At 72.2% G+C, this 55,500-nt stretch carries 56 protein-coding genes, 1 other RNA gene and 1 pseudogene (1 of these 58 cut by a window edge); 38 read left to right on the forward strand and 20 right to left on the reverse strand.

Features of this window, described 5'->3' with window-relative positions; genetic code table 11:
- From EEW87_RS00805 to EEW87_RS00825, 5 genes are all read right to left on the reverse strand, one after another.
- Positions 1-617, reverse strand: the 5' portion of a protein-coding gene (locus tag EEW87_RS00805; protein ID WP_123091048.1) for a bifunctional DNA primase/polymerase. 217 nt of this gene lie to the left of the window's left edge; the window shows 617 of its 834 coding nt (coding positions 1-617); it begins with the start codon at positions 615-617; its stop codon lies off the left edge, out of view.
- On the reverse strand, positions 614-1,054 hold the full coding sequence (locus EEW87_RS00810) for a hypothetical protein (RefSeq protein WP_123091047.1): 441 nt from the start codon (positions 1,052-1,054) through the stop codon (positions 614-616). Before EEW87_RS00810 ends, EEW87_RS00805 begins: the two co-directional genes overlap by 4 nt.
- Positions 1,051-1,680 (reverse strand): helix-turn-helix domain-containing protein, encoded by a 630-nt coding sequence (locus EEW87_RS00815; protein WP_205473758.1) that lies wholly within the window; start codon positions 1,678-1,680, stop codon positions 1,051-1,053. The genes EEW87_RS00810 and EEW87_RS00815 overlap by 4 nt, the downstream gene beginning before the upstream one ends.
- Positions 1,681-2,011: 331 nt before the next feature.
- On the reverse strand, positions 2,012-2,197 hold the full coding sequence (locus tag EEW87_RS00820) for a hypothetical protein (protein WP_123091045.1): 186 nt from the start codon (positions 2,195-2,197) through the stop codon (positions 2,012-2,014).
- A gap of 94 nt (positions 2,198-2,291) precedes the next feature.
- Entirely contained in the window at positions 2,292-2,606 is a 315-nt protein-coding gene (locus EEW87_RS00825; protein ID WP_123091044.1) for a hypothetical protein, read from the reverse strand.
- Positions 2,607-3,000: 394 nt separating this feature from the next.
- Here EEW87_RS00825 and EEW87_RS00830 point away from each other — a divergent pair, with 394 nt between their 5' ends.
- The gene (locus EEW87_RS00830; protein ID WP_123091043.1) at positions 3,001-3,984 is read left to right on the forward strand and encodes a eukaryotic translation initiation factor 3 subunit J; all 984 of its coding nucleotides are present in this window, start codon (positions 3,001-3,003) and stop codon (positions 3,982-3,984) included.
- Positions 3,985-5,171: 1,187 nt separating this feature from the next.
- Here EEW87_RS00830 and EEW87_RS00835 read toward each other — a convergent pair.
- Positions 5,172-6,620, reverse strand: coding sequence for a recombinase family protein (locus EEW87_RS00835; protein ID WP_123091042.1), 1,449 nt, complete (start codon positions 6,618-6,620; stop codon positions 5,172-5,174).
- A gap of 32 nt (positions 6,621-6,652) precedes the next feature.
- Here EEW87_RS00835 and EEW87_RS00840 point away from each other — a divergent pair.
- The 15 genes and pseudogenes from EEW87_RS00840 to smpB form a co-directional block, all read left to right on the forward strand.
- Positions 6,653-7,276 (forward strand): annotated as a pseudogene (locus tag EEW87_RS00840) (CpaF family protein); the annotation flags it as partial.
- Positions 7,273-8,133 carry a type II secretion system F family protein gene (locus EEW87_RS00845; protein WP_123091041.1) on the forward strand — a complete coding sequence of 287 codons (861 nt, stop codon included), beginning with the start codon at positions 7,273-7,275 and terminating at the stop codon, positions 8,131-8,133. The pseudogene EEW87_RS00840 and the gene EEW87_RS00845, both read left to right, overlap by 4 nt.
- On the forward strand, positions 8,130-9,083 hold the full coding sequence (locus tag EEW87_RS00850) for a type II secretion system F family protein (protein WP_123091040.1): 954 nt from the start codon (positions 8,130-8,132) through the stop codon (positions 9,081-9,083). Before EEW87_RS00845 ends, EEW87_RS00850 begins: the two co-directional genes overlap by 4 nt.
- Before the next feature lie 58 nt (positions 9,084-9,141).
- Complete coding sequence (locus EEW87_RS00855; RefSeq protein ID WP_068274296.1) at positions 9,142-9,363, forward strand: hypothetical protein; 222 nt, start codon at positions 9,142-9,144, stop codon at positions 9,361-9,363.
- Positions 9,360-9,746 (forward strand): TadE family protein, encoded by a 387-nt coding sequence (locus EEW87_RS00860; RefSeq protein ID WP_123091038.1) that lies wholly within the window; start codon positions 9,360-9,362, stop codon positions 9,744-9,746. The genes EEW87_RS00855 and EEW87_RS00860 overlap by 4 nt, the downstream gene beginning before the upstream one ends.
- A complete protein-coding gene (locus EEW87_RS00865; protein ID WP_240341624.1) occupies positions 9,743-10,222 on the forward strand; it encodes a TadE/TadG family type IV pilus assembly protein in 480 nt (159 codons plus the stop codon). The genes EEW87_RS00860 and EEW87_RS00865 overlap by 4 nt, the downstream gene beginning before the upstream one ends.
- Positions 10,219-10,701 carry a pilus assembly protein TadG-related protein gene (locus tag EEW87_RS00870; protein ID WP_123091037.1) on the forward strand — a complete coding sequence of 161 codons (483 nt, stop codon included), beginning with the start codon at positions 10,219-10,221 and terminating at the stop codon, positions 10,699-10,701. The genes EEW87_RS00865 and EEW87_RS00870 overlap by 4 nt, the downstream gene beginning before the upstream one ends.
- Entirely contained in the window at positions 10,698-11,603 is a 906-nt protein-coding gene (locus EEW87_RS00875) for a GIY-YIG nuclease family protein (protein WP_123091036.1), read from the forward strand. The genes EEW87_RS00870 and EEW87_RS00875 overlap by 4 nt, the downstream gene beginning before the upstream one ends.
- Before the next feature lie 7 nt (positions 11,604-11,610).
- Positions 11,611-11,913 (forward strand): hypothetical protein, encoded by a 303-nt coding sequence (locus EEW87_RS00880; protein ID WP_123091035.1) that lies wholly within the window; start codon positions 11,611-11,613, stop codon positions 11,911-11,913.
- A 144-nt stretch (positions 11,914-12,057) separates the two neighbouring features.
- Positions 12,058-13,281: an AI-2E family transporter gene (locus tag EEW87_RS00885; protein ID WP_123091034.1), complete on the forward strand. Its 1,224-nt coding sequence runs from the start codon at positions 12,058-12,060 to the stop codon at positions 13,279-13,281.
- Between the two features lie 40 nt (positions 13,282-13,321).
- Complete coding sequence (gene prfB / locus EEW87_RS00890) at positions 13,322-14,434, forward strand: peptide chain release factor 2 (RefSeq protein WP_163562356.1); 1,113 nt, start codon at positions 13,322-13,324, stop codon at positions 14,432-14,434.
- 122 nt (positions 14,435-14,556) lie between these two features.
- Positions 14,557-15,423, forward strand: a complete 867-nt coding sequence (gene ftsE / locus EEW87_RS00895; protein ID WP_123091033.1) for a cell division ATP-binding protein FtsE — start codon at positions 14,557-14,559, stop codon at positions 15,421-15,423.
- Positions 15,420-16,328, forward strand: a complete 909-nt coding sequence (gene ftsX / locus EEW87_RS00900; protein ID WP_123091032.1) for a permease-like cell division protein FtsX — start codon at positions 15,420-15,422, stop codon at positions 16,326-16,328. The genes ftsE and ftsX overlap by 4 nt, the downstream gene beginning before the upstream one ends.
- An 89-nt stretch (positions 16,329-16,417) precedes the next feature.
- Positions 16,418-17,779 (forward strand): M23 family metallopeptidase, encoded by a 1,362-nt coding sequence (locus EEW87_RS00905; RefSeq protein WP_123091031.1) that lies wholly within the window; start codon positions 16,418-16,420, stop codon positions 17,777-17,779.
- A gap of 97 nt (positions 17,780-17,876) precedes the next feature.
- Complete coding sequence (smpB, locus tag EEW87_RS00910; RefSeq protein ID WP_236571966.1) at positions 17,877-18,356, forward strand: SsrA-binding protein SmpB; 480 nt, start codon at positions 17,877-17,879, stop codon at positions 18,354-18,356.
- A 90-nt stretch (positions 18,357-18,446) separates the two neighbouring features.
- On the opposite strand, the gene EEW87_RS00915 is transcribed toward smpB, so the two are convergent.
- Positions 18,447-18,617, reverse strand: coding sequence for a CsbD family protein (locus EEW87_RS00915; RefSeq protein ID WP_068273614.1), 171 nt, complete (start codon positions 18,615-18,617; stop codon positions 18,447-18,449).
- Between the two features lie 157 nt (positions 18,618-18,774).
- Here EEW87_RS00915 and ssrA point away from each other — a divergent pair.
- From ssrA to EEW87_RS00955, 8 genes are all read left to right on the forward strand, one after another.
- Positions 18,775-19,140, forward strand: a transfer-messenger RNA (tmRNA) gene (ssrA, locus tag EEW87_RS00920).
- Between the two features lie 116 nt (positions 19,141-19,256).
- A complete protein-coding gene (locus EEW87_RS00925; protein ID WP_240341625.1) occupies positions 19,257-19,649 on the forward strand; it encodes a VanZ family protein in 393 nt (130 codons plus the stop codon).
- Positions 19,650-19,856: 207 nt separating this feature from the next.
- A complete protein-coding gene (locus tag EEW87_RS00930) occupies positions 19,857-22,079 on the forward strand; it encodes a DEAD/DEAH box helicase (RefSeq protein ID WP_123091029.1) in 2,223 nt (740 codons plus the stop codon).
- A gap of 10 nt (positions 22,080-22,089) precedes the next feature.
- Entirely contained in the window at positions 22,090-22,644 is a 555-nt protein-coding gene (locus EEW87_RS00935) for a YqgE/AlgH family protein (protein WP_123091028.1), read from the forward strand.
- A gap of 53 nt (positions 22,645-22,697) precedes the next feature.
- On the forward strand, positions 22,698-22,997 hold the full coding sequence (locus EEW87_RS00940) for a DUF3039 domain-containing protein (RefSeq protein WP_068273618.1): 300 nt from the start codon (positions 22,698-22,700) through the stop codon (positions 22,995-22,997).
- A gap of 140 nt (positions 22,998-23,137) precedes the next feature.
- Complete coding sequence (locus EEW87_RS00945; RefSeq protein WP_240341626.1) at positions 23,138-24,127, forward strand: zinc metalloprotease; 990 nt, start codon at positions 23,138-23,140, stop codon at positions 24,125-24,127.
- Between the two features lie 135 nt (positions 24,128-24,262).
- Complete coding sequence (locus EEW87_RS00950; RefSeq protein WP_068273622.1) at positions 24,263-26,023, forward strand: DEAD/DEAH box helicase; 1,761 nt, start codon at positions 24,263-24,265, stop codon at positions 26,021-26,023.
- Positions 26,020-26,304: a hypothetical protein gene (locus EEW87_RS00955; RefSeq protein WP_123091027.1), complete on the forward strand. Its 285-nt coding sequence runs from the start codon at positions 26,020-26,022 to the stop codon at positions 26,302-26,304. Before EEW87_RS00950 ends, EEW87_RS00955 begins: the two co-directional genes overlap by 4 nt.
- A gap of 19 nt (positions 26,305-26,323) precedes the next feature.
- Here EEW87_RS00955 and EEW87_RS00960 read toward each other — a convergent pair whose 3' ends face one another.
- Positions 26,324-26,809 (reverse strand): Lrp/AsnC family transcriptional regulator, encoded by a 486-nt coding sequence (locus EEW87_RS00960; RefSeq protein ID WP_123091026.1) that lies wholly within the window; start codon positions 26,807-26,809, stop codon positions 26,324-26,326.
- 107 nt (positions 26,810-26,916) lie between these two features.
- On the opposite strand from EEW87_RS00960, the gene hppD reads away from it, so the two are divergent.
- From hppD to mnhG, 7 genes are all read left to right on the forward strand, one after another.
- The gene (gene hppD / locus EEW87_RS00965) at positions 26,917-28,155 is read left to right on the forward strand and encodes a 4-hydroxyphenylpyruvate dioxygenase (protein WP_123091025.1); all 1,239 of its coding nucleotides are present in this window, start codon (positions 26,917-26,919) and stop codon (positions 28,153-28,155) included.
- Positions 28,156-28,265: 110 nt separating this feature from the next.
- Entirely contained in the window at positions 28,266-31,178 is a 2,913-nt protein-coding gene (locus EEW87_RS00970) for a Na+/H+ antiporter subunit A (protein ID WP_225985062.1), read from the forward strand.
- Positions 31,175-31,678 (forward strand): Na(+)/H(+) antiporter subunit C, encoded by a 504-nt coding sequence (locus tag EEW87_RS00975; RefSeq protein ID WP_123091024.1) that lies wholly within the window; start codon positions 31,175-31,177, stop codon positions 31,676-31,678. The genes EEW87_RS00970 and EEW87_RS00975 overlap by 4 nt, the downstream gene beginning before the upstream one ends.
- On the forward strand, positions 31,675-33,417 hold the full coding sequence (locus tag EEW87_RS00980; protein WP_123091023.1) for a Na+/H+ antiporter subunit D: 1,743 nt from the start codon (positions 31,675-31,677) through the stop codon (positions 33,415-33,417). The genes EEW87_RS00975 and EEW87_RS00980 overlap by 4 nt, the downstream gene beginning before the upstream one ends.
- Positions 33,414-33,980, forward strand: a complete 567-nt coding sequence (locus EEW87_RS00985; RefSeq protein WP_123091022.1) for a Na+/H+ antiporter subunit E — start codon at positions 33,414-33,416, stop codon at positions 33,978-33,980. The genes EEW87_RS00980 and EEW87_RS00985 overlap by 4 nt, the downstream gene beginning before the upstream one ends.
- Positions 33,977-34,342: an MrpF/PhaF family protein gene (locus EEW87_RS00990; protein WP_191563043.1), complete on the forward strand. Its 366-nt coding sequence runs from the start codon at positions 33,977-33,979 to the stop codon at positions 34,340-34,342. Before EEW87_RS00985 ends, EEW87_RS00990 begins: the two co-directional genes overlap by 4 nt.
- The gene (gene mnhG, locus EEW87_RS00995; protein ID WP_068273640.1) at positions 34,339-34,698 is read left to right on the forward strand and encodes a monovalent cation/H(+) antiporter subunit G; all 360 of its coding nucleotides are present in this window, start codon (positions 34,339-34,341) and stop codon (positions 34,696-34,698) included. Before EEW87_RS00990 ends, mnhG begins: the two co-directional genes overlap by 4 nt.
- Positions 34,699-34,704: 6 nt before the next feature.
- On the opposite strand, the gene EEW87_RS01000 is transcribed toward mnhG, so the two are convergent.
- Positions 34,705-35,748 (reverse strand): saccharopine dehydrogenase, encoded by a 1,044-nt coding sequence (locus tag EEW87_RS01000; protein ID WP_123091021.1) that lies wholly within the window; start codon positions 35,746-35,748, stop codon positions 34,705-34,707.
- 70 nt (positions 35,749-35,818) lie between these two features.
- Here EEW87_RS01000 and EEW87_RS01005 point away from each other — a divergent pair, with 70 nt between their 5' ends.
- Complete coding sequence (locus tag EEW87_RS01005; protein ID WP_123091020.1) at positions 35,819-36,607, forward strand: RDD family protein; 789 nt, start codon at positions 35,819-35,821, stop codon at positions 36,605-36,607.
- 52 nt (positions 36,608-36,659) lie between these two features.
- Here the strand turns inward: EEW87_RS01005 and fahA are convergent, their stop codons facing one another.
- Together fahA and EEW87_RS01015 are read right to left on the reverse strand one after the other, a co-directional pair.
- Positions 36,660-37,859: a fumarylacetoacetase gene (gene fahA, locus EEW87_RS01010; protein WP_123091019.1), complete on the reverse strand. Its 1,200-nt coding sequence runs from the start codon at positions 37,857-37,859 to the stop codon at positions 36,660-36,662.
- The gene (locus tag EEW87_RS01015) at positions 37,856-38,695 is read right to left on the reverse strand and encodes a hypothetical protein (RefSeq protein WP_123091018.1); all 840 of its coding nucleotides are present in this window, start codon (positions 38,693-38,695) and stop codon (positions 37,856-37,858) included. The genes fahA and EEW87_RS01015 overlap by 4 nt, the downstream gene beginning before the upstream one ends.
- A 117-nt stretch (positions 38,696-38,812) precedes the next feature.
- Here EEW87_RS01015 and EEW87_RS01020 point away from each other — a divergent pair, with 117 nt between their 5' ends.
- Together EEW87_RS01020 and EEW87_RS01025 are read left to right on the forward strand one after the other, a co-directional pair.
- Complete coding sequence (locus EEW87_RS01020; protein ID WP_123091017.1) at positions 38,813-39,484, forward strand: IclR family transcriptional regulator; 672 nt, start codon at positions 38,813-38,815, stop codon at positions 39,482-39,484.
- A 106-nt stretch (positions 39,485-39,590) separates the two neighbouring features.
- Positions 39,591-40,829 (forward strand): homogentisate 1,2-dioxygenase, encoded by a 1,239-nt coding sequence (locus EEW87_RS01025; RefSeq protein WP_123091016.1) that lies wholly within the window; start codon positions 39,591-39,593, stop codon positions 40,827-40,829.
- Between the two features lie 24 nt (positions 40,830-40,853).
- Here EEW87_RS01025 and EEW87_RS01030 read toward each other — a convergent pair whose 3' ends face one another.
- The 9 genes from EEW87_RS01030 to EEW87_RS01070 form a co-directional block, all read right to left on the reverse strand.
- The gene (locus EEW87_RS01030) at positions 40,854-41,972 is read right to left on the reverse strand and encodes a uroporphyrinogen-III synthase (RefSeq protein WP_123091015.1); all 1,119 of its coding nucleotides are present in this window, start codon (positions 41,970-41,972) and stop codon (positions 40,854-40,856) included.
- A complete protein-coding gene (gene cobA, locus EEW87_RS01035; RefSeq protein WP_123091014.1) occupies positions 41,969-42,730 on the reverse strand; it encodes a uroporphyrinogen-III C-methyltransferase in 762 nt (253 codons plus the stop codon). Before cobA ends, EEW87_RS01030 begins: the two co-directional genes overlap by 4 nt.
- A 4-nt stretch (positions 42,731-42,734) precedes the next feature.
- A complete protein-coding gene (gene nirD, locus EEW87_RS01040) occupies positions 42,735-43,121 on the reverse strand; it encodes a nitrite reductase small subunit NirD (protein WP_123091013.1) in 387 nt (128 codons plus the stop codon).
- Positions 43,118-45,688 (reverse strand): nitrite reductase large subunit NirB, encoded by a 2,571-nt coding sequence (nirB, locus tag EEW87_RS01045; protein ID WP_123091012.1) that lies wholly within the window; start codon positions 45,686-45,688, stop codon positions 43,118-43,120. Before nirB ends, nirD begins: the two co-directional genes overlap by 4 nt.
- Before the next feature lie 67 nt (positions 45,689-45,755).
- Positions 45,756-47,216: an FAD-dependent oxidoreductase gene (locus EEW87_RS01050; protein WP_123091527.1), complete on the reverse strand. Its 1,461-nt coding sequence runs from the start codon at positions 47,214-47,216 to the stop codon at positions 45,756-45,758.
- The gene (locus EEW87_RS01055; protein ID WP_123091011.1) at positions 47,213-49,399 is read right to left on the reverse strand and encodes a molybdopterin oxidoreductase family protein; all 2,187 of its coding nucleotides are present in this window, start codon (positions 49,397-49,399) and stop codon (positions 47,213-47,215) included. The genes EEW87_RS01050 and EEW87_RS01055 overlap by 4 nt, the downstream gene beginning before the upstream one ends.
- A 1-nt stretch (position 49,400) precedes the next feature.
- Positions 49,401-50,780 carry an MFS transporter gene (locus EEW87_RS01060; protein WP_123091010.1) on the reverse strand — a complete coding sequence of 460 codons (1,380 nt, stop codon included), beginning with the start codon at positions 50,778-50,780 and terminating at the stop codon, positions 49,401-49,403.
- A gap of 189 nt (positions 50,781-50,969) precedes the next feature.
- The gene (locus EEW87_RS01065) at positions 50,970-51,542 is read right to left on the reverse strand and encodes a nicotinamidase (protein WP_123091009.1); all 573 of its coding nucleotides are present in this window, start codon (positions 51,540-51,542) and stop codon (positions 50,970-50,972) included.
- A 22-nt stretch (positions 51,543-51,564) separates the two neighbouring features.
- Positions 51,565-52,890, reverse strand: a complete 1,326-nt coding sequence (locus EEW87_RS01070) for a nicotinate phosphoribosyltransferase (protein WP_123091008.1) — start codon at positions 52,888-52,890, stop codon at positions 51,565-51,567.
- Between the two features lie 23 nt (positions 52,891-52,913).
- On the opposite strand from EEW87_RS01070, the gene clpS reads away from it, so the two are divergent.
- From clpS to EEW87_RS01090, 4 genes are read left to right on the forward strand one after another with little or no spacing between them, the layout of a single operon-like run.
- Positions 52,914-53,204 (forward strand): ATP-dependent Clp protease adapter ClpS, encoded by a 291-nt coding sequence (clpS, locus tag EEW87_RS01075; RefSeq protein WP_224767016.1) that lies wholly within the window; start codon positions 52,914-52,916, stop codon positions 53,202-53,204.
- Positions 53,204-53,884, forward strand: coding sequence for a DUF2017 domain-containing protein (locus EEW87_RS01080; RefSeq protein WP_123091006.1), 681 nt, complete (start codon positions 53,204-53,206; stop codon positions 53,882-53,884). The genes clpS and EEW87_RS01080 overlap by 1 nt, the downstream gene beginning before the upstream one ends.
- A 10-nt stretch (positions 53,885-53,894) precedes the next feature.
- Positions 53,895-54,698: a glutamate racemase gene (gene murI, locus EEW87_RS01085; RefSeq protein ID WP_068273673.1), complete on the forward strand. Its 804-nt coding sequence runs from the start codon at positions 53,895-53,897 to the stop codon at positions 54,696-54,698.
- Positions 54,695-55,471 carry an MBL fold metallo-hydrolase gene (locus tag EEW87_RS01090; RefSeq protein WP_123091005.1) on the forward strand — a complete coding sequence of 259 codons (777 nt, stop codon included), beginning with the start codon at positions 54,695-54,697 and terminating at the stop codon, positions 55,469-55,471. The genes murI and EEW87_RS01090 overlap by 4 nt, the downstream gene beginning before the upstream one ends.
- The last annotated feature ends 29 nt before the right edge of the window (positions 55,472-55,500 follow it).

A 55,500-nucleotide genomic window follows, 5' to 3' on the forward strand; every position in this document is an offset into this window, starting at 1 on the left:
ACCGGCAGGCCTGACGGCGCGGCGCGGTAGGTGCGATCCGACGTCGGCGCGCCGAGGGTCTGCCGGCAGGCGTCCCAGTCGATCGGGTGTCCTTCGCCGAGCCCCCGAGCCCACGTCCACCGGTATCGGGAGACGTCGAGGGCGCCGGAGTCGGTGATGTCGAGGACGTCGCTCGGCGCGGCGACGACGTAGCCGCCGAGCGCCTTGAAGTCGAGGCCGGCAGACGGGATCGAGCCGCCCCGGGCACCTGACGCCGGGAAGAACAGGTGCAACCCTCCCGACGGCGTCTCGGCATGGGCGACGGCCCCGTTGAGCAGCCCCTCCTTCTCGAGCTTGCGAAGGGAGAAGCGACCCGGCTTGCCGTCCTTGACGTCGACGTCGAGCACGTCGAAGACCGAGCCGGTGGGCAGGCCGATGTTCCACGACGCCCGGTCCCACAGCAGCGCGACGCCCGGGAGCTTCTGCTCGGGCGCGACGATCGCGTCCTTGAATCCGTGTGGGGTGTCCGGTTGCTTGCCGCCCGGCTTGACCGCGAAGACCGGGAACCCGAGCCGCATGTACTGCGCCGCCGCCTCGCCGACGGTCATGTCGTTGGTCGCGAGCAGGTCCGGGGTCATGACGAGCTCCCGTGGATGAGCATGCCGGTCCTGAACTCGGTGCCGTGCTGCACGACGTGCAGGTCGTCCCCGACGCGGCGGAGGGACGCCCCCTCGCCCTCGCCGTGGAACAGGCCCTGGCACACGCACTCGCACAGCGCGGAGTAGTCAGGGTTGGCCCGCAGGCACGGCCCCGTGCAGAGCTTGGCCGGCCCGTTCGAGATCGTCACGAGCCACGTGCTGCCGTAGTGGTCGGCGAGCGTGCGGGCGAGCTTCTTCGCTGCCCGGGTCCGGTCGAGCCGCCATACGCCCTCGGCAGCCACCCAGCTCGGCTCGGTGCCAAGCTTGGTGAGCGCGTACTCGACCTTCCAGCGCGGGTGCTCCGTCGGGATCACCGCGCGGCCGAGGACGGCGCGGCCTCCCCGACGGACGAGGTAGACCACCGGGACGGCGCTCATCGGTCAGCCCTCGTGGCACGTCCGAGGCGCGGCACGTCGATGACTTGGTGGATGTCGCCCATGTGGAACATGAGACGGTCGCCGTTCCGCTGAGCAGGGATGACCTTCTTGGCAATCAGCGCGAGGATCGTGTTCGCCGAGATGCCGTAGTCGTCGAGCGCCCGGTCAAGGTCGTTCAGCTCCAGGCAGTCGGCCCCGGCCCAATGGCTGCAGATGGAGCACATCGGCTCGTCCGTGCCCGCGAAATCAAGACAGGTCCGCGAGCCGTAGTTCATGCAGTCCACGTCGAAGAGGAACATGTGGGACCAATCTTTGGCCATCTCATAGGTGCCCTCTTCATGTGACGGGTCGAACCAGAGGTGCACCATCGAAGGATCGGCGTCGCGCTTCCGCTCCTCACGGGTATCCGGGAGCGTCGGGTCGTCGGCGAGGTCTACGGCCTGGTCGCGAAGGCCGTTGACGCTGGCGGCGCACTCCTTCGCGGCTTCGCCGTAGACAAAGGTGCCCAGGTCTTCTCGGTCGATCCGCCACTGCCCGCCGACCTTGAACGCCCGCAGTCGGCCATCGGCGATGAGCCGGAAGATTGTCTTGGGCGTGAGCGAGAGCCGTTCGGCGACGTCCCTCACCGTGAGGAGGTCTCCGGGTTCCACAGTTCGATAACTCATGTTTCTCCGATCAAGAGCAAGGTGGGTCGAGCGTGTTGCCCAACCGTGATTCCCAGTTGCCCCGGGTCGAAGCCGCGAGCACGATAAACCCTGATATTCGTCCCCGTTAGGGTGCGGTTCCCAGGTCGTGCTCGGTGTAAAGAGAATACGTCGACAGCGGGGATATCGGGTGTAGATGTCCGAGGTTTTCTTACGTCGTTGCGCAGTCGATGCCGAGCGGCGGAGAATCTTCGCCGAAGGCGCCGTCACTACGGTTCGCGGAGATGACTTTCGGCGAAGATTTCGCTCCGAGTCAGCGCGAGCTCGGGTGCCTGAGCCGCGCGAGCTCGCGCTCGCGGACGATGCGCTCGACGTCGGAGTCGAGCACGAGCCCGTCCTCCGTGACGTGGAGCAGGCCGAGCTCGGCCCATTGGTGCAGGACCTCGGCGGTCACCGAGAGCCGGCGGGCGGCCTCGTGGAAGGCGAAGAGGTGGGTCATGGCGGATCCTTTCGAAGGCGACCGGCTGGTCCGGTCGTCGCCATGACGATGTCGCCGCCGGTCGTGCCCGCACCCCGATGTTTCGGCGCGGACTTCACGACGTGACCGCGCGCCGGCAGCCGGCGCAGAGCCGCATGTCGACGACGAACCCGCCGTCGCCGTACTCGACGCTGACGGCGCACACCTCGGTACGGCCGAGGAGAGAGTCACCGCATCCGTCGCACTCGACCGGCGCCGCCTTCTCGGCGCACGCGGGGCAGCGCATGTGGCCCTGTGAGAGGACCGTCGGGCCGTCGTAGTCGTCGTCGAGGTGCGGGCACAGCAGGTCCCGCGGGTCGCGCCTCCAGCGGTCGAACGCCGCGTCGGCAATGCGGTCGAGGACGGCGCTATGGAGGGGTTGCTCGGACATGACGGGTCTCCTGAGGAACGGCCGAAGCCGGGACAAGGGGCGCTGACAGGGCGAGCTGCATGTGCTCGCTGGCCGAAACTGCGTGAGAACGCGGTCGCGGCGAAGGGTTGCGCTGGGTATGTCTCTCAAGGAGATCCGTCAATCCCCGGCTCAAGGCCCGGGAGAGCGGCGGAGGGAAGAGTAGCACACGCGTGCTGATGTCAAATCGCGTGCGTCGAGCGGTCGTCGAGCGGGCCTACGTACGGGTCAGCCGTTGCTGCGCCACCATCGCAGCACCCGTGCCCTGGCCGCCAGCTCGTCGCGCGGCACGCCGTGCAGGCTTCCTCCGACGCGCTGCCGTGGGGTGCGAGACTTGAGGCGGCTTCGTAAACGGACGGGTGGGGCAGCGGATCTTATGAGCAAGGCGAGCGGGCAGTCACGGTCGGTCGTGCTTGGGGCGGCGATCGCCGTGCTGGGTGCCGCGGTGTTCTTGCTCGGCCTTGTAGCCAACCTCCTGTCTGTCCGGGATTGGTACTTCGAGATGGCTGACGGCCAGGCCCGGACCGGTTGGGTGCTGCTGGCGGTCGTCGTGTTGATCGCCGGGTTCCTGGTGCTTTGGCAGTCAAGAAGCGATGCCCATCTGCGGGGGCAGGAAGAGACTCGGCACGCAACGAACCTTCAAACGGTGAGGGATGAGGCCGAGGCCGAGCGCGAGAGCGAGACGGCCAAGGCCGAGCGCCAGGCCGCTGCCTTGAAGAAGGAGCACGCGGACGAGATCGCAGGGTTGAAGGAGAAGCACCGGCTCAAGCTCGAGGAGCTAGAAAAGGCTCGGATTGGCTGGGAGGTCGACGAGACAGAGCTGACCGTCCGGGCGCAGGCGGCCGAGGGCGAGGTCGAAACACTCCAGCGCCAGGTCGCAGAGCTCGTCGAGCCGAAGCGCATGAGGGCCGATGTCGAACTGGTCAACAAGACGCTTGGCGACCTGGCGGTGGGCGGGCGAGTTCGCGACACCATCATCAACGGCCAGCACGAGTGCAAGTACTTCGACCGCGACTTTTTGCGCCCGCTGGACGAGTTTCGGCACGAGGCGTCGGAAGCGCTTGTGCGCCTGAAGGATCGGGAGCTCCGAGACCGGCTCGCCGCCCTTCTCGACGCCCTCGCGAAGTTCCACGACGGGACGTCTGGTCTGATCTTCGTTCGTCGACCCCATGACCCAGGCACGGGCGATCTCATGTTGGTACAACCGCCCGAGGGGCCCTGGGCTGCCCGGGATCCGGAAGACCCGTGGAGGGCGTATTACGACGTGGTCCGCGCGCAGCAGAGGTCGCTGGGCGAAGTGTGTGAGGCACTGGTAGGGGTGGAGCGCAGGCTGCACGACCTTCGAGTCGACTACCTGTAGGCAGGGGCGAGTCATGCGAGCGGAACAACATACACTCCCGCCCGCAATCAGACGTCGTGTTGCGAGATCAGTTGCGTACTCGATATCGAAAGTGCGCTCCGACAAGATCACGTCTATGGTCGCCCTGTTCTCCGCCGGAGAATCCATTACAAGGCTGAAGGGGTCTCAGTGAATATCGTTCTATCTGTTGCTACTGCAGGTGCAGTGGCTCTTGGTCTTCTCCCTAGTGGAAGTGCCGCCGTGGGCGGGCCTGGGAACGGGAGTGACGCCACCACCGCGAGCGACCAGTTCGAGGTGAAGGTCTCGTCGGACGACTTTGTGGTCGAAGTGCCTTCGAAGAAGGCCAAGGCCGGGAATCGGAGCTCCGCAGTCGAGGCCGCCCCGAAAGACATTACTTGCAACGGTACGCCGGAGAGCCCTCACTACAGCAAGGGATCCGCGCAAGGTCGGGGGAGTGTAATCGCAAAGGTGCGAGTCCACTGCGTGGGTACGCCCGGGAAGGTCACTGTCTACTTCTCCGGCCGACTGGGGCACATCATTGGAGGGAAGTGCAGCCCGAACACGTACGTAGCCGGTCCGCCGCAGAACTCCTGGTCGGACAATACCCCGAGTCAGACCTTGTGGGTCAACGCTACGAAGGCCTCGACCTTCTACCTTCCCCCGACTAAGGACACCACCCGCCGCACGGCGACCCGGACGTGGGTTGCCGACAGCAAGATGGTCGTGAATGGCTTGGACGACGGGTGGCGCCAGAAGCGTCGCTTCACCGGGATTAACTGCTACTGATCTCCGGGTCTGATCCGTGGACGGGTAGGCTCGGGTCAAGTTTGCCTGCCTCCTCCGCGAGTGAGATGAGAGGGAGAAGCACCGATTCTGCGGCTATTCCGCCCAGAGCGGGCGCACCCGGCCCTCGTCCCACGTTGGCGTAGAAGGAGTCGATGCTCTCACCGACCTCGTCCTCGTCGACCACCGCCAGTGCCCATTGCAGGGTTCGGACATCGGGACGCCACTGGCGAGGTGAAGGGCTGCCTTGAAGGTCTGAGTCCGGGGCCGTCATTAGGAGATTGTATGAGGGTTCGCGGTAGGCCCGGCTTCCACCGGAGGCCGGGCCTACCCCTTTCAGCGCGGCAGCGCGTGGTTTGAGCGCGCGCGCGGTGCACGAGCCTGACCGGAGTCTCGTGTCGCACTCAAGCCATAGCCGGAAACCCTTCGTTCCAGGCGATGACGACTCGCGACGTGTCAAGGTAGCGGCCGACCTTGCCGCGCCGAATGCGGAACCGGTCGCCGTCGAGCTGACCGACGAGCACCTGTCGGCGGGCAAGATGGTTGTCCCCGGCGGCCGCCCAGGCCTCCTTCACGGTCTGTCCCGAGAACGTCCAGGGGAAGTCATCTGGGGAGTTCGAGGGCATGCTCTTGATCTTCGTGCGGGCCTTCTTGAGCGCGACGAGCCGCTCGGCAAGGGCGGCGACGTCGGCGTCATCCTCTCGCATCGCGTCGGTCGCCCCCTGGATCTCGGCCTCCACGTCCGCCAGCGCCGCCTCGTCGATCGACGGTGCCTCGCGGGTGACCTCGATGACCGGCTCGTCCCCTCGTTCGTCGAGGAGGCGCGCGACGAGGTGCTCCTCGAGCTGCACGCGACTGATGGTCATGTGGCACGCCGTGCAGATGAGTGCCGGTCGCTTGGAGGTCGTGCCGCGGGTCATCGTCTTCTCGCAGTCGTCGCACACGGCCACGCCCGCGAGGAACGGCGTTGTCACCGAGGACGACCTGGGCTGACGTCGCGGGTCGGTCTTGTCGTCGAGCAGCGCGAGCAGCAACCTGCGCTCGCCCTCCGTCAGAACAGCCAGCGACTCGTCGACCCGTGGTCGGCCGTCCGCTCCCCGGACGACGTCGTCGCCCTTCCGCGTCATCCCGGCGAGAAGCGGCGACCTGAGGACTCGCTCGACGGTCCGGTACGACCAACCGGTCCGGACGCGGGTGCCCTGCGACGCCTCGGGCAGAGGGGCGCCCTGCGCCTCGAGCCACTGCTTGGCCGAGTAGACGGAGGCCCCTGACAAGACGAGCCGGGCCGCGCCCTCGACGTACTCGGTCGTCCGGGGGTCCTTCTCCAGGTACCAGCCCGGCAGGCCTTCGCGCTGGACGGCGTGCCAGCCGTACGGAGCGGTCCCGCCGGGCCAGCGACCCACCTCCGCCAAGTACGACTTCGCCGCCGAGACGCGCGCCGAGATCGAGGACGCCTCGAGCTCGGCGAAGGCAGCGAGGATTGTCGCCACGACCCGGCCGATCGGGGTCGTCATGTCGATCGACTCCTCGACCGAGACGACCGCAGCGGGCCGCCGGCGCGCCTGCAGGGCTCCGTCGGCATGAAGGAAGTCGATCGTCCGTCGGGCGAGCCGGTCCAACTTCCATATGACCACGGCGTCGTAGGGCTCGTCGGAGTGGAGGATTCGGCCCCATCCATCGCGATCCTCGGGCCTACTCTTCGACGCCGAGACCCCGTCGTCCTTCTCGACGAGCACGACCTCCCAGCCGCGCGCCTCCGCGAGCTTGCGGCCGGCGTCCAGCTGACGCGCGACGGAGACCGACTCCTCCTTGGAGACGCTGATCCGGGCATAGAGGGCGACGCGCTTGGTCATCCATTCATCATGCCGTGTGATGCTCTGCCTGCACCCAGGCGGGCAAGACGACCCTGCTCAACTGCCTCGCCGCGGCGATCCCCGCCCGCGAGCGGGTCGTGACCTGCGAGGAGGTCTTCGAGCTCAAGCTTCCGCTGCGCGACGTCGCCGCGATGCAGTGCCGCCAGCCCAGCCTCGAGGGCACCGGCGAGGTGCCCCTGCGCCGCCTCGTCAAGGAGGCCCTGCGGATGCGGCCCAGCCGGATCATCGTCGGCGAGGTCCGCCAGTCCGAGAGCCTCGACCTGCTCATCGCCCTCAACTCCGGGCTGCCCGGGATGTGCACGATCCACGCGAACAGCGCGCGCGAGGCGGTGACGAAGATGTGCACCCTGCCGCTCCTCGCCGGGGAGAACGTCGGTGCGAAGTTCGTCGTGCCGACCGTGGCCTCCTCGATCGACGTCGTCGTCCACGCCGCGCTGGAGGGCGACGGGGTCCGGCGCGTCCGCGAGATCGTCGCCCTGCCCGGCCGGGTCGAGGCCGACGTCGTCGAGACCGCCGACATCTTCACCCAGCGTGACGGGCGGCTCGTGCGCGCCGACGGCTTCCCGCCGCACCGCGACCGCTTCGAGCGTGCCGGGTACGACATCGCCGGCATCCTCGCCAGGAGCGAGACATGACCGGGGTCCTCGTCGGCCTGCTCCTCGGGTGCGGGCTCTTCTGCATCTGGTGGTCGACCTGGCCGCGCACGCCGCGGCGACGTCGTGAGTCGGTCGTCATGGACCGGCTGCGCGACGAGCTCGCCCAGGCGGGGTACCACACGGTGTCCCCGCAGGTGCTCGTCGCGTCCTGCCTCCTCCTCGGCGGCGCCGCCCTGCTGCTCGTCCTCGTGCTCACCACCGTGCTCACGGTCTCGCTGTGCTTCGCCGCGATGGCCGCGTGGGTCCCCTTCGCCACGGTGCGGATGCGGGCCCGGGCACGACGCGCCCAGCTGCGCGACCTGTGGCCCGACGTCGTCGACAACATCACGTCAGCCGTGCGCGCGGGGATGGCGCTGCCGGAGGCCCTCGCTCAGCTCGCTCACCGCGGTCCCGAGGAGCTGCGTCCCGCCTTCGCCGACTTCGCGAACGACTACCGCACGAGCGGGCGCTTCGCCGAGGCCCTCGACCGTCTCAAGGACCGTCTCGCCGACCCCGTCGGCGACCGGATCGTCGAGTCGCTGCGCATCGCGCGCGAGGTCGGCGGCACCGATCTCGGGTCGCTGCTGCGGACCCTGAGCACCTTCCTGCGCGAGGACGCGCGCACCCGTGCCGAGCTCGAGGCACGGCAGTCGTGGACGGTCAACGCGGCCCGCCTCGCGGTGGCCGCCCCGTGGGTCGTCCTCGCGCTGCTGTGCACGAGGCCCGAGTCGGTCGCCGCGTACGACAGCCGTGCCGGTGCCGTCGTGCTCGCCTTCGGCGCGATCTCGTCGGTGCTCGCGTACCGGCTGATGATGCGGCTCGGACGGCTGCCCGAGGAAGCCCGGGTGCTGCGATGAGCGAGCTGCTCCACGACGTCGGGCTGGGGCGCAGCGGCGCCCTGCTCGGCCTGGTCTTCGCCCTCGGGGTGCTCCTCGTGCACCAGGGGCTGCCGCGTCACCGGCGCGCGACCCTCGACGACCGGATCGCGCCCTACCTGAGGGACACGCCGCGCCCGTCGCGCCTGCTCATGCCGAAGGGGGTGGGCGTCACCGGGGCCGTCCCGGCGCTGCTGCGTCCTCTCGTGATCTCCGCGGCAGGGCGGGTCGAGCGGGTCGTCGGGGGCAACGCGTCGGTGCGCCGGCGGCTGCTGCGGGCCGGGCGAGAGCCCGACACCGACCAGTTCCGGGCCGAGCAGGTGCTCACCGGTGTCGTCTTCGCCGTCGGCGGGGGAGCCCTCGGCGTCCTGTCGGTGGCGGCTCGCGGCTCGTCGTGGGTCGTGCTCGTCGCCCTCGTCGGTCTCGGCTTCTGCATCGGTGTCCTCGCCCGGGACACGATGCTCACCCGCGCCGCCACCCGTCGGGAGCAGCGCATGCTCACCGAGTTCCCCACCGTGGCCGAGCTCCTGGCGCTCGCGGTCGGTGCCGGGGAGGGCGCGGTCGGGGCGCTCGAGCGCGTCGGCCGGATGTCGCACGGCGAGCTGGCCGACGAGCTGCGGACCTGCCTCGCCGACGCACGCGCGGGGGCCAACCTGCCGCAGGCGCTGCAGGGGCTGGCCGACCGCACCGGCCTGACGAGCCTGGCCCGCTTCGTCGACGGGATCGTCATCGCCGTCGAGCGGGGCACACCGCTGGCCGACGTGCTGCGGGCCCAGGCGCAGGACGTCCGCGAGGAGGGGCGGCGCCAGCTCATGGAGGAGGGCGGCAAGAAGGAGATCGCGATGATGGTGCCGGTCGTCTTCCTCGTCCTGCCCATCACCATCCTCTTCGCGATCTTCCCCGGCATCGAGTTCTTCCGCTTCGAGATGTGACCCAGGCATGCACGACAGCACCACCGCCCGACCGGGCACCGACAGGGAGGCACAGATCATGACCGCACACCTCATCCGCGGGCACCAGGCCCTGCGCGCTTCGGCGGCCCGCGCTGCCGCCGCGACCCGCAGCGAGCGCGGCGACGTGCCCGGCTGGGTCCTCATCACGCTCATGACAGCGGCGCTCGTCGTCGGGCTGTGGGCCATCGCGGGTGACCAGCTGCAGACGATCTTCGAGGACGCGCTCAGCGGCGTCACGGGTCCCGACGACCCCCGATGAGACGGCTGCGCGACGAGACCGGTGCGGCCGTCGTCGACTTCGCGCTGACGTCGGGCCTGCTCGCGCTCGTCTTCGTCGCGGTCCTCCAGCTGGGTGCAGCGCTGCACATCCGCAACACCCTCATCTCGTGCGCGTCCGAGGGCGCACGTCATGGGGCCAAGATCGGCTCCAGCCCTGACGCAGGCGCCGACCGGACCCGGGACCTCATCCGGCGCTCGATCTCCGACGGCTACGCCGACGACGTCAGCGTGACGACCGAGCAGACCGCCGCCGGGGTGCAGGTGGTCGTCGTGCGGGTGAGTGCCCCCCTGCCCGTCATCGGACCGCTCGGACCCGACGGCGCCCTCGACGTCACCGGTCGTGCGTTCGTGGAGGACCAGTGAGACCGGGATGCCGGCTCCGCGCGGTCGGACGTGTCCTGCGCGACCGGGCCACGGACGACAGGGGGTCGGCCGTCGTCGAGTTCGTCACCCTCGCCGTCGTGCTGCTCGTCCCGCTCATCTACCTCGTCCTCATGCTCGCGCGGCTGCAGGCCGGGACGTACGCCGTGACCCAGGCAGCGCGCGAGTCGGGCCGAGCCTTCGTCACCTCGACGTCAGAGGACGCTGCACCTGCGCGGGCCGCGGCCGCGGCAAACATCGCCTTCGAGGACCAGGGCTTCGCCGGCGAGGGGCAGCTGCAGGTCACGTGCACGCAGACGCCCTGCCTGACCCCCGAGGGCGAGATCCGCTCCACCGCCTCGGTGAGCGTCCCGCTCCCGCTCGTCCCCGCCTTCGCCCGTGACGTCATCCCGCTCGAGGTGCCGGTCAGCGCCACCCAGGTCTCCGTCGTGCCGCGCTACGAGGTGCGGACCGGATGAGCGGGCTGTGGCAGATCTCGGCGCGCCGGGCGAAGGGGGAGGACGGCCAGCTCTCGCTCCTCGTCCTCGGCCTCACCGTCATCGCCCTGACGCTGATCCTCGGCGCCATGGCCGTCACGTCGGTGCAGGTCACCCGCATGCGCCTGCTCGACGCGGCGGACACCGCCGCCCTCGACGCGGCCGACGAGGACGAGGCGAGCATCTACGCCGAGGGCATCGACCAGGTCGTCCCGGTGAGCGACGAGGCGGTGCAGCGCACCGCGGCCGAGACGCTCGCGGGCCGAGAGATGCCGCCTGGGCTGAGGTCGTGGCAGGTCGCGCCGGGCACCGGCGCAGCAGACGGGCAGACTGCCGTCGTGCGACTCACCGGCGAAGCCGACCTCCCGCTCGTCGGCGGGCTCATCCGCGGGCTCGGCGGCTCCGTCACCGTGACCGTCGAGTCCAGGGCGCGGGCGCGCGTCCCGGTGGCTGCGCCGTGACGGCAAGCAGACCTCAGTCAGGAGCTGGGACCAGCACCGGGGCGTCTGTCTCGCCCCACCTCACCCTCGGTCATGTCCTCACGGCTCTTGGATCAGAGCACACCCCGCCGATCCTGCTCGAGGACATCCATGTCATCCGCCACGCCTTCAAGCCGGACGGGCTTCGCGGGCCCGAGGACCTCACCAGCGAGCGCGTTCTCGCATACACGCGGTCGCAGGACCTCCTGACCAGGAGGTTCCCTGCGGAGCCAGGCCGGTGGTGGGTGGTGCTCATCGCCGACGGGAAGCGTCGGTCACGCCTGCTGCGCGTCTACGAGAACAGGGGGGAGGTGCTTGCCGAGCGAACGGACGTCGAGAGGATGTTCGACCTCGTCGAGAGCGACTTCATGGGCTCGCTCGTCGACCGCCTCGTCGTGGACTGGACGAGCCCACGGAACTGGCATCGCACAGCCACACGCGCCCGGGGCCTGCCCGTCCTGGAGATCGCGGATCGAGACAAGATCCCCTTCCCCGGGTTCGACAAGGTCTTCCTCTCGATGCACGAGCTGAAGGAGATGGTCAGCAGCCCCCGATATGCCGACTGGCGGTCCGCCTTGTCACAGGTGCAAGGGATCTACCTCATCACCGACTCCGCAGACGGGCGGCAGTACGTGGGCAAGGCCGACGGGAGCGAACGGATCTTCGGACGGTGGGCGGAGTACTCCCGATCGGGCCACGGAGGCAATGTCGAGCTGCGGGCTCTCGTCGCGGACGACGCTGGGCCCGAGGGGCACGCGCGGCACTTCGCCTTCAGCATCCTGCGTGTCTTTGGCCCTTCGACGTCTCCATCCGAGGTGGATGAAGCCGAGTCCCACTACAAGAGGGCGCTCATGACCCGGACCTTCGGTCTCAACGCGAACTGAGGTCTGGATGAGAAGGGCGACGATCGACCGCCTGCTCGAGGGTCTCGAGGAGGACGGCGAGCGGGAGGCCCGCTACGTCGGGAGACGGGTCGTCTTCGAGCGCGACGGGGTGCCGTACGCGTGGTGGGTGGTGAGCGAGGACGAGCTGCGCGAGGCGGTGCGCCACGCCGGCCCCGGAGCCAGGGGGGCCTTCGGTCACCGCGGTGCTGACGGGATGAGCTTCGTCATGCAGCGGGTGTACTCGGTGCTCGAGCTCGAGCGGGACCTCGGCGACCTGCCGGGGGAGTGGACCTTCGTCCGGGACCACTGACTCGAAGAAGAAGAGTCACGTCGAGGTGACAGATCCTCTTCGAACCAGCGTCCCTCCGGGACCCGGGTGCGCGCGGTCGGGGGTGTCGGTCACAATCGCCGTGGCGGACACCCCTTCGCCCTGACCCGACCTGTGAGGCGCCCCGTGACGACCACGCCCGACCCCGACAAGCCCGCCGAGCCGGCGGACGAGGTCGCCCACCGGACGGACGGGAGCGTCGAGACCGAGCCGGCGAAGGGGGAGGACACGGTCCCCGTCGCAGAGGTCGCCACGGTCGACCGGGAGCACGAGCACCCTGCCCCACCGCGCCGCGAGATCCGCACCGTCCTGCCCCCGACGCTCACCCTGCTCATCGGCATCGCCGGGGCGGTCATCGCCATCGGCGGGCTGAAGTCCGTGGCGTCGATCATCGCGCCGACCTTCCTCGCGATCACCCTCATCATGGCCGTCTACCCGGTCTACCGGGCCATCGCCGCCGTGCTGCCCCGTGCCCTCGGCGCCGTCGTCATGCTCCTGCTCCTCTACGGTCTGCTCTTCCTGCTCGTCGGCTCGATCGGGCTCGCGGCGGGCAAGCTCGCGACCGAGCTGCCGAAGTACGGCGACACCTTCGACGACCTCGTCGAGTCCGGCCGCAGCACGCTCATCGGGTGGGGCGTCGGGCAGGACCAGATCGACAACGCGATGACGAACTTCGACATCCGCGACCTCTCCGGCATCGCCCGCGGCCTGGCCAACGCGCTCACCGGGCTGACCTCCTCGATGCTCTTCCTGCTCACGGTGATGCTCTTCCTCACCATGGACGCCGGCGGCTTCCCCAAGCGGCTCACCCGGGTGCACGTCGTCAAGCCCGATATCGCCGACGCCCTGGCCGACTTCGCCGAGCGGGTGCGCAAGTACTGGGTCGTCTCGACGACCTTCGGCATCGTCGTCGCCGTCATCGACGCGCTCGCGCTCATGGCCCTCGACGTGCCGCTGCCGCTGACCTTCGGGCTGCTCGCCTTCGTGACGAACTACATCCCCAACATCGGCTTCGTCATCGGGCTCGTGCCGCCGGCGCTGCTCGCCCTGCTCGACGGGGGAGTGGAGAAGCTCATCTGGGTGGTCGTCGTCTACAGCGTCGTCAACTTCGTCATCCAGACCGTGCTCCAGCCGAAGTTCACCGGCGACGCCGTGGGCATCAACGCGACGACCGCCTTCCTCTCCCTCATCTTCTGGAGCTACGTCTTCGGCGCGCTCGGGGCCCTGCTCGCCATCCCCTTCACCCTGCTCGTCAAGAGCCTGCTCATCGACCGCGACCCCGACGCGCGCTGGCTCAACCAGTTCATCGCCTCCAACCCCGACCAGTCCTCGTCCGCCCAACCGGTGTAGCGGCGAGCGGCCCGGCGGGGCTGCCGTACTCTTGCTGATCGTGGCTGTCGACTTCACCCAGGAGATCCAAGACCTACGCACGACGATGAGCTCGGTGCGCGAGGTGAGCGACGTCCCCAGGCTCCAGGCGCAGGTCGAGGAGCTGGAGCGGCAGTCCTCGGACCCCTCGATCTGGGACGACCCGGACAACGCGCAGAAGGTCACCTCGGCCATGCAGCGCGCCCGCGCCGAGATCGACCGGATCACCGGCATGGACAGCCGCATCGACGACGTCGAGGCGCTCGTCGAGATGGGTCAGGAGGAGAACGACGCCGAGACCCTCGCCGAGGCCGAGCGCGAGCTCAAGGCCGTGCGCAAGGCCGTCGGCGAGCTCGAGGTCCGCACCCTGCTCTCCGGCGAGTACGACGAGCGCTCCGCGGTCGTGACGATCCGCGCCGGCGCCGGTGGCGTCGACGCCGCCGACTTCGCCGAGATGCTCATGCGGATGTACCTGCGCTGGGCCGAGCGCCACGGCTACCCGACGAAGGTCATGGACACCTCCTACGCGGAGGAGGCCGGCCTGAAGTCGGTGACCTTCGAGGTCAACGTGCCCTACGCCTACGGCAACCTGTCCGTCGAGGGCGGCACCCACCGGCTCGTGCGGATCTCCCCCTTCGACAACCAGGGGCGCCGCCAGACCTCCTTCGCCGCGGTCGAGGTCATCCCGCTCATCGAGGGCACCGACTCCATCGACATCCCGGAGAACGACCTCAAGATCGACGTCTTCCGCTCCTCGGGCCCCGGTGGTCAGTCGGTCAACACGACCGACTCGGCCGTGCGCATGACGCACATCCCCACCGGCACCGTCGTGTCGATGCAGAACGAGAAGAGCCAGATCCAGAACCGCGCCGCCGCGCTGCGCGTCATGCAGTCGCGCCTGCTGCTGCTCAAGAAGGCCGAGGAGGCCGCCGAGCGCAAGGAGCTCGCCGGCGACATCAAGGCCAGCTGGGGCGACCAGATGCGCTCCTACGTCCTCAACCCGTACCAGATGGTAAAGGACCTGCGCACCGAGCACGAGACCGGCAACCCCACCGCCGTCTTCGACGGCGAGATCGACGAGTTCATCGAGGCCGGCGTGCGCTGGCGCATCGAGCAGTCGAAGGCTCAGGACTGAGCGAAGGGGGACCCGGCGCGGGTGAACGCGCCGAGGTCCCCGAGGTGCGGCGGGGTCCCCAGGACCCCCACCTATCCTCGATGACGGCCTGCCCGCTCGACCCCTGAGGCTCGTACCACGCGATGATCCGCTTCGAAGACGTCACCAAGCTCTACCCCCGCCAGCAGCACCCCGCGCTGGACGGGGTGAGCCTCGACATCGCCCGGGGGGAGTTCGTCTTCCTCGTCGGCGCGTCCGGCTCGGGCAAGTCGACGATGCTGCGGCTGGCCATCCGCGAGGAGCAGGTCACCAAGGGCCGCCTCCTCGTCGGCGGCCACGACCTCAGCCGGCTGCCGGGCCGCAAGGTGCCCCAGCTGCGCCGTCAGATCGGCTCGGTCTTCCAGGACTTCCGCCTGCTGCCCAACAAGACGGTGGAGCAGAACATCGCCTTCGCGCTGCAGGTCATCGGCCGCCCGCGCCGCGCGATCCGCTCGCTCGTGCCCGAGACCCTCGACCTCGTCGGGCTCAACGGCATGGCCAAGAGATTCCCCCACGAGCTCTCCGGCGGTGAGCAGCAGCGCGTTGCCATCGCCCGGGCCGTCGTCAACCGCCCGCCGGTGCTGCTCGCCGACGAGCCGACCGGCAACCTCGACCCGGCGACCTCGCTCGACATCGTCCACCTGCTCAAGCGCATCCACGACTCGGGCACGACGATCCTCATGGCCACCCACGACAACACGATCGTCGACAGCATGCAGCAGCGCGTCGTCGAGATCGAGGACGGCGTCATCATCCGCGACGAGGCCACCGGCGGCTACGTGCCCAAGGTCGTCGACTCGGTCGACCGCGAGGAGCGGGTGGCCGAGCGTGACGACGACGACCCGCTCGAGGAGCGCCGCGACCCCGACGAGGAGCAGGCCGAGGCCGAGCGCCGGGCCGAGCAGGACGCCGAGCCCGTGGCGGTGCAGAGCACCGAGTGGGACGACTGGGACGAGGAGGAGGCGCGATGAGGCCGACCAACGTCCTCGTCGACGCATGGCAGGGCCTGCGTCGCAACAAGTCGATCGCCATCTCCGTCGTCCTCGTGACGATGATCTCGATGTACCTCCTCGGCGTCGGGGTCCTCGCCCAGCGCCAGGTCACGACGATGAAGGGCTACTGGTACGACCGGGTCCAGGTCTCGATCTACCTGTGCACCGACAGCTCGAGCCAGCCCAACTGCGCCGAGGGCGCGGTGACCGACGAGCAGCGCGAGACGATCGAGGCCCAGCTCGAGGAGTCCCGCCCGCTCGTCAAGGAGGTCTACTTCGAGAGCGAGCAGGAGGCCTACGACCGCTTCCGCGAGGACTACAAGAACTCGCCGCTCAGCAAGAACATCCGCGTGGGCGACATCCCGCCGAGCTATCGCGTGCAGCTGAGCGACCCCGAGCAGTACGAGACCGTGGCCTCGGCCTTCGAGAACGCGCCCGGGGTGGCGAGCGTGCCCGACCTGCGGCAGGTCTTCAGCAAGCTCTTCCAGGCGATCAACATCGCCTCGGCCGTCATGGTCGCGCTGTCCTTGCTCACGCTCGTCAGCGCCGTGCTGCTCATGGCGACGACGATCCGCCAGGCCGCCTTCACGAGGCGACGAGAGATCGCGATCATGAAGCTCGTCGGCGCGAGCAACAGCACGATCCGCACGCCCTTCATCATCGAGACCCTCGTCGCCGGGCTCGTCGGCACGGGTCTGGCCGTCGGCATGCTGTGGTTCTCGGCGTGGAGCCTCTTCGACGAGTACCTCATCCAGGAGACGACGGGCACCGCGCTCATCAGCAGCTCCGAGGTCCTCGTCATCGCGCCCGCCCTCTTCGGGCTCGTCGGCGTGCTCGCCATCGGCACCTCGACGATCACGCTGTGGAGATATCTGCGCGTCTAGGTCGGCGTGGGACCTCTGGGACCCGTGTGACACGCGGGGTTCGGTGACCTCCCTTCGCCTCCCAGGCGGCGCCGCTATCGTTCGACGCGATGAAGCGCTTCGCACCCCGGGCCGGCCGTACGAGCCGGGCCGCGACCAGCTCGGCCCTGGCAGTCTGCCTCGCCGCGGGTCTCGCGACGGCCTCGTGGGCCGCCGGTGACCCCGACCCCGCCGATAAGAAGCGCAAGGTCGACGACAGCATCAGTGCGACGAAGGCCGACCTCAGCGACACCTCCGCCGAGCTCGTCGAGGCCTACGACTCGCTCAAGAGCACCCGGGCCAAGCTGCCCGCCGCGCGCTCGAAGGCGAAGCAGGCCGAAGAGGTCGAGACCGCCGCGCAGACGAAGTACGACGACGCAGCCGCCGACCTGCGCGTGGCCAAGGCCGACGAGGCCAAGGCGCGCAAGGACATCCGCACGACGAGCACGAAGATCACCCGCGCCCGCTCCGACGTCGCGGGCTTCGCCGGCGAGGTCTACCAGCAGCAGGGTCTGGGCGACCTCTCCGTCGCGCTCGGGGCCGAGTCGCCCGGCGAGGTCATCGACCGCATGGTCATCGCCGACTCCGCCGGCGGCGCCCAGTCCGACTCGCTGGACTCGCTGACCACCTCGCGCGCCGACCTCGTCACCCAGCAGGACCGGCTCGAGGCGCTCAAGGACAAGACCCAGCAGGCCCGCGACGACGCGAGCACCGCGCTGTCGGACGCCAAGGTCGCCAAGACCGAGGCCGACGAGGCCGAGGCCGACCTCGAGTCGCTCGAGGCCGACCAGACGAGCCAGGCCAAGACGCTGCGCACCGAGCGGGCCAAGGAGCAGGGCCGGCTCACCGGTCTGCGCGCCGAGTCCGACCGCCTCGGCAAGATCCTCGAGGAGCGCGCCCGCAAGGCCCGGGTCAAGGCCGCGAAGATCAAGGCCGCCCGCGAGGCCGAGCAGGCCCGGCAGGCCGAGGCCCGTCGTCGGGCCGCCGCAGCCCCCGAGCCCGAGGCCGCCGACCCCAACCCGACGCCTCCCGCGACGAGCTCGGGGGTCCTCGCGGCCCCGGTCAACGCGCCGATCACCTCGGAGTTCGGGCTGCGCTTCCACCCGATCCTCAACTACTGGCGCCTGCACGCCGGTCGCGACTACGGCGGCGCGTGCGGCGCCCCGGTGCGCGCGGCGGCCGACGGCACGATCGTCTCGGCGGGCGTCGCCGGCGGGTACGGCAACCAGATCGCCGTCGACCACGGGGTCAAGCGCGGCGTGCTGCTCTCGACGACGTACAACCACCTGCAGGCCTTCGCCCGCACCTCCGGCACGGTCAAGCGCGGCGAGCTCATCGGCTACGTCGGCACGACCGGGACCTCGACCGGCTGCCACCTGCACTTCGAGACCTACGAGAACGGCACCCCGGTCGACCCGCGCCGCTGGCTCTGAGCCCCGGACAACCGAGTAGGTCCCGCCCGCGCCGCCAGGTAGCGTGATGCTCCCCGGCAGGGGCACGACGTACAGCGAGCGAGGACGGGTGAGATCGGTGGCCGACAAGGGCCAGGCGGGCCGCAAGGTCATCGCCAGCAACCGCAAGGCGCGGCACGACTACCTCATCGAGGACACCTACGAGGCCGGGCTGGCGCTCATGGGCACCGAGGTCAAGGCGCTGCGCATGGGCCGGGCCAACCTGGTGGACGGCTACGCGACCTTCTACCGCGACGAGCTCTACCTCGAGGGCGTGCACATCCCCGAGTACCTCAACGGCTCGTGGACCAACCACACCCCGCGGCGCCGTCGCAAGCTCCTCCTGCACCGCCGCGAGCTCGACAAGCTGCACGCCGCCGTCCACGCGAGCGGGCGGACCATCGTGCCGCTCTCGCTCTACTTCTCCGGCAGCGTCGTCAAGGTCGAGATCGCCGTCGCGACCGGCAAGAAGCACTACGACAAGCGCCACGCCCTGCGCGAGCGCCAGGACCGCCGTGAGACCGAGCGCGCGGTCTTCGGGCGGCACCGCGGGGAGTGACCCGCGCCCGGTCGCACCGGGTCGAGCACGACGAAGGGGTGGCCCGCCGAGTCGGCGGGCCACCCCTTCGCGCTGATCAGGGTCAGAGGGTCACTTGAAGGTGTCCTTGACGTTCTCGCCAGCGGCCTTGAGGTTGCCCTTGCTCTCCTGAGCCTGGCCCTCGGCCTGCATCTCCGGGTCGTCCTTGGCGTCGCCCGCAGCCTGCTTGGCCTTGCCGGCCAGCTGGTCCTTCGCGTTCTCGATCTTGTCGCCGATACCCATATGTGCCTCCTGGGGTGTGGTGGTCCGTGCTCCTCGACACTAGGCGGCCTGCCTGGGCATTTGGTGGCAGCGGGGGAGGGGAATGCGGTTGGCGGCCCCGCGGTTGAGGACGGTAGTCTCACCCCACAACTCAACAGCGTGACGTGGACACCCTCACGGGGGTGATCGGTTTCGACATTGGTCGGTCCTGCAGGAGAAGCGGGTCGAGGATGCACGGTCATCTCGTCAACGCCCCGTGCACATCAATAGGTGCCGATTCCAAGCGCACCGACTTCGCCCTCGCCGCCTGAGCGAGCCCGAAGTCCGTTGGTCTGAGCTCGATCTCGGCTCAGTAACCAGCGTCAGCTAGAGATCTTGCTGCGCAGCGGTGTCGGGACGCTGCGCGGGACTCCTTCTCGACTGGGCCTGTCAGGGGACGTGTGCGTGCGAGCCCTGAGGCCGAGAAAATCCATAGCGCACTGCACCCGGAGAAGTCCTGCTCGTCTACCAGTGGACGCGGGTTCGATTCCCGCCACCTCCACCACCGTGACCCACGTCAGCAGCCGATGGCCGCCCGCACGAGATCTATCGAGCGGGCGGCCGTCGGCATGCCCGGGGGAGGGCGAAGGGGGCGTGGCCCGGTGTGCTGGGATGAGGCCCGTGAGCACCTCGACGACGGGACGCCCCGTCCAGACCGGTCGGCGGCGTCTGGCCGTCGTCCTCACCGTGGTCGCCGTCCTCGTCCAGCTGGTCGTGCTCTACGACCCGAGCCCCGCCGGGGGAGGGGACATCCCCTTCGCCGACAAGGTGGTCCACGCCCTCGTCTTCGGCGTGCCCGTCGCCCTCGCCGGCTGGGCCCGGCTGCGGTGGGTGTGGGTGGCCGCGCTGATGGCCGTGCACGCCCCGGTGAGCGAGATCGTCCAGGGCCTGGCGCTGCCCGCCCGCAGCGGCGATCCCTTCGACGTCGTCGCCGACCTCGTCGGCGTGGTGCTCGGTGCGCTCGTCGCCCGCCGGCTGAGCGGTGTGTCAGGAGCACCGTCCGCGCGCTGGTAGACTCGGACCTTCGTCGTCACGGACTGCGCACTGCTGCGCCCCGCGATCGCTCCCGGTCGCTGATGATCCCTCACCCGTGACGACCGCCGGGCCGCACGGATGCCGCCCGGTCCATGGGCGCCGCAGAGCGCCTGAGACTCGTCTGGTGCGGTCACCCCTTCGCGGTGGCTCGAGACGTGTCTGCTCGAGCCAGAAGGTGATGTTGACATGCCCGCGAAGAACCCGAACAAGAAGGCCCGCTGGAGCGCTGCCGAGAAGGCTGCTGCCAGCACGAAGGGGCCGAAGAAGCCCTACCACCGCGGCCAGAAGCCGGCGGATGACGCCCCCCGCGGCGCCAAGCGTCCCGTGCGCGCCGCCGAGGACCGCCCGCGTCGCGTCCGCAAGGACGGCGCCGAGGACCAGGGCCAGCGTCGTTGGGAGCGCCGCGAGGACACCCGCCCCGGTGGCTTCCGCTCCGACGACCGTCGCGGTGGCGGCTTCCGCTCCGACGACCGTCGTAGCGACGACCGTCGTGGTGGCTTCCGCTCCGATGACCGTCGTGACGGCGGCTTCCGCAGCGACGACCGCCGCGGTGGTGGTTTCCGCAGCGATGACCGTCGTGACGGCGGCTTCCGCAGCGACGACCGCCGCGGTGGCGGCTTCCGCTCGGACGACCGTCGCAGCGATGACCGCCGTGGCGGCTTCCGCAGCGACGACCGTCGTACCGACGACCGCCGTGGTGGCTTCCGCAGCGACGACCGTCGTACAGATGACCGTCGCGGTGGCTTCCGCAGCGACGACCGTCGTAGTGACGACCGTCGTGGTGGCGGTTTCCGCTCGGACGACCGTCGTACTGATGACCGTCGTGGTGGCTTCCGCTCCGACGACCGTCGCACCGACGACCGCCGTGGCGGCTACCGCGGCGACGACCGCCGTGACGGTGGCTTCCGCTCCGACGACCGCCGGGGCGGGTCCCGCGAGGGCTTCCGTCGCGGTCCCCGCGACGAGCGCCAGGGCTACCGTCCCCGCTTCGACCGCGAGCAGACCTCGCAGGACCACCACCAGGACGCCGAGGCGGAGCGGATGGAGGCCGACAGCTGGGTCTCCGCGGCTCGCACGACGACCACCGAGCCCGTGACGGTCGCCGAGGACAACGGCTTCGCCGCGCTCGGCCTGCCCGAGCGCCTCGTCGAGCGGCTCGCCCGCGAGGGCATCTCGAGCCCCTTCCCGATCCAGGAGGCGACGATCCCCGACGCCCTGGCCGGCAAGGACGTCCTCGGCCGTGGCCAGACCGGGTCGGGCAAGACGCTCGCCTTCGGCCTGCCGACGATCGCCCGCCTCTCCGGCGAGCGCTCGAAGCCCCGCCGCCCCCGTGCCCTCGTCCTCGTGCCGACGCGTGAGCTCGCGATGCAGGTGAGCGACTCGCTCGAGCCGCTCGTGCACGTCGCCGGGCTGCGTCACAAGCTCGTCGCCGGTGGCCTGTCCTACACGGGTCAGATCGCCGCGCTCGACAAGGGCGTCGACCTGCTCATCGCGACCCCGGGCCGTCTCGTCGACCTGCTCGACCGCGAGGCCGTCATCCTCGACTCCATCGAGGTGACGATCCTCGACGAGGCCGACCACATGGCCGACATGGGCTTCGTCCCGGCCGTGACCCGCGTCCTCGACGAGGTCCCCGAGGGCGGGCAGCGCCTGCTCTTCTCGGCGACGCTCGACAAGGGTGTCGACACCCTGGTCCAGCGCTACCTCGTCGACCCGGTGACCCACTCGACGAACGACGCCACCGCGTCGGTCGACACGATGGAGCACCACATCCTCGTCATCGACCCGCAGCACAAGAAGGTCATCACCGCGGAGGTGGCCAACCGCGAGGGCCGCACCGTCGTCTTCTGCCGCACCAAGCTCGGTGCCGACCGCGTCGCCCTCCAGCTGCGCGAGTCCGGTGTCCGCGCCGCGGCCCTCCACGGCGGTCTGACCCAGGGCGCCCGCAACAAGGTGCTCGGGGCCTTCCGCACCGGTCGGATCCCCGTGCTCGTCGCCACCGACGTCGCTGCCCGCGGCATCCACGTCGACGACGTCTCGGTCGTCCTGCAGGCGGACCCGCCCGCGGACCACAAGGACTACCTCCACCGCGCGGGCCGCACCGCCCGCGCCGGTGAGCGCGGCACCGTCGTCACCCTCGCCCTGCCGCACCAGCGCAAGATGATGGAGCGCATGGCGACCGACGCCGGTCTCGAGGCCCGTCCGGTCAAGGCGGCCCCCGGTGACGAGGTCCTCGAGGCCGCCGGTGCGGCGCCCGTGAGCGGCGTGCCGATCGACGAGGCCGACTTCCGCAAGCTGCTCGACCCCCGGCCTGCACGGCGCCACGGTGGCACCGGCGGCCCGCGCGGTGCGCGCACCGGTGGGCAGTACCGGGGCGGCGGCCAGCGCCGCGGGCCGCGTCACGGGTGATGATGTAGGCATGGACAGCCTGGCCGGACGTCTGCTCGTGAGCACCCCTGAGATCACCGACGGGGTCTTCGACCGCAGCATCGTGCTCGTGCTGGCCCATGACGAGCAGTCCGCCGAGGGCGTCGTCATCAACAAGCCCGTCCAGGCGCCGATCGACGCCGTCCTGCCAGGGTGGCAGGACGGCGCGAGCGAGCCGCAGAAGGTCTTCCAGGGCGGGCCCGTCCAGACCGACTCGGCGGTCGGGCTCGTCGGGGTCCCCGGCGACGGGGAGCCCCCCGTGGGGGTCAAGCGCCTCTTCGGCGGGATCGGCCTGGTCGACCTCGACGCCCCGCAGGAGAGCGTGTGGCCCGCGATCAGCGCGCTGCGCATCTTCGCCGGGTACTCGGGGTGGACCGCCCCGCAGCTCGCCGGCGAGATCGAGCGGGGCGGCTGGTTCGTCTGCGACGCCGAGATCGGCGACGTCTTCGACGCGGACCCGGCGACGCTGTGGCGTCGGGTCCTGCGTCGTCAGCGCGGCGTCATGGCCTGGGTCTCGACCTACCCCGAGGACCCGACCCAGAACTGACGCGGCGCCGACGCGGGGCTGACCCCCTTCGCGCCTCGTCCTAGACTCGCCCCATGAGCGAGCCACTGCCCCCGAGCGGGCCCGACGCCGACCCCACCTCTCCGGGGACCTCCACCGGGTTGCTCGAGCGCACTGAGGTCACCCCGCAGCTGCAGGAGCCGGGCGACCACGAGCGCTTCTCGCACTACGTGCGCAAGGAGAAGATCCTCGAGTCGGCGCTGTCCGGCGAGCCCGTGACGGCCCTGTGCGGCAAGAAGTGGATCCCCGGTCGCAACCCCGACAAGTTCCCGGTGTGCCCGATCTGCAAGGAGATCTACCAGGGCCTGCGCGACCCCCAGGACGGCGAGGACTGACCCCTCTCGCACCCGGGAGCGCTTGGCCGAACCTTTGCCAACTCCTGGGTGCAGACGGGGTGCCGCCCTGACCATCGGGCTCCTAGCGTCCGAGGTAACGGCCGGGACACACCCGGCCCGTCACCCCTGATGGAGAGCCTGTGAAGTCCACGCGCGCCCTTGTCGCCCCCGCCCTGCTCGCCCTGGCCCTGACCGGGTCCGCCCCCGCTCTGCCCGCCCTCGCCGGCGCGGACGCCGCCGACGCCGGCACCTCCCGCGTCTCGGCCTCGCACGCCGACGAGCACTGCGACGAGGAGGTCTCCGCGACCGCCCGCAGCACCGGCAAGGGCGGCAAGGTCAAGGACCCGCACACCCTGAGCCAGGCCCAGGTCGACATCCGCGAGGACGCCTTCCAGGACGCGCTCGTCGACAAGGGCCTGCGGCTCAGCCCGACCGGCAAGGTCGCCGCGAAGGGCAAGCCCGGCACCGCGCAGTTCGCCTCGACGAACGTCCCCGTGTACTTCCACGTCATCACCGACGGGACGAACGGCAAGCTCACCTCGACCCAGATCAGCTCGCAGGTCAAGGTCCTCAACGACGCCTACGCGGGCTCGGGCTTCTCCTTCACCCTCGCCGGCACCGACACCACGGTGAACTCCGCCTGGTACAACGGCCTCGACCACGGCTCGACCGCCGAGTCGCAGATGAAGAGCGCCCTGCGCAAGGGCGGCAAGAACGCCCTCAACGTCTACAGCGCCGACCTCGCCGGCGGTCTGCTCGGCTGGGCGACCTTCCCCACCCGCAACATCGGCAGCAACGACGGCGTCGTCATCCTCGACGGCTCGGTGCCCGGCGGCAACGCCGCGCCGTACAACCTCGGCGACACCGGCACCCACGAGGTCGGCCACTGGCTCGGGCTGTACCACACCTTCCAGGGCGGCTGCCAGGACGGCGACTACGTCGCCGACACCCCCGCCGAGGCCCAGCCCGCCTCCGGCTGCCCGACCGGCGCCGACACCTGCCCGGCCAAGCCCGGTCTCGACCCGATCCGCAACTTCATGGACTACTCCGACGACGCGTGCATGGACCACTTCACCGCCAACCAGGTGACCCGCATGCAGAACCAGTGGGTGACCTACCGGGCGAGCTGACCCGACCCCGACGAAGGGGGCGTCGCACGAGGTCGTGCGGCGCCCCCTTCGTCATGCCGTCCCGCCGTGCCGTCGGCAGTCTCGCCGGGCACGCTTTCGTCGCAGTCGGTGCGGCGGCTTACCCTGGTCGGCGTCATGAGCCAGCACGCCGCGTCGAACCTGCCCCCCGCCTTCCCGGAGCGGGCAGCCTGGGGGACCGCCGGGGCGCTGCGGGCCTGGCAGGCCGAGGCGCTGGAGAAGTACCTCGGCAGCGGCGCGCGCGACTTCCTCGCCGTCGCGACCCCGGGAGCGGGCAAGACGACCTTCGCCCTGCGGGTCGCCGCCGAGCTGCTGACCCGCGGCGAGATCGAGGCGGTGACGGTCGTCGCGCCCACCGAGCACCTCAAGACGCAGTGGGCCGACGCCGCGGCCCGCGTGGGCATCCACCTCGACCCGAAGTTCTCGAACTCCGTCGGCTCGACGAGCAGCGACTACGACGGCGTCGCCGTCACCTACGCCCAGGTCGCCTCGCGCGCCTCGGTCCACGAGGCCCGCACGAGGTCGCGGCGCACCTTCGTCATCCTCGACGAGATCCACCACGGCGGCGACAACAAGTCGTGGGGCAGCGCGATCCGCGAGGCCTTCGAGCCGGCCACCCGCCGTCTCGCGCTCACCGGCACGCCCTTCCGCTCCGACACCAACCCCATCCCCTTCGTCACCTACGAGTACGGCGACGACGGGATCCTGCGCTCCTCGGCCGACTACACCTACGGCTACGCCCAGGCGCTCGCCGACCACGTCGTGCGCCCCGTGCTCTTCATGGCCTACGGCGGCGGCATGCGCTGGCGCACCCGCGCGGGCGACGAGGTCGCGGCCCGTCTCGGCGAGCCGATGACCAAGGACCTCGCGGCGCAGGCCTGGCGCACCGCGCTCGACCCGAAGGGGGAGTGGGTCCCCTCGGTCCTCTCGGCCGCCGACAAGCGGCTGACCGAGGTGCGTCGGCACGTCGAGGACGCCGGGGGGCTCGTCATCGCGAGCAACCAGACCCAGGCCCGCGCCTACGCGCGCATCCTCGAGTCGATCACCGGCGAGAAGCCCACCGTCGTGCTCTCCGACGACCCGGGCAGCTCGGCGCGCATCGAGACCTTCGCCGCGAGCAGCTCGCGGTGGATGGTCGCCGTGCGCATGGTGTCCGAAGGGGTGGACGTCCCGCGCCTGTGCGTCGGGGTCTACGCGACGTCGACCTCGACGCCGCTGTACTTCGCCCAGGCCGTCGGGCGCTTCGTGCGGGCGCGCAAGCGCGGCGAGACCGCCTCGGTCTTCCTGCCGAGCGTGCCGGTGATCCTCGCCCACGCCGGGACGATGGAGGTCGAGCGCGACCACGCCCTCGACCGCCCCGAGCCCGAGGCCGGCGAGGAGCAGATCTGGTCCGAGGAGGAGGGCCTGCTCGAGGAGGCCAACCGCGACGAGGGCGCGAGCGACGACCTGCTCGGCAGCTTCGAGGCGCTCGAGTCCGACGCGCACTTCGACCACGTGCTCTACGACAGCAAGCAGTGGGGCCTGCACGCCGACGTCGGCTCCGACGACGAGCAGGACTACCTCGGCCTGCCCGGTCTGCTCGAGCCCGACCAGGTGCACGCGCTGCTCTCCGAGCGGCAGAGCAAGCAGTCAGCGAAGACCGGTCGGAAGCGCCCGGCCGAGCCGCAGACGGTCTCGGCGCACCGGGCGCTGGCCAGCCAGCGCAAGGAGCTCAACTCGCTCGTCTCGGCCTACGCGACCAAGAAGTCCGTCGCCCACGCGAACGTCCACATGGACCTGCGCCGGGCGTGCGGCGGGCCGGAGCTGGCCACGGCGACGAGCGAGCAGGTCACCGAGCGGATCGAGACCATCCGGCGCTGGTTCGTCGGCCGTCGGTGAGCGTGCTCGAGGCGAAGATCGCCGTCACCCAGGTCGCCCTCGTCGTCATCGCGGTCCTGCTGGCGACGGCCTTCACCGCCGGCGCCGTGGCGACGGGGACCTGGGCGTGGCTCGTCGCCGTGCCGATGGACCTCGTGGGAGCGGCGCTCGTCGTCGTCGGCGGTCAGCGCCGCCGCCGCACCGACGGGGCGCGGGGGATGGCGGTCTCGGTGCTCGGCGGGCTGCTCGTCGTCGGGTCGATCTGGGCCGCCTTCGTGCTGGGCGACCTGCTCGCGTCCTAGCGGCTCGTGCGGGCCCGGCTCACACGAGACCGGCGGCCCGGTGGACGAGAGGGCCGGTGCGCATCGGCAGGTGGGTGACGAGCGCGATCGCGGTGCTCGCCCGGATGACGTGGACGTCGTCGATCATCTCGTCGATGACGCGGCCGAGATCGGCGTTGTCGCGCGCCACGACCCGCACGATGAGGTCGCCGTCACCGGTCGTCGAGTGGATCTCGAGGACCTGCGGCAGCCCGCTGAGGTGCGCGACGACCGGCCCGTGACCCTGGCGCTGGTTGATCTCGAGGGTGCAGAAGGCGGTGACGGGGAAGCCGAGCGCCTCCGGGTCGACCTGGGGTGCGAGCGAGGCGATGACCCCGGTCGTCTGCAACCGGTCCAGACGCGCCTGCACGGTGCCGCGGGCGACCCCGAGCTCGCGCGAGGCGCCGAGCACGCCGATCTGCGGCTGCTGCGTCAGCAGGTCGAGCAGGCGGGCGTCGAGCTCGTCGATGCCGTCGGGTCTGGCCATGGTCACATTGTGCTCGCGTGCCGATGTATGTCGCAAGGTCCTGGACAGCCTGTCCAGTGTCGGATGCTTCCCTTGCGCAGACTGCATGTCGGTTGGACCCTCGGCTCATGACTGACACGACAGCGACGTCGACCCCGCCCCTCGACCTCACCGAGCAGGAGCGTCAGGCCGACCTGGATCTCGACCAGCTCAAGCAGCTCGTCGGTCTCGTCGAGTACGACGAGAGCACCGACCCCTTCCCGGTGACCGGGTGGGACGCCATCGTCTTCGTCGTCGGCAACGCGACCCAGACGGCGCACTACTACCAGTCCGCGTGGGGCATGGAGCTCGTCGCCTACTCCGGCCCGGAGAACGGCAACCGCGACCACAAGGCCTTCGTCCTGAAGTCCGGCTCGATCCGCTTCGTCGTCAAGGGCGCCGTGAGCCCCGACAGCCCGCTCATCGCCCACCACGCGACGCACGGCGACGGCGTCGTCGACATCTCGCTCGAGGTGCCCGACGTCGACCGGTGCATCGCCCAGGCCAAGGCCGCCGGGGCGACCGTGCTCCAGGAGCCGGAGACCGTCACCGACGAGCACGGCGCGATCCGCGTCGCCGCCATCGCCACGTACGGCGAGACCCGCCACACCCTCGTGCAGCGCGTCGTCGACGGCCAGACCTACGCCGGCCCGTACCTGCCCGGGTACGTCGCGAGGACCTCCGGCTTCGTCAAGCGCGACGGCGCCCCGAAGCGCCTCTTCCAGGCCCTCGACCACATCGTCGGCAACGTCGAGCTCGGCCGGATGGACGAGTGGGTCGGCTTCTACAACCGGGTCATGGGCTTCGTGAACATGGCCGAGTTCATCGGCGACGACATCGCCACCGAGTACTCGGCGCTCATGAGCAAGGTCGTCGCCAACGGCAACCACCGCGTGAAGTTCCCCCTCAACGAGCCGGCCATCGCCAAGAAGCGCAGCCAGATCGACGAGTACCTCGACTTCTACGCCGGTCCCGGTGCCCAGCACCTCGCCCTGGCGACGAACGACATCCTGCGCACGGTCGACGAGCTGCGCACCGAAGGCGTGGAGTTCCTCGACACCCCGGACGCGTACTACGACGACCCCGAGATGCGCGCGCGCATCGGCGAGGTCCGTGTCCCCATCGAGGAGCTCAAGGCGCGCGGCATCCTCGTCGACCGCGACGAGGACGGCTACCTGCTGCAGATCTTCACCAAGCCGCTCGGCGACCGCCCGACGGTCTTCTTCGAGATCATCGAGCGTCACGGCTCGCTCGGCTTCGGCAAGGGCAACTTCAAGGCGCTCTTCGAGTCCATCGAGCGCGAGCAGGACAAGCGCGGCAACCTCTGAGGCGCCGCCGCGCGGCCCCCAGGAGACCTCGACGCCCCGTCGGCCCCCACGGCCGACGGGGCGCCGTCGTCCCTGACGTAAACTTGGGCTGACCCACCGACCGCCGATGCTTGCATCTGCACGACAGCCGGAGGCCCCTTCTGCTCCCCCTTCTCGCCGCGCACGTCGTCCTCGCCGTGCTGGCGCCCGTGCTCATCGGCCGGATGGGGAGTCGCGCGTTCTACGTGCTGGCCCTCGGACCGGCCGCCACGACGGTGTGGGCCCTGGCCCAGACCGACGTCGCGATGCGCGGGGAGGTCACCCAGCAGCTGACGTGGGTCCCGGCCCTCGACATGAGCGTCACGCTCGTCATGGGGCCGCTCCAGTGGTTGATGACGCTCGTCGTCGCCGGGGTGGGGGCCCTGGTCCTCGCGTACTGCGCCGCCTACTTCGGCGAGGGCGAGGCCGGGCGTGGTCTGCTCGCCGGCACGCTCGTCGCCTTCGCCGGCGCGATGCTCGGCCTGGTGTGGGCCGACAACCTGCTCATCACCTACGTCTTCTGGGAGCTGACGACGGTCTTCAGCTTCTTGCTCATCGGCTTCGACCCGGCCAAGCGCTCCGCGCGCGCCGCCGCGACGACCGCCCTCGTCGTCACGACCCTCGGCGGGCTCGCGATGCTCGTCGGCATCCTCGTCCTCGGCGGCCTGGCGGGCACCTACTCGATCAGCGGGATCCTCGCCTCGCCGCCGGCCAGCTCCGGCGCGCTGTCCGCGGCGGTCGTGCTGCTCCTCCTCGGCGCCCTGAGCAAGTCGGCGCTCTTCCCCTTCCACTTCTGGCTGCCCGGGGCGATGGCCGCGCCGACCCCGGTGAGCGCCTACCTCCACGCCGCCGCGATGGTCAAGGCCGGCGTCTTCCTCGTCGCGCTGCTCGTCCCCGCCTTCGCCGACGTCCCGGGCTGGCGCGAGCTGCTCCTGCCCCTGGGCGCCCTGACGATGCTCATCGGCGGGTGGCGCTCCCTTCGCCAGTACGACATCAAGCTGCTCCTCGCCTACGGCACGGTCTCCCAGCTCGGCTTCCTGCTCACCGTCCTCGGGGTCGGCTCGCAGATGACCGCCTTCGCCGGCATGGCGATGGTGCTCGCGCACGCGCTCTTCAAGGCCACGCTCTTCCTCGTCGTCGGCATCATCGACAAGCACGCCGGCACTCGCGACATCCGCAAGCTGCACGGGCTGCGGCACCGCATGCCGCTCGTCTTCGCCTTCGCGGTGCTCGCGAGCATGTCGATGGCCGGGCTGCCCCCGCTCATCGGCTTCATCGGCAAGGAGAGCATCTGGGCGGCGCTGCTCGCCGTCGCGACCGAAGGGGACGGGACCCCCCTTCGCGGGTGGGCCGGGTGGGCCGTCGTCGTCGCCCTCGTCCTTGGCACGGTGCTCACCGTCGCGTACACCCTGCGCTTCCTGCACGGCGCCTTCTGGGGCCGTGGCCCGGCCGACGAGGACACGCCGTGCACCCACGTCTCGCCGCGCTACTGGGCCGTCCCGGGCGTCCTCGCCCTGCTCAGCCTCGGTCTCGGCTTCAGCGGCGCCGTGCTCAGCGAGCACATCTGGCCCTACGCCGAGCAGCTCGAGCCGGCCCTGCACCCCGAGGAGCTGGCCCTGTGGCACGGCGTCGGGGGACCGCTCCTGCTGTCGGTCCTCGCGACCCTCGGGGGCGTCCTGCTCTTCCTCGGGCGCAAGACCTTCGGCCAGCTGCAAGGCGCGCTGTCCTTCGGCTGGAGCGCCGAGCGCGCGTACGGCTGGTCGATCCGCGGTCTCGAGCGGGCCGCGGTCGAGACGACCGGTCTGGCCCAGCGGGGCTCGGTGGCGATCTACCTCGCCGTCGCCCTCGTCGTCGTCGTCGCGGTGCCCGGCACCGTCGTGTGGACCGTCGAGCAGGGCGGCGGGGTCATCGCCTACGACACCCCGGCGCAGCTGCTCGTCGCCCTCGTCATCGTCCTCGCGGCGCTCGTGACGACCCGCTCTCGTCGTCGTCTGCGCGCCGTCATCCTCGTGAGCGTCACCGGGTACGGCTGCGCCCTGCTCTTCCTCCTGCACGGCGCGGTCGACCTCGCCCTGACCCAGGTGCTCGTCGAGACGATCAGCCTCGTCGTCTTCGTCCTCGTCCTGCGCCGTCTGCCGCAGCACTTCACCGACCGCCCGCTGACGCGCACGCGCTACTGGCGGATGGCGCTGGCCACCGCGGTCGCCGTCGTCGTCGGCGCGATCCTCACCGCCGCGACGATGTACCGCACCCAGGCCCCGCTCACCCCCGAGCTCGTCGCGGGCGCCATCGACTTCGGCGCGGGCTACAACGTCGTCAACGTCACCCTCGTCGACGTGCGCGCGTGGGACACCTTCGGCGAGATCTCGGTGCTCCTCGTCGCCGCTACCGGCGTCGCCTCGCTGCTCTTCATCGACACCCGCAGCGCGGGCATCCGACGGGTCGCCGACATCCCCTACCCGAAGGGGGTCAAGAAGCTGCCGAGCCAGCCCGGCCGCCGCGCGTGGCTGCCGGCCCCGCGCACCCTCGCGCCGGAGAACCGCTCGATCCTCTTCGAGGTCGTCACCCGGCTGATCTTCCACCCGATGCTCCTCATCGGGGTCTACCTGCTCTTCGCCGGGCACAACAACCCCGGCGGCGGCTTCGCCGGGGGCATCGTCGTCGGGCTCGCGCTCGTCGTGCGCTACCTCGCCGGCGGCCGCTACGAGCTCGACGAGGCGATGCCGGTCGACGCCGGTGTCGTCCTCGGTGCCGGGCTCTTCGTCGCCGCGATCTCGGCGCTGTCGCCGCTCGCCTTCGGCGGCCAGGTGCTCCAGTCCTTCGTGCTCGAGACCGACGTCCCGCTCCTCGGCCACGTCAAGCTCGTCAGCTCGCTCTTCTTCGACATCGGGGTCTTCCTCGTCATCATCGGGCTCGTGCTCGACCTGCTGCGCTCGCTCGGCTCCGGCATCGACCGGCACATCCGACGAGAGCAGCGCCAACGAGAGGAGGAGGCCGCAGCATGACCGTCAACCTCACGCTGGTCCTCGCGACGATGATCCTCGTCGGCTGCGGCGTCTACCTCATGCTCGAGCGCTCGCTGACCCGGGTGCTCGTCGGGCTCGTCATGCTGAGCAACGGCGTCAACCTCGGCTTCCTCGTCGTCAGCGGGCCGAGCGGACGCCCCCCGCTCGTCGACCGCTACGACGTCTCCGAGATCTCCGACCCGCTGCCCCAGGCCTTCGTGCTCACCGCGATCGTCATCACCCTGGGCACGACCGCCTTCCTGCTCGCCATGGCCTACCGCAGCTGGCAGCTGAGCGGCAACGACGACGTCAAGGACGACGTCGAGGACGCCGCGATCCGCCGCCTCGCCCACGAGGACCAGATGTCCGACGGCTACGACCTCGCCGCCGGCGAGACGACCGACGACGCCCTCGAGGTCTTCGACGAGGAGGGCGACGAGCCCGAGGGGCCCGACCACGACGGGGCCGGTCCGCGTGCGACCGCCCAGGAGACCCGATGAATTCCCTGATCCCCGTCCCCGTCCTGCTGCCGCTGCTCGGAGCGGGCCTCACGCTCGTGCTCGTGCACCGGCCGCGGGCCCAGCGCGCGGTCTCGGTTGCGGTGCTCGTGGCCGTCGTGGCCCTCGCGGCCTACCTGCTGTGGGCCGTCGACGAGCACGGCACGATGGCCGTCTGGGTCGGCGGCTGGGAGGCGCCGCTCGGCATCTCGCTCGTCGCCGACCGGCTCTCGACGCTCATGCTCCTCGTGAGCAGCTCGGTCGCGCTCGCCGTCCTCGTGTACTCGATCGGCCAGGGCATGATCGACGACGACGAGAGCGCGCCGGTCTCGATCTACCACCCGACCTTCCTCGTGCTCGTCGCCGGGGTGAGCAACGCCTTCCTCGCCGGCGACCTCTTCAACATCTTCGTCAGCTTCGAGATGCTGCTCTTCGCCTCGTACGTGCTGCTCACCCTCGGCGGCACCGAGAGCCGGATCCGCGCCGGGACGATCTACGTCGTCGTCAACATGCTCAGCTCGATGCTCTTCCTCATCTCCATCGCCGCGGTCTACGGGGCGACCGGGTCGGTCAACCTCGCCCGGCTGCACGAGAGCCTCGCCCAGCTGCCCGACCCCGTCGCGCTCACCCTGCAGCTGCTTCTCCTCACGACCTTCGGGGTCAAGGCGGCGATGTTCCCGCTCGGCTTCTGGCTGCCGGACAGCTACCCGACGGCCCCCGCACCGGTCACCGCGGTCTTCGCCGGCCTGCTGACGAAGGTCGGTGTCTACGCGATCCTGCGCACGCAGACGCTGCTCTTCCCCGACCGCCCGCTCACCGACCTGCTCCTCGTCGTCGCGGTGCTGACGATGGTGGTCGGCATCCTCGGCGCGGTCGCGCAGAGCGACCTCAAACGACTGCTGTCCTTCACCCTCGTCAGCCACATCGGCTACATGATCTTCGGCATCGCGCTGGCGACGAAGGGGGGAGTGTCGGGCGCCGTCTTCTACGTCGCGCACCACATCACCATCCAGACCGCGCTCTTCCTCGTGCTCGGCCTGCTCGAGCGCCGGGCGGGCTCGACCTCGCTCGTGCGCCTCGGCGGTCTCGCCCGGATCGCCCCGCTCATCGCGGTGCTCTTCTTCGTGCCCGCGATGAACCTCGCGGGCATCCCGCCGCTCTCGGGCTTCATCGGCAAGATCGGGCTGATGAGCGCCGGGGTCGAGACGGGCACCCCGCTCGCCTACGTCCTCGTCGCGGCGAGCGCCGTGACCTCGCTGCTCACCCTCTACGCCATCGCCAAGGCGTGGAGCCTGGCCTTCTGGCGCACCCCGGCCCAGGCGCACGAGCTCGCCCTGGCCATCGTCGCGCACGAGCAGACCACCGACGACGCGGTCGAGACGACCTCGGTCCCGGTCGGCACCAGCGGGCGGTGGCAGTCCGACGCCCTCGTCGAGGCCGAGTCCTTCACCCTCCAGCGCGAGGAGGCCGACGACGACGAGCGCCGTCGCAAGGACTCCGAGGCGGGGCCCGAGGCCTTCGACACCGAGGACGACGAGACGCTCTACGAGCGCGAGCTGCGTGGCGCGAGCCACCAGCTGCCGCGCTCGATGGTGGGGGCGACGGTCGCCCTCGTCGCCGCGAGCGTCATGCTCAGCGTCATCGGCGGGCCGCTGTACGGGCTCGCCGACCGCGCCTCGGCCGACCTGCTCGACCCCCAGGACTACGTCCAGGCGGTCCTGCCGACGGTGGAGTCGCGATGAGCACCCGAGACCACGGCGCGGTGGCCACCTCTGCGAAGACGCCCTCGCGGCGCACCCGCGTCAACCCCTTCCTCCTCGTCGTCCTCACGGCGCTGTGGGTGGCGCTGTGGGGCGAGCTCAACGTCTACAACGTCGTCGCCGGGCTGCTCGTCGCCGTCGGCGTCCAGGTGCTCCTGCCGCTGCCCCCGCTGCGCATCGACGGACGCGTGCACCCGGTGGCGCTGACAGCCTTCCTCGTCGGCTTCGTCTGGCAGACGCTCGTCGCGAGCGTCGTCGTCGCGCGGCACGTCCTCAGCCTGCGCACGACACCGCGCAACGCCGTCATGGAGGTCGACCTGCGCAGCGAGTCCGACTTCATCCTCACGCTCGTCGCGATCGTCACCTCGCTCATCCCCGGCTCGGTGGTCGTCGAGGCGCGGCGCTCGACGCACAGCCTCTTCATCCACGCCCTCGGCGTCGACGACGACGAGGCCGTCGAGCGGGAGCGCGAGCGCGTGCTGCGCACCGAGGAGCAGCTCATCCGGGCCTTCGGCCAGACCATCACCCCGCGGGAGCCCTCATGAGCACCGTCGTCGTCGGCATCTGCGTCGCCATGCTCGGCGTCGGGCTGCTGCTCCTGCTGGCCCGGATGACCATCGGCCCGACAGTGCTCGACCGGACCGTGAGCTTCGACGTCATGGTCGCCTTCGCGATCATCGGCATCTGCCTGCACGCCGCGGTCCTGCGCTCGACCGACAGCCTCGTCCTGCTCGTGGTGCTCACCCTCGTCGGCTTCATCGGCTCGGTGAGCGTCGCCCGTTTCATCGACCCGACGAGCGTGGACGACGACGGCGAGGAGCAGCCGGCCGGCGACGGCCGGGACGCGGAGGGCGAGGCGCTCGACGACTCGCCCGTGGAGGGCGTGGCCCGAGGGGAGATGCGATGACCCAGGTCCTCGACGTCCTCGCCTCGGTGTGCTTCGTCCTCGCGTGCTTCTTCGCCCTCGTCTCCGCGATCGGCATGTTCCGCTTCCCCGACCTGCTGAGCCGGATGCACGCGGGCACCAAGCCGCAGGTCGTGGGCCTCGGTCTCGCGCTGCTCGGGCTCGCGCTGTCGTTGCGCAGCATCCCCGTCGCGGTCCTGCTCGTCTTCGTCGCGGTCTTCCAGGGCGTCACGGCGCCCATCGCCTCGCACATGGTCGGGCGCGCGTCCTTCCGTGCCCGTCAGGTGCGCTCCGACCTGCTCGTCGTCGACGACCTCACGGAGACGCTCCAGGGCGAGGAGCCCCGCGGCGCCCCGTGAGCCCGCTCAGGCGCGCGCGCCCATGGCCTCGTCGAAGGATCGCTGCGCCGCCGTCCACGCCGGGCTGCCGCCGGGCAGCTGCAGCAGGGTCGGCAGGAGGTCGGCCGAGAAGGTCGTGCTCGCCTCGCGGGGCAGCAGTGAGGGCAGGTTGTCGATCGCGATGACGTCGACGGCCGGTCCGGCGCCGTCGTCGCGGACCCGTCGCACGGGCTGCTCCCACGTCGTCTCCTGCGTGACGACGGGCACGAGGTTGAGCTCGCTGGTGAAGTCGGCGGTGACGTCGGCGACCGTGCGCAGGCGTCGTGCCGGGTCGTCGAGGTCTGCGTCGGTGACGAAGGGGGGAGCCGGCGCCGTGACCATGACGCAGTTGACGAGCACGTCGTGGGCGAGGAGGGCCTCGCGGTCGAGGACGGCCGTCTCCGCGAGATCCCAGGCGGTGGCCTGCGAGCCGGCGACGGCGATCGCGTCGCGCGCGCCGGTGCCGCTGCGCCCGAGCGCCCCGGTCACGAGGTAGCGCTCGTCCTGCCCGGTGCTCGCGCGCAGGCGCGCGTCGAGCTCTTCGCGCTCCATCGGGTGCAGCGGTGTCTCGAGCGCACCTCGGGTGCTCAGCGCCGCGAGGGCCGCTCCGACGTAGCCGGCCCAGTAGCCGAAGGCGACGACCCGCCGGCCCTCGACCGTGAGGTACTCGATGTCGAGCAGGCGGCCCCCGCCGCGACGGAAGCGGGCGAGCAGCTCCTGGGCCCCGGTCTGGCCCTTGTAGGCGTGGCCGAAGAAGACGTGGGTGTGGCGCAGCTCGGCGGGCTCGTCGGGCAGCTCCTTGAGCCCGAGGACGACGGCGTCGGCGGGCGCGTCCACCCACGACAGCGCGTCGGCGAGCGTCGCGCCCGCGTCGGCGTACTCGTCGTCGGCGAAGACCCGCTGCGGGGAGCGCTCGACGGTCAGGGCGTGCCCGGCGGCGACGACGCGAGCCGCGTCGGCCGGGGTGAGGGGGGCACGTCGTTCCGTGCTCCGGGTCTCGTGCCGCATCCACAGGTGCATCGCGTCAGTCACGCGCCCATGCTGCCCCACCCGGACGCCGCCCGGGCCGGAGGCCTGCAGGCCGTCGTGAGAACCTGTGCCCATGACGCAGAGCCCCGAGCGCGCCGGCTGGTACGACGACCCGGAGGACCCGGAGCAGCTGCGCTACTTCGACGGCATCGTGTGGTCGCAGCGGGTCGTGCCCAAGCGCGCCCCGGTCCGGCAGCCCGAGCCCACCCCTTCGCCCGTCCCGGGTCACGTCGACCAGACCCCGGTCGGCTTCCCGCGCCAGCCGGCCCCGCAGGCCTCGTGGCAGGACGGCCCCCGCACCGCGCCCGGCGCGGGCGGGGTGGCCGCCGACGGCCGCCCGCTCGCGGGCTTCGGGCTGCGCCTGGCCTCGGGGCTCATCGACCTGCTCGTCGTGTGGGCGATCGGCGTCGTGACCGCGGGCTGGGCCTTCTGGCTGTGGATGGCCGACTACGTCGCCTTCGCCGTCGACAACGTCGGTGACCCCGACGCGGTGCAGCGCCTCGACCCCGACGACCTCGTCGCGTTCTTCGACTGGCGCTGGTTCACCATCGCCATCGGGCTCATGGCGCTCACCGCCTGGATCTATCACGTGCTCATGCTCACCCGGCGCGGCGGGACCGTCGGCAAGCTCGCGACGAGCACGACCGTGCGCGTCGTCGGCCAGCCGGTCGGCCCGCTCCCGGCGAGCGCGGCGATCCGCCGAACGAGCCTCGTCGTCCTGCTGTGGCTGCTGTGCAGCGTGCCGCTCATCTCCTGGTTCGCGGTGCCGGCGCTCGTCGTCGACCACGTGTGGGCCGCGCGCGACCCGCAGCGCCAGACCATCCACGACAAGCTTGCGGGGACCGAGGTCGTCCAGCGCTGAGCCGCGCCACCCCGTCGCCGCCCGGCATGCGGGGGCGACGGGGGAGGGCCGGTCAGCCGCGGATGGTCCCCGTGCACTCGCCGAGGCTGATCCGGCCGCCGGCGCCCGGGGCGCTCGCACGCAGGGTGACCGTGTCGCCGTCCTCAAGGAAGGTGCGGCTCGACCCGTCGTCGAGGGTGACCGGCTCGGTGCCGTTCCACGACAGCTCGAGGAAGCTGCCGCGGGTGCCGGCTTCCGGGCCCGAGATGGTGCCCGACCCGAAGAGGTCACCCGCGCTCACCTTCGCGCCGTTGACGCTGAGGTGGGCGAGCATCTGCTCGGGCGCCCAGTACATCGTGCGGTACGGCGGGCGGGAGACGACGGTGCCGTTCCACTCCACCTCGTACTCGATGTCGATGCCGCGGGCCGCGGCTCCGGTGAGGTAGGGCAGCGGCTGCGGGTCCTGCGCGGGCAGCGGCACGCGAGCCGGCTCGAGCGCGACCATCGGGGTGACCCACGCCGAGATCGTCGTCGCGAAGGACTTGCCGAGGAAGGGGCCGAGCGGCACGTACTCCCAGGCCTGGATGTCACGGGCCGACCAGTCGTCGAGCAGCACGACGCCGAAGAGGTGCTCGGCGGCCTCGTCGACGCTCAGGCTCTGCCCGATCTGCGTGCTCCCGCCGACGACGAGACCGAGCTCGGCCTCGATGTCGAGCTTGATGCTCGGGCCGAAGGTCGGGGCGGCGTCGCCCGGGGCCTTGCGCTGGCCGTGGGGGCGACGCACGTCGGTGCCGGAGACGACGACGGTGCTCGAGCGGCCGTGGTAGCCGATCGGCAGGTGACGCCAGTTCGGGGTGAGCGGCTCGGAGTCGGGGCGGAAGATCCGCCCGACGTTCGAGGCGTGGTGCTCGCTGGCGTAGAAGTCGACGTAGTCGGCGACGGCGAAGGGCAGGTGCAGGGTCACGTCGTCGAGGTCGTGCACGTGCTCGGCGAGCACCGGGGCGCGGTCCTCGTCGGCGACGAGCTCGGTGAGCCACGCACGGGTCGGCTCCCACTCCTGCGGCACCTCGAGCAGGGCCGTGAGGTCCCCGCCCGAGTACGGCCGTGCGTCGCGGTGGCAGACCTGCGCGGCCGCGGCGACGTCGAGCACCTGCTCGCCGATGCGCACGCCGAGACGGGGTGCACCGGCTCCGACGGAGAAGGACCCGTAGGGCAGGTGGTGGGGGCCGAAGGGGTGGTCGGTGCCGACGGCGAGCCAGGGGTGGGTGGTCATGCTGCTCCTGCCACGAGGTCGAGCTCGGCGAGCTCGGTGATGGGGTCGGTGACGCCGCAGCACCCGTAGGCGGTGAGGGTGCGGCGGACGCGGTCGGTGCGGTCGGCGTCCCAGGTGCGCACGGCGGCGGCGAGGACGGCGGGGTCGCGCTCGGCGAGGATCTCGGCGAGCCGGTCGGTGTCGGGTGCCAGGGCGTCGGTGATCGCGGCGTCGACGGCGACGAGCACGTCGAGCAGCCCGTGCTGCGGACCGCCGTCGTGGTCGCCGCGCACGACGTGGTGCAGACCGCCGGTGAGCTTGGTCGAGATGCCCAGCTGGACGACGTCGGTGATGTGCCGGGCCAGCTCGTGCTCGTCGGGCCACTCCCACGTGGGGGTGGCGCCGGTGCGCAGCTTCGCCTGGACGGCGTGGCCCTCCTGCTGACCGTCGCGGACGTCGGCGAGGGCGCGGTCGCGGTCGGCGCCACGCGGGATCTCGAGCACGAGGGGGCGGTCGGCGAAGGGGAGGGAGCGCCAGTCGGCCTGCCAGCCGATCTCGACGCCGCGCACGTCGAGCGCCGTGCCGTGGGTGGCGTCGAGCGCGGCGCTCACGTCTGCGGCGGGCGTGCCCGGCCGGGCGACGACGACGACCCCGACCGGGGTGCCGCCGGCGAGGGTCACGAGCTCGCCGACGCCGGAGGCGGGGACGAGGAGCGGCCCGACCATCGCGGCGTACCAGGCGGCGCGGTGCTCGTGGTGCTCGGCGAGGGCGCGGGGGAGGGGGGCCTGACCCGGGGGGAAGACGGCGGCGTCGTCGACGAGCCCGGCGAAGAGCGCGGCGGGTGGGGCGGGCGTCATCGCGTCTCCTGGTGTCCGTTTATCGGTCGAGATCATCCGTGCAGCGGACTCCACCGTGGTGCGCCGCCCGGGTCGATGTCAAGCGCACGACCTCCGTCACGGACATAGGGTGCCCCCATGCCCGACGCGGAGCACAGCCAGGGCGCGGTGCGGCCGCGCGAGTCCGTCCAGACCCTCGACCGGGGGCTGCGCGTGCTCGAGGTCCTCGCCCGTCCAGAGGTGGCCGGTGGCCTGACCGTCGCCGAGCTCGCCCGTGAGCTCGGCGTGGGGCGCACCGTCGTCTACCGCCTCGTCGAGACCCTCGCCGACCACGGCCTCGTCGGACGGGCAGGAGACGGGCGCTGCCGGCTCGGCATGGGGCTGACCCAGCTCGCGGGCTCGCTCGGCCCGCGGATCCGGGCGAGCGCCACCCCGACCCTGCGCCGTCTGGCCGACGAGGTCGGTGCGACCGCCCACCTCACCCTCCTCGAGAGCGGGGAGGCGGCTGCCGCGGTCGTCGTCGAGCCGTCGTGGACCGATCTGCACGTCGCCTACCGCGTCGGCACCCGGCACGCCCTTGACGAGGGCGCCGCCGGCCGGGCGGTCCTCGCCGGCCGGGCGGGTGACCTCGGGGCCGTGATGACCAAGGGGGAGCTGCAGTCGGGGGCCGTCGGGGTCGCCGCGCCGCTGCCGCCCGGGTGCGGTGTCGAGGGCTCCGTCGGGGTCGTCTCGCTCGGCGAGCTCGACCTCGCGTCGGTCGGCCCGAGGATCGTCGCCGCGGCGGCCGAGGTCGCCGCGCGACTGGGCTGACCCCCCCTTCGCCCCCGTCTTGACAGGGCCGGGCGACCTCGCGACCATGAGTCCGGAAGAAGGACATAGTCGTCCGATAGTCGGACGGTGGCTCAGGAGGTCTGCGATGGCGTACTACCGCGCGACGGGCAGCATCCCGCCCAAGCGGCACACCCAGCACCCGGACGGCGAGGGCGGGCTCTACTACGAGGAGCTCATGGGCGAGGAGGGCTTCTCGAGCGACAGCTCGCTGCTCTACCACCGCGAGATCCCCAGCGAGATCACCGCGAGCGAGATCTGGGAGCTGCCCGACCAGACCCTCACGGCGAACCACCCGCTCAAGCCCATGCACCTGCAGCCGCACCGCCTCTTCGGCGAGGACGACGCCGCGGTGGCCGCGGTCGACGCCGTGCAGGGCCGCCGCCTCCTCCTCGGCAACGGCGACGTGCGGATCTCTTACGTCGTCGCCGGCGCCGTGAGCCCCTGGTACCGCAACGCTGTCGGCGACGAGCTCGTCTACGTCGAGCGCGGCGCCGGACGCGTCGAGACGGTCTTCGGCTCGCTCGAGGTGGCGAAGGGCGACTACGTCGTCATGCCCCGCGCGACGACCCACCGCTGGCTGCCCGCGTCCTCGGCCGACGCGGCCGACGGGTCCGTGCTGCGCCTGTACGTCTGCGAGGCGAGCAGCCACATCCAGCCGCCGAAGCGCTACCTCTCGAAGCACGGCCAGCTGCTCGAGCACGCCCCGTACTGCGAGCGCGACCTGCGCGGCCCCCAGGGGCCCCTGCTCGCCGAGGACGTCGGTGCCGAGCGCGGCGAGAGCACCGAGGTGCTCGTGCGCCATCGTGGCAACGGGCCCGGCGGGGTCGTCGGCACCCGCTTCACCTACCCCTTCCACCCGCTCGACGTCGTCGGCTGGGACGGCTGCCTCTACCCCTACGTCTTCAACATCGCCGACTACGAGCCGATCACCGGCCGGGTCCACCAGCCGCCGCCCGTGCACCAGGTGTGGGAGGGGTGGAACTTCGTCGTGTGCAACTTCGTGCCGCGCAAGGTCGACTACCACCCGCTGTCGATCCCGGTGCCGTACTACCACTCGAACGTCGACAGCGACGAGGTGATGTTCTACGTCGACGGCGACTACGAGGCGCGCAAGGGCTCGGGCATCGGACGCGGCTCGATCAGCCTGCACCCCGGCGGGCACGCCCACGGGCCGCAGCCGGGCGCCTACGAGAAGTCGATCGGCATCGAGTACTTCGACGAGACGGCCGTCATGGTGGACACCTTCCGGCCCCTCGAGATCGGCGAAGGGGGACTGGCCTGCGACGACGGCCGGTACGCCTGGAGCTGGACCGGCGGGCGCTGACCGCTCGGCCGGTCCCGGTCGCGCTCAGACGGGGACGCCGAGCCGGTAGCCCCGCTTGACGACGGTCTGCACGAGGTCGCGCCGGCCGGCGGCCTCGCGCACCCGTGACACGGCGACCTCGGCCGCGTGCGGGTCGGTGGAGTCGCCGGGCAGCACACCGAGCAGCTGCTCGCGGGAGACGACGGCGCCCTGGGCGTCGACGAGGGCGCGCAGCACGGCCAGCCCGCTCGGCGAGAGCGGCAGCACGCGCTCGCCGAGGATGGCCGCCGTGCCGCGCACCTGCAGCTCGCCGGCGACGGTCGTCACGGCCGGGCACCGGGCGCCGGAGTAGTGGGCGAGCACGGCGCGCACCAGTGCGCCGAGGCGGCCCCGCTCGGGGACGACGGGCTCGATGCCCGCCTCGCGCAGGGGTGCGGCGGTGACCGGCCCGACGGCCGCGGCGACGAGGTCGCCGCTCGCCGCCCGGGCGACGAGGTCGCCGAGGACCCCTTCGCCCCGGGCCGCGTCGAGCCAGGCCTGCGCCCCCGGGGCAGAGGTGAAGACGACGCAGTCGATCGCCCCGGCAGCGCTGTCGCGCACGGAGGCCGCGACCGCCTCGGGGTCGCGCGGCGGTCCCCAGCGGTAGACGACGAAGGGGGCGACGTCCGCCCCGGCGTCGGCGAGCGCGACGTCGAGCCCGTCCGCGCCCGCCCCGTGGTGCTGGATCGCGACGCGCAGGCCGCTCACCCCTTCGTCGAGGAGCAGACGCAGGATCTCCGCCGAGGTCTCGGACTCGGCGACCCAGTCGGGGGTGAGGCCGGCGGCCATGATCGCGCCCTTGGCCTTCGGGCCGCGGGCGACGACGCGCGTGCCGGCGAGCACGTCGTGCAGCTCGGCGCCCAGACCGCCGGCGTCGGCGGCCTCGAGCCAGCCGCGGAAGCCGACCCCGGTCGTCACGACGAGCACGTCGGGCGGGGCCGCGACGAGGTCACGGGTGGCACGCAGCAGCTGTGCGTCGTCGGTGTGCGGCACGATCGTCAGCGCCGGGGCGTGCCGCACGCTCGCGCCGCGACGCTCCAGCGCGGCGGCGAGGTCGGCCGAGCGGCGGTCCGCGGTGACGAGGACGACGCAGCCGGCGAGGACTGCCGGGAGCGCGGTGCTCACGCGACGGCCTCGACGAGGGCCCGCGCGTCGAGGAAGCCCTCCGCAGCCACCGCCCCGACGACGACCACTGCCGGGGAGCGCACACCGATCTGCGCGGCGACGGCGGCGACCTGCGACAGGGGCGCGCGGGTGACCCGCTCGTCGGGCGTGCTGCCGGACTCGACGACGACGACGGGGGTGGAGGGCGCGGCACCGGCCGCGAGCAGCGAGGCGGCGTGCTCGGCCAGGCGGGCGACGCCCATGAGGACGACGAGCGTGGCCTCGCCGGTGACGACGGCGCTCGTCGCGGTCGCGGTGAGGGGCTCGTGCCCGTGGGTGACGTGGACGGCGCCGACGACCCCCCGGTGGGTGCTCGGCACCCCGGCGAGCGCGGGGACCGCGAGGGCGCTGGAGATGCCGGGCACCACCTCGACCTCGACGCCCGCGTCGCGGCAGGCGAGGACCTCCTCGCCCCCGCGCCCGAAGACGAAGGGGTCGCCGCCCTTGAGCCGCACGACCACCTGACCGCGCCGGGCCCGCTCGACGATGAGCTCGTCGATCCGCTCCTGGCTCATCGCGTGCTGGCCCGGGGCCTTGCCGACGTCGATGATCTCGACCCGCAGCGGCAGGTCGTCGAGCACGGAGGTCGGGCCGAGCCGGTCGGCGACGACGACGTCGGCGCTGCGCAGGTGGCGCAGGGCGCGCACGGTCAGCAGGTCGGGGTCGCCCGGTCCGCCGCCGACGAGGACGACGCGGCCCGGCGTGTGTCGAGGTGCCATGACCTCATGCTCCGACGGGCGACGGCTCCGGCGATGACGTCGGTGTTGCGCCGGTGTTTCGGCCGCTCCCGACGAGGACCCGTCCCGCCTCGACCCGCACCGGCCAGGTCGGCAGCACCCGCTCCTCCCCGCCGACGGTGTCGAGGCAGACCCCGGTGCGCAGGTCGAAGACCTGCTTGTACATCGGCGACACGAGGCACGGCCGGTCGCCGCACGTGCCGACGATGCCGCGAGCCATGACGTGGGCGCCGCTGTACGGGTCGCGCTGGTCGACGGCGAAGACCTCGCCGCTGGCCGTGCGCACGACGGCGACCTGCTCGCCGTCGACGAGGGCGAGCACCGCCTCGTCGAGACCGATGGTCTCGACGTCGCACACCGTCGTCCAGCTCATGAGCGCACCTCCAGGGTCGTGCCGGCGACGAGCACCGGGCCGGATCGTTCGGCCGGCGTCGCCGGCCGGGCCTGGCCGCGCTCGGCGACGTAGGCGAGGGTGTCGTCGTGCGCGTCGGGCGCGTTGACGAAGGTCGTGAAGCGCGCCAGGGTCTGCGGGTCCTCCAGCGCCGCCGCCCACTCGTCGACGTAGGTGTCGACGTGCTGGGCCATCGCGGCGTCGAGGTCGGCGGCGATGCCCAGCGAGTCCTCGAGGACGACCGCCCGGATCGCGTCGAGACCGCCCTCGTGGTCCTCCTGCCAGGCCGCGGTGCGCTGGAGGCGGTCTGCCGTGCGCACGTAGTACATGAGGTAGCGGTCGATCGCGCGGACGAGCTCGTCGGTGGGGAGGTCCTCGGCGAGCAGCTGGGCGTGGCGCGGGGTGAAGCCGCCGTTGCCGCCGACGTAGAGGTTCCAGCCGTGGTCGGTGGCGATGACGCCCACGTCCTTGCCGCGCGCCTCGGCGCACTCCCGGGCGCAGCCGGAGACCCCGAGCTTGATCTTGTGCGGGCTGCGCAGACCCCGGTAGCGCTCCTCGAGGGCGATGGCGAGGCCGACCGAGTCCTGCACCCCGTAGCGGCACCACGTCGAGCCGACGCAGGACTTCACCGTGCGCAGCGACTTGCCGTAGGCGTGACCCGACTCGAAGCCCGCGTCGACGAGCCGGCGCCAGATGTCGGGCAGCTGGTCGAGCCGGGCCCCGAAGAGGTCGATCCGCTGGCCGCCGGTGATCTTCGTGTAGAGGCCGAAGTCGCGGGCGATCTCGCCGATGACGATGAGCCCCTCGGGGGTGATCTCGCCTCCGGGGATGCGCGGGACGACGGAGTAGGAGCCGTCCTTCTGCATGTTCGCGAGGTAGCGGTCGTTGGTGTCCTGCAGACCGGCCCGCCCCTGCGTCAGCGGGTGCTCGTTCCACAGCGACGCGAGCACCGAGGCGACGACCGGCTTGCAGATGTCGCAGCCCCGCCCGCGCCCGTGCCGCTCGAGGACCTCGGTGAAGGAGCGCAGCTGCCCGACCCGCACGACGTCGAAGAGCTGGGCGCGCGAGAGGTCCAGGTGCTCGCACAGCGCGTCGCTCACCTCGACGCCGGAGCGCTCGAGCTCGGTCGTCATGAGGCGCTTGACGAGCGGCAGGCAGGACCCGCAGCTCGTACCGGCACGCGTGCAGGCCTTGACCGCGGGCAGGTCGGTGCACGCGTGCTCGGTGACCGACCCGCGCACGGTGCCGGCGCTGACGTTGTTGCACGAGCACACCGTCGCGTCGTCGGGCAGCTCGGCCGAGGGAGCAGCGCCCACGCCCTCGGGCAGGAGGTAGGAGACGGGGTCGCCGGGCAGCTCGCGGCCGAGCATCGGGCGCAGCCCGGCGTAGGCGGAGGCGTCGCCGACGAGGATCCCGCCGCGCAGGGTGCGGGCGTCGTCGGACAGGACGAGCTTCTTGTACACCCCGGCGACCGGGTCGGAGACGACGACGTCGAGGCTGCCGGGCTCGGTGCCGAAGGCGTCGCCGAAGCTCGCGACGTCGACACCGAGCAGCTTGAGCTTCGTCGCCGTGTCGGCGCCCGGGAAGGTCGCGGCTCCGCCGAGGAGGCGGTCGGCGGTGACCTCGGCCATCGCGTAGCCGGGGGCGACGATGCCCCACACCCGGCCCTCGATGCAGGCGACCTCGCCGATCGCGGAGATCGCCGGGTCGGTGGTCCGGCACGCGTCGTCGACGACGACGCCGCCGCGCTCGCCGATCTCGAGCCCGCACGCGCGGGCCAGCTCGTCGCGGGGCCTGACCCCCGTCGCGAGCACGACGACGTCGACGGGCAGGGCGGGCCCGTCGGCGAAGTGCATCCGGTGCACCCGTCCGCGCTCTCCGCTGATGCGTGACGTGGCCGTGCCCGTGCGCACGTCGACGCCGAGCCCGGTGATGAGGCGCCGCAGGGCCTCGCCACCGCCGTCGTCGACCTGGATCGGCATGAGCCGCGGCGCGAACTCGACGACGTGGCTGGCGACCTCGAGCGCCTGCAGGGCGCCGGCGGCCTCGAGCCCGAGCAGGCCGCCGCCGACGACCGCACCGCGCAGCGGCCGGTCGTGGCGCTCGCGCAGCGCCTCGACCCACTGCCGCAGCGCCGCGACGTCGTCGATGGTGCGGTAGACGAAGCAGCCCTGGAGGTCGGTGCCGGGCACCGGGGGCACCGCCGCCGAGGAGCCGGTCGCGAGGACGAGCTCGTCGAAGGGGAGGACCCTGCCGTCGCTGCACGTCACCTCGCGCGCCTCGCGGTCGACCCGGGTCGCGGCCACGCCGCGCCGGATCGTCACGAGCGGGTCGTCCCAGATCTCCGCGCCGCCGAGGGAGAGGTCGTCGGGGTCGCGTCCGGAGAAGTACGACGTCAGCGCGACGCGGTCGTACGGCGCACGGGGCTCCTCGCACAGGAGGGTGATCGCCCAGCGGCCGTCGGTGTCGCGCTCGCGCAGGGCGTCGACGAGCCGGCGGGCGACCATGCCGCCGCCGACGACGACGAGCTGCTTCGGGTGGTGGGTCATGGCAGGAGCCTCTCGGTCGGACGTGTCGTCGGGTGTCGGTCGCGGTTTCGCCGTCGTCACGGTGTGCTCACGCGGGTGCGTCGGCAGGTGTGAGGGCGGCGAGGAGAGCGCAGACGTCGGCGCGGCAGGAGCCGCACCCGGTGCTGGCGCGGGTGCGGGCGGCGACCTCGGCGACGTCGTGAGCGCCGTCGGCGACGGCGGCGCGGATCGCCCCCTTCGTCACGCTCGAGCAGCGGCAGACCACGCCCTCGTCGGGCAGCTCGGTGACGGGCACGCGGGCGACGGGCTCGCCGGCGAGGGCGGTGAGGAGGAGCCGCGCGGGGTCGGTGGGCAGCGGGGTCCGGCGTGTGTACGCGACGACGAGGTCGGCGGCGACGTCCGGGCTGCCGATGCACGTGGCGCCGACGAGACGGTCGCCGACGACGCTCACCTCGACGTGCCGCCCGGCGGCGGGGTCGCTGAGCGCGACCGTGCGCGCGTCGGCGCCGCCGCTCACCCCCATCGTCACCACGTCGACTCCGTGGGCCTTGACCCGGACGACGTCGTCCCCAGCGGGGGTGGGAGCCGGGGCCGGGGGTCTCGTCCCGCTCGTGAGGAGCTCGGCGAGCCGCGCCGACTGCGCCCAGCCCTGGGCGACGAGGCCGGTGCCGCCCTCGGGCGGCTCGGCGCAGTCGCCGACGGCGAAGACCCGGGGGTCGGCCGTGCGGCTGTGCTCGTCGACGAGCACGCCGCGCCCGACGGCGAGCCCGGCGCCGCGGGCCAGGTCGGTGTCGGGGACCGTGCCCGCCGTGACGACGAGCAGGTCGGCGGGGACGACCTCGCCGTCGGAGAGGCGCACTCCCTCGACGGCGCGCCGGCCGTCGGCGCTCGCCGTCGTGACGACCTCCGTCGCGCCCCGGCCGAGCCGGTGCCCGACGCCGAGGTCGTGCAGGGAGCGGGCGAGCACGTCGGCGGCCTGGCTGCCGAGCTGGCGGTCCATGAGACCGGCGCCGGGGTGGACGACGACGACCGCGAGACCGCGGCGTCGCAGACCGGTCGCGACCTCGAGCCCGAGGACCCCACCGCCGAGGACGACGGCGTGACGGGCCGTGCGGCTCGCGGCGACGACGGCCGTCGCGTCGCCGAGGGTGCGCAGCGGGTGGACACCGGCGGGCAGCGTGCCGCCCTCGCCGCCACGCAGACCGGGCAGGTCGGGCACGCGGGCCCGCGCGCCGGTGGCGAGGACGAGGAAGTCGTAGCGCAGCCGGTGGCCGTCAGACGTCGTCACGGACCGGTCCGCCCGGTCGACCGAGGCGACCGCGACCCCTTCGTGCACCGCGAGGCGGTCGTGCGGCAGCGGCGGCAGGCCGATCTCGCTCGCCGCGTACCGCCCGGCGACGACGTCGGATAGCAGGACGCGGTTGTAGGGGGTCGTCGCCTCGGCGCCGAGGACCGTGACGTCGAGCCGGCCGGCGGAGTCGGCGGCGAGCAGGTCGTCGGCGACCCGCGCCCCGACCATGCCGGCGCCGACGACGAGCACGCGGGTCATCGCACGGCCCCCGCGAGGTCGGCCGTGCCGGGGGCGTCGGCGGCCGGGGTGAGCGAGATCGTGCACACCTTGAGCTCGGGCATCGAGGAGACGGGGTCGACGACGGGCGAGGTGATCTCGTTGACGCCGCCCGGCCCGGCCCAGTGGAAGGCCATGAAGACCGTGTCCGGTCGGGTCCCGGCGTCGACCCTCACCCGGGCGGTGACCCGCCCGCGCAGGCCGTCGAGGTGGACGAGGTCGCCGTCAGCGACGCCGGTGCGCTCGGCGAGGAGGGGGTGGACCTCGACGAAGGGGTCACCGGCCGCCTCGACGAGCTCGGGCACCCGACGGGTCTGCGCGCCGGACTGGTAGTGCGCGAGCACGCGACCGGTGACGAGGTAGACCGGGGTGGTCGGGCCGAGGTCGTCGGACGGCCCGCGGTGGCGGACCGGCACGAGGCGGGCCCGCCCGTCGGGGGTGGGGAAGCGGTCGAGGAAGAGACGCGGGGTGCCCGGGTGGTCCGGGGTGCCGTCCGGCGTCGCCGGGCACGGCCAGTGCAGCGCGGTGCCGCCGTCGTCCGCGCCGCTCGCCTCCGCTGCGTCGAGCCGGGCGTGGCTGAGACCGGAGTAGTCGGCGACGCCCCCGGCGGAGGCGCGGGCCAGCTCGTCGAAGACCTCGGCGGGGTCGCTCGACCACGTGCCGGGCGCCCCGAGCCGGCGGGCCAGCTCGGCCCACACCCACAGCTCGGAGCGCACGCCGGCCGGCGGGCGCACCGCGGCCCGGCGCCGCAGGACCCGGCCCTCGAGGCTCGTCATCGTGCCCTCCTCCTCGGCCCACTGGGTCACCGGCAGGACGACGTCGGCGAGCAGCGCGGTCTCGGACGGCACGAGGTCGCACACGACGAGCAGGTCGAGCGCGGCGAGGCGCTCGCGGACGCCGGAGCTGCCGGGCACGCTGACCGCGGGGTTCGAGCCGTGCACGAGCAGGGCGCGCGGTCCGCCCGGTCGCCCGAGGGCGTCGAGGAGCGCGACGGCGGGGATGCCGGGACCGGGCAGCTCGTCGGGGTCGACGCCCCACACCTGGGCGACGTGCGCCCGGGCCGCGGGGTCGGTGATCGAGCGGTACCCGGGCAGCTGGTCGCACTTCTGGCCGTGCTCCCGACCGCCCTGGCCGTTGCCTTGCCCGGTGATCGCGCCGTAGCCGCTGCCGACCCGGCCGACGAGACCGAGGAGCAACGAGAGCGCGATCGCCGCGCTCACCGTGTCGGTGCCCTGGCGGGACTGCTCGACGCCGCGCCCGGTGAGGACGTAGGCGCCGGCGCCGCCGCGGTGGGGAGCGGCCGCGGCGAGCAGGTGCGCGGTGCGCCGCAGCGTGCGGGCCGGCACCCCGCAGACCTGCTCGGCCCGCTCGGGCCACCACGGGGCGACCGCCGAGCGGAGCGCGTCGAGCCCGCTCGTGCGCTCGGCGACGTACCGCTCGTCGAGGAGGCGGTCGGCGAGGACGACGTGGGCCAGGGCGAGGAGCACGACGAGGTCGGTGCCCGGCAGGGGCTGCAGGTGGATGCCCGCGCCGTCGTCGGCGAGCGCGGCGGTCGCGCTGTGCCGCGGGTCGGCGACGACGAGGCCACCCCGCCGGCGCACCCCGGTGAGGTGGGCCACCGCGGGGGGCGAGGTCTCGGCGAGATTGGAGCCGAGGAGCAGGACCGCGTCGGCGCCGGCGAGGTCGGCGAGGGGGAAGGGCAGGCCGCGGTCGAGACCGAGGCTGCGGTTCGTGGCCGCCGCCGCCGAGCTCATGCAGAAGCGGCCGTTGTAGTCGACCATCGCCGTGCCGAGGGCGACCCGGGCGAGCTTGCCCAGGACGTAGGCCTTCTCGTTCGTCAGACCGCCGCCGCCGAAGACAGCGACGCTGTCGGCGCCGTGCTCGCGGCGCAGGTCCGCCAGCCGGTCGGCGACGAGGTCCAGCGCGTCGTCCCACGACGCCGGTGCCAGCACGCCGTCGGCGCCGCGCACGAGCGGCTCGACGAGACGGTCGGGGGCCCGCAGCAGGGCCGGCGAGGTCCACCCCTTCTGGCACATCCCTCCCTTCGACGTCGGGAAGGCACGCCCGGCGGGCTCGACGGCGCCGTCCGCGCCGACGGTGAGCCGCTGCGCGCACTGCAGCGCGCAGTAGGGGCAGTGGGTGTCAGTGGCTCGGGTGCCGGTCATGTCAGACGGTGTGCTCGGCGAGGGCGCTGCCGCGGCGGGCGTAGCGCGCCCAGGTGAGCAGGCCCATGAGCACGTAGGCGGCGACGAAGACCCACAGCGCGGGCACGAGCGAGCCGAGCTCGGTGCGCGCCAGGCGCAGGCCCTGCGGGATGAGGAAGCCGCCGTACGCGCCGACCGCCCCGGCGATGCCGATGCAGGCGGCGGCGGCGCGACGGGCCCGGGGCAGGTCGGCGGCCGAGACCCCGGCGCGGAAGACGGCGGGGATCATCCGGTAGGTGGCGCCGTTGCCGATGCCCGAGCCGGCGAACATCACGACGAAGCTCGCGACGAAGAGGACGAAGGAGTGCTGGGCGAGCGCGAGGACCGCCCCGACCGCCCCGGCCGCCATGACGGCGAAGGCGGCGATCGTCACCCGGGCGCCGCCGAGCCGGTCGGCGACGGACCCGCCGAGCGGTCGGGTGAGCGCACCGACGACCGCGCCGACGAAGGCGACGTAGGGCGACTGCTCGGGGAACTGGCTGACGAGCAGCGTGGGGAAGGCGGCGGAGTAGCCGACGAAGGAGCCGAAGGTGCCGATGTAGAGCACGGAGATGACCCACGTGTCGCGCCGGCGGCACGCGTCGCGGTAGGAGCCGAGGTCGGAGCGGGCCTCGCGCAGGTTGTCCATGCCGCGCCAGGCGAGGACGGCGGCGAGGAGCACGAGCGGCACCATGACGAGCCCCGCGTACTCGAGGTGGATGCCCGCGCCGACGGCGACGACGGCGGGGATGACCATCTGGACGATGCCGGTGCCGAGGTTGCCGCCTGCGGCGTTGATGCCGAGCGCCCGGCCCTTCGCGGCCTCGGGGAAGAAGAAGGAGATGTTCGTCATCGACGAGGCGAAGTTGCCGCCGCCGAGCCCGGCGAGCGCGGCGCACGCGAGGAGCACCCCGAAGCCCTGCTGGGTGCTCACCGACCAGGCGAGCGCGAGGGTCGGCAGGAGGAGCAGGAGCGCCGAGACGACGGTCCAGTTGCGCCCGCCGACCTTCGTCACCGCGAAGGAGTAGGGCACGCGCAGGGTCGCGCCGACGAGCGCGGGGAGCGAGACGAGCCAGAACTGCTCGCCGAGCGTCACCGGGATGCCGGCCGCCGGCAGCTGGGGCACGACGACGCTCCACAGCGCCCAGACGCAGAAGCCGAGGAACTCGGCGTAGACCGAGAGCCCGAGGTTGCGCCGGGCCAGCCGGCGGCCGCCGTGCTCCCAGGCGACCGGGTCCTCCGGGTCCCAGTGCTCGACCCACCGGCCCGGTCCGACGACGGGGCCGGTCGGGGCGGGCGAGGTCTGCGGCGGCGCGAGCGCCTCGTCGGGAGCGGCGCTCCCAGGCAGTGCGGTGGTGGACATGCTGGCCTCGACTTCTCGTGCGAAGGGGGGCCCACCTGACCTCGTCGTCGTGCGGGCTGTCCTCGCCGAGACTGCCGAGCCGGTGTTACCGGCCGACGCGTGCCGCGGTGAAAGGGGCGTAACGCTGCGTGCACACCGGCGGGCGCGCCGGTGTGAGAAGTCGCGCCGCGGGGGCGCGCGGGGGCGCGGTCAGGCGCGGGCGACGCCCGCGGCGGCCATCTCGGCGAGCGCCCGCTGCGTGCTCTCCGGGGCGACGCCGGCGCACAGGTCCTCGAGCAGGCGGACCTGCAGACCGGCGCCGACGGCGTCGAGGACCGTGGCGCGCACGCAGTAGTCGGTCGCGATGCCGCACACGTCGACCGCGTCGACGTCGCGCTCGCGCAGCCACGCCGCCAGGCCGGTGCCGTCCTCGCTCGTGCCCTCGAAGCCGCTGTACGCGGCCTCGTGGCGGCCCTTGCGGAAGACGGCGTCGACGTGGGGGAGCGCGGGCGCGAGGGCGGGGTGGAAGTCGGCGCCGGCCGTGCCGACCTCGCAGTGCACGGGCCAGCTGTCGACGTAGTCCGGCTCGGTGCCCGGCGTGGCCCAGTGCGAGCCCGGTTCGACGTGCCAGTCGGCCGTCGCGACGACGGCGGCGTACTCGCCCTTCGTGCTCAGGACCCGCTCGGCGGCCCGGCGGGCCACCTCGGCGCCCCCGGTCACGGCGAGGGATCCCCCTTCGCAGAAGTCGTTCTGGATGTCGACGAGCACGAGCGCACGGGCCATGCGACCGACGCTACCGCCCGGCTCAGGGGGTCTCGGTGACGAAGACCGTCTCGACCGCGGGGCGGCCGGCGCTCAGCTGGTGGGCGGATCGGGGCAGCTCGGCCATCGAGGCCTCGTGGCGCTCGCGGGCCGCGACGACGGTGCACCTCTCGCGGCCGATGACGACGCCGTCGCGCACGAGGGGGACGAGCAGCTCGCGGTCGCCGACCCCTTCGCCGTCGTCCTCGGGGAGCTCGTCGACGCCGATGAGCTCGGCGGAGGCGATGCCATGGGCGTCGAGGCGGCGCAGGGCGTACTTGCGCCCGCCGACGGACTGCTTGTCCTTGCTCTTCTTGACGACGCCGATCATCTCGCCGCTCTCGTCCTCGCGGGCGACGAGCTTGTAGACCATCGACGCCGTCGGGTGGCCCGAGCCGGTGACGACCCGGGTGCCGACGCCGTAGCCGTCGACCGGCGCCGCGGCCAGGGCGGCGATCGCGTACTCGTCGAGGTCGGAGGTCACGGTGATGCGGGTGCTCGTCGCGCCCAAGGAGTCGAGCTGGTCGCGGACCTCCTGGGCCTGCACGACGAGGTCACCGGAGTCCAGGCGCACGCCCCCGAGCCCGGTGCCGGCGACCTCGACGGCCGTGCGCACCCCCTCGGTGATGTCGTAGGTGTCGACGAGCAGGGTGGTGCTGGCACCGAGGGCGTCGACCTGGGCCTGGAAGGCGGCGCGCTCGTCGTCGTGCAAGAGGGTGAAGGCGTGCGCGGAGGTGCCCACCGTCGGCACGCCGTGGCGCCGGCCGGCCTCGAGGTTGGAGGTCGAGGCGAAGCCGGCGATGTAGGCGGCCCGCGCGGCGGCGACGGCGGCCTCCTCGTGCGTGCGCCGCGAGCCCATCTCGATGCACGGGCGGGTGCCGGCGGCGCCGGTCATCCGCGAGGCCGCGGAGGCGATCGCGCTGTCGTGGTTGAGGATCGAGAGGATGACCGTCTCGAGGATGACCCCGTGGGCGAAGTCGGCCTCGACGACGAGGATCGGCGAGTACGGGAAGTACGCGTCGCCCTCGGCGTAGCCCCACACGTCGCCGTCGAAGCGGTAGCCGGCGAGGAAGTCGAGCGTCGCCTCGTCGACGACGCCGCGCGAGCGCAGGTCGGCGATCTCGGCCTCGTCGAAGCGGAAGGACTCGATGGCGTCGAGGAGACGGCCGGTGCCCGCGACGACGCCGTAGCGCCGACCGTCGGGCAGGCGGCGGGCGAAGACCTCGAAGACGCAGCGACGGCTCGCCGCGCCGCTGCGCAGCGCCGCCTGGAGCATCGTCAGCTCGTAGTGGTCGGTGAGCAGGCCGGTGCTGGGGTCGGTCGTCGTCACGGCGTCACTCTATGGTTGTGCGGGTGAGTGCAGCGCCGGTGGACCAGCAGGTGCACGAGCCCGATCTCGTCGTCGACCCCGACGTCCCGTGGATCACGCTCGTGTGGAACGACCCGGTGAACCTCATGTCGTACGTGACCTGGGTCTTCCAGACGCACTTCGGCTACACCGAGCAGCACGCGACGAAGCTCATGATGGACGTGCACACGAAGGGCCGCGCCGTCGTCTCGACCGGGCCGAAGGAGCAGATGGAGCTCGACACCGAGGCGATGCAGGGCTACGGCCTGTGGGCCACCTACCAGAAGGACGACTGATGGCCCGCGCCTTCCAGCGCCGTGGCGAGGACGTCGTCGCCTGGCTCGACGCCGACGAGCGCGAGGTCCTCGCCCAGCTCGCCGAGCAGGTCCTCGACGTCGTCTCGCCGCAGGACGACGGCCCGGTGACGGCGGGCGAAGGGGAGGTCGACCCCTTCGACGCGATCGTCGCGGGCCTGGGGACCTTGAGCACCGACACGGGCACCCCCGACCCCGAGCGCTCGGCCGGCCTGGACGAGGAGCGCGACCCCGCGCTCGACCGGCTCTTCCCCGCGGGTCACCGCGGTGACCCCGAGGAGGCCCGCGAGTTCCGCCGGCTCACCGAGGGCGGGCTGCGCCAGCGCAAGGCGGGCAACCTGCGCACCCTCGCGCAGGCGGTCCTGCGGCCCTCGGCCGACCCGGGCGACCCCGAGGCGGTCGTGCTCGACCGGGGCGAGGCCGTCGCCGTGCTCGTCGCGCTCACCGACATCCGGCTCGTCATGGGCGAGCGGCTCGGCCTGCGCACCGACGACGACGCCGACCGGCTCGAGCGGGTCGTCGCCGACCTCGACGACGAGGACCCGGCGGCCTTCGCGCTCATGCTCTACGACTTCCTCACCTGGCTGCAGGAGTCGCTCGGCCGCACGCTGCCGGCCGGGCCGCCGCGCGGGGGCGCCGGGCGCGCCGGGGGTGCTGCGTAGGGTGAGCGCCGTGGACGCGCCGATCGGGATCTTCGACTCCGGGTACGGCGGCCTCACCGTGCTGCGGGCGGTCCTCGACCAGCTGCCGCAGGAGGCGACGACCTACTTCGGCGACACCGCCCGGGCGCCGTACGGCCCGCGGCCGATCGCGCAGACCCGCCAGTACGCGCTCGAGTGCCTCGACCGGCTCGTCGAGCACGGGGTCAAGGTGCTCGTCATCGCGTGCAACACCGCCTCCGCCGCCGTCCTGCATGACGCCCGTGAGCGCTACGACGTGCCGGTCGTCGAGGTGATCCGCCCGGCGGTGCGCCGCGCGGTGCTCGCCACGCGGACCGACCGGGTCGGGGTGATCTCGACCGTCGGCACGCACCAGTCCGGGGCGTACGTCGACGCCTTCACGGCGGCGCCGCACCTGCGGGTGCTCTCGCAGCCGTGCCCCCGCTTCGTCGAGTTCGTCGAGTCGGGGACGACTGGTGGGCAGGAGCTCATCGCCGTCGCCCGCGAGTACCTCGAGCCGCTGCGGGCCGCGGAGGTCGACACGCTCGTGCTCGGCTGCACGCACTACCCCTTGCTCACCGGTGTCATCTCCTACGTCATGGGCGACGGGGTGACGCTCGTCTCGTCGGCCGAGGAGACGGCCAAGGACGTCTACCGTGTGCTTGCCGACAGGGACCTGCTGCGACCCGACGACGCCCCGCCGCCGGGGCACGGCTTCACCACGACCGGTGACGCCGAGGAGTTCCGGCGACTGGCCCGTCGCTTCCTCGGGCCCGAGGTCGGCAGCGTCTTCGGCAACATGAGAGGTGTCGCGTGAGGCTCACGGTCCTCGGGTGCTCCGGGTCCTTCGCGGGCCCGGCCTCGCCCGCGTCGTGCTACCTGCTGAGCGCCGACGACGGGCAGCGGACGTGGCGGGTCGCGCTCGACCTCGGCAACGGCGCGCTCGGTGCGCTGCAGCGCCACGTCGACCCCGCCTCGCTCGACGCGCTGCTGCTCACCCACTTGCACCCCGACCACTGCATGGACGTCACCGGTCTCTACGTCACCCGGCGCTACCGCCCGCAGGGGCCGCTGCCGACGCGCCTGCCCGTCTACGGCCCCGCCGGCACGGCCGACCGCCTCGCCGCGGCGTACGAGGGCATCGACGACGTCGGGATGACGCGCGAGCTCGACTTCCGCCGGCTCTCCGACACGATCCCCGTGCACATCGGCCCCTTCGTCATCACCCCGTACCGCGTCAACCACCCCGTCGAGGCGTACGGCTTCCGCGTCGAGAGCGGTGGTCGGGTGCTCGCGTACACGGGCGACACCGACGCGTGCCCGGCGCTGACGCGGCTCATGCGCGACGCCGACCTCGTGCTCGCCGACTCCGCCTTCGTCGACGGGCGCGACCAGATCCCCGACATCCACCTCTCGGGGTCGCGGGCCGCGCAGGCCGCGGTCGACGCCGGGGGAGTGGGGCGCCTCGTGCTCACCCACATCCCCGCGTGGAACGACCCCGAGGTCTGCCGCGCCCAGGCCGCCGCGGTGTGGTGCGGCGAGGGCCGCGAGGTCGAGCTCGCCGAGCCCGACGCGACCTACGAGGTCTGAGGCCCCCTTCGGGCGGGTCCACGGGACGA

The organism is Janibacter melonis (assembly GCF_003721155.3).
In the GTDB taxonomy this organism is placed as follows: Bacteria; Actinomycetota; Actinomycetes; order Actinomycetales; family Dermatophilaceae; genus Marihabitans; species Marihabitans melonis.

What these genes read in the sequence shown, in the direction of transcription:
- EEW87_RS00880 (WP_123091035.1), top strand. Translation starts at nt 11,611, where the DNA reads ATGAGAAGGGCGACGATCGACCGCCTGCTCGAGGGTCTCGAGGAGGAC.
- nirD (WP_123091013.1), bottom strand. Translation starts at nt 43,121, where the DNA reads ATGAGCTGGACGACGGTGTGCGACGTCGAGACCATCGGTCTCGACGAG.
- EEW87_RS00850 (WP_123091040.1), top strand. Translation starts at nt 8,130, where the DNA reads ATGAGCGAGCTGCTCCACGACGTCGGGCTGGGGCGCAGCGGCGCCCTG.
- EEW87_RS00935 (WP_123091028.1), top strand. Translation starts at nt 22,090, where the DNA reads ATGGACAGCCTGGCCGGACGTCTGCTCGTGAGCACCCCTGAGATCACC.
- cobA (WP_123091014.1), bottom strand. Translation starts at nt 42,730, where the DNA reads ATGGCACCTCGACACACGCCGGGCCGCGTCGTCCTCGTCGGCGGCGGA.
- EEW87_RS01020 (WP_123091017.1), top strand. Translation starts at nt 38,813, where the DNA reads ATGCCCGACGCGGAGCACAGCCAGGGCGCGGTGCGGCCGCGCGAGTCC.
- EEW87_RS01055 (WP_123091011.1), bottom strand. Translation starts at nt 49,399, where the DNA reads ATGACCGGCACCCGAGCCACTGACACCCACTGCCCCTACTGCGCGCTG.
- EEW87_RS00830 (WP_123091043.1), top strand. Translation starts at nt 3,001, where the DNA reads ATGAGCAAGGCGAGCGGGCAGTCACGGTCGGTCGTGCTTGGGGCGGCG.
- EEW87_RS00860 (WP_123091038.1), top strand. Translation starts at nt 9,360, where the DNA reads ATGAGACGGCTGCGCGACGAGACCGGTGCGGCCGTCGTCGACTTCGCG.
- EEW87_RS00905 (WP_123091031.1), top strand. Translation starts at nt 16,418, where the DNA reads ATGAAGCGCTTCGCACCCCGGGCCGGCCGTACGAGCCGGGCCGCGACC.
- EEW87_RS00825 (WP_123091044.1), bottom strand. Translation starts at nt 2,606, where the DNA reads ATGTCCGAGCAACCCCTCCATAGCGCCGTCCTCGACCGCATTGCCGAC.
- EEW87_RS00870 (WP_123091037.1), top strand. Translation starts at nt 10,219, where the DNA reads ATGAGCGGGCTGTGGCAGATCTCGGCGCGCCGGGCGAAGGGGGAGGAC.
- EEW87_RS01025 (WP_123091016.1), top strand. Translation starts at nt 39,591, where the DNA reads ATGGCGTACTACCGCGCGACGGGCAGCATCCCGCCCAAGCGGCACACC.
- EEW87_RS01080 (WP_123091006.1), top strand. Translation starts at nt 53,204, where the DNA reads ATGGCCCGCGCCTTCCAGCGCCGTGGCGAGGACGTCGTCGCCTGGCTC.
- EEW87_RS00810 (WP_123091047.1), bottom strand. Translation starts at nt 1,054, where the DNA reads ATGAGCGCCGTCCCGGTGGTCTACCTCGTCCGTCGGGGAGGCCGCGCC.
- EEW87_RS01060 (WP_123091010.1), bottom strand. Translation starts at nt 50,780, where the DNA reads ATGTCCACCACCGCACTGCCTGGGAGCGCCGCTCCCGACGAGGCGCTC.
- EEW87_RS01065 (WP_123091009.1), bottom strand. Translation starts at nt 51,542, where the DNA reads ATGGCCCGTGCGCTCGTGCTCGTCGACATCCAGAACGACTTCTGCGAA.
- EEW87_RS00930 (WP_123091029.1), top strand. Translation starts at nt 19,857, where the DNA reads ATGCCCGCGAAGAACCCGAACAAGAAGGCCCGCTGGAGCGCTGCCGAG.
- EEW87_RS00940 (WP_068273618.1), top strand. Translation starts at nt 22,698, where the DNA reads ATGAGCGAGCCACTGCCCCCGAGCGGGCCCGACGCCGACCCCACCTCT.
- EEW87_RS00915 (WP_068273614.1), bottom strand. Translation starts at nt 18,617, where the DNA reads ATGGGTATCGGCGACAAGATCGAGAACGCGAAGGACCAGCTGGCCGGC.
- EEW87_RS00845 (WP_123091041.1), top strand. Translation starts at nt 7,273, where the DNA reads ATGACCGGGGTCCTCGTCGGCCTGCTCCTCGGGTGCGGGCTCTTCTGC.
- EEW87_RS00820 (WP_123091045.1), bottom strand. Translation starts at nt 2,197, where the DNA reads ATGACCCACCTCTTCGCCTTCCACGAGGCCGCCCGCCGGCTCTCGGTG.
- fahA (WP_123091019.1), bottom strand. Translation starts at nt 37,859, where the DNA reads ATGACCACCCACCCCTGGCTCGCCGTCGGCACCGACCACCCCTTCGGC.
- EEW87_RS01005 (WP_123091020.1), top strand. Translation starts at nt 35,819, where the DNA reads ATGACGCAGAGCCCCGAGCGCGCCGGCTGGTACGACGACCCGGAGGAC.
- EEW87_RS00960 (WP_123091026.1), bottom strand. Translation starts at nt 26,809, where the DNA reads ATGGCCAGACCCGACGGCATCGACGAGCTCGACGCCCGCCTGCTCGAC.
- ftsE (WP_123091033.1), top strand. Translation starts at nt 14,557, where the DNA reads ATGATCCGCTTCGAAGACGTCACCAAGCTCTACCCCCGCCAGCAGCAC.
- EEW87_RS01050 (WP_123091527.1), bottom strand. Translation starts at nt 47,216, where the DNA reads ATGACCCGCGTGCTCGTCGTCGGCGCCGGCATGGTCGGGGCGCGGGTC.
- mnhG (WP_068273640.1), top strand. Translation starts at nt 34,339, where the DNA reads ATGACCCAGGTCCTCGACGTCCTCGCCTCGGTGTGCTTCGTCCTCGCG.
- EEW87_RS00990 (WP_191563043.1), top strand. Translation starts at nt 33,977, where the DNA reads ATGAGCACCGTCGTCGTCGGCATCTGCGTCGCCATGCTCGGCGTCGGG.
- EEW87_RS00835 (WP_123091042.1), bottom strand. Translation starts at nt 6,620, where the DNA reads ATGACCAAGCGCGTCGCCCTCTATGCCCGGATCAGCGTCTCCAAGGAG.
- EEW87_RS00985 (WP_123091022.1), top strand. Translation starts at nt 33,414, where the DNA reads ATGAGCACCCGAGACCACGGCGCGGTGGCCACCTCTGCGAAGACGCCC.
- EEW87_RS00975 (WP_123091024.1), top strand. Translation starts at nt 31,175, where the DNA reads ATGACCGTCAACCTCACGCTGGTCCTCGCGACGATGATCCTCGTCGGC.
- hppD (WP_123091025.1), top strand. Translation starts at nt 26,917, where the DNA reads ATGACTGACACGACAGCGACGTCGACCCCGCCCCTCGACCTCACCGAG.
- EEW87_RS00950 (WP_068273622.1), top strand. Translation starts at nt 24,263, where the DNA reads ATGAGCCAGCACGCCGCGTCGAACCTGCCCCCCGCCTTCCCGGAGCGG.
- EEW87_RS00980 (WP_123091023.1), top strand. Translation starts at nt 31,675, where the DNA reads ATGAATTCCCTGATCCCCGTCCCCGTCCTGCTGCCGCTGCTCGGAGCG.
- EEW87_RS00855 (WP_068274296.1), top strand. Translation starts at nt 9,142, where the DNA reads ATGACCGCACACCTCATCCGCGGGCACCAGGCCCTGCGCGCTTCGGCG.
- ftsX (WP_123091032.1), top strand. Translation starts at nt 15,420, where the DNA reads ATGAGGCCGACCAACGTCCTCGTCGACGCATGGCAGGGCCTGCGTCGC.
- nirB (WP_123091012.1), bottom strand. Translation starts at nt 45,688, where the DNA reads ATGACCCACCACCCGAAGCAGCTCGTCGTCGTCGGCGGCGGCATGGTC.
- EEW87_RS01015 (WP_123091018.1), bottom strand. Translation starts at nt 38,695, where the DNA reads ATGACGCCCGCCCCACCCGCCGCGCTCTTCGCCGGGCTCGTCGACGAC.